Annotated in this window: 46 protein-coding genes and 1 tRNA gene (2 of these 47 only partly in view); 20 read left to right on the forward strand and 27 right to left on the reverse strand. The window is 71.6% G+C overall.

Translation table 11 applies throughout. The annotated features are described in order from the left end of the window. From fabF to WME97_RS20965, 7 genes are all read right to left on the reverse strand, one after another. Nucleotides 1-394, reverse strand: partial view of a beta-ketoacyl-ACP synthase II gene (fabF, locus tag WME97_RS20935; protein ID WP_437554278.1) — the 5' end (the start) only. The gene continues 851 nt to the left of window position 1, outside the view; only the first 394 of its 1,245 coding nucleotides appear in the window; it begins with the start codon at nt 392-394; its stop codon lies beyond the left edge, outside the window. Between the two features lie 127 nt (nt 395-521). Further along, on the reverse strand, nt 522-776 hold the full coding sequence (gene acpP / locus WME97_RS20940) for an acyl carrier protein (protein WP_012236444.1): 255 nt from the start codon (nt 774-776) through the stop codon (nt 522-524). A gap of 146 nt (nt 777-922) precedes the next feature. After that, on the reverse strand, nt 923-1,669 hold the full coding sequence (locus WME97_RS20945) for a 3-oxoacyl-ACP reductase family protein (protein ID WP_437554280.1): 747 nt from the start codon (nt 1,667-1,669) through the stop codon (nt 923-925). Nucleotides 1,670-1,675: 6 nt separating this feature from the next. Then, on the reverse strand, nt 1,676-2,617 hold the full coding sequence (fabD, locus tag WME97_RS20950; RefSeq protein ID WP_437554282.1) for an ACP S-malonyltransferase: 942 nt from the start codon (nt 2,615-2,617) through the stop codon (nt 1,676-1,678). A gap of 159 nt (nt 2,618-2,776) precedes the next feature. After that, nucleotides 2,777-3,772, reverse strand: a complete 996-nt coding sequence (locus WME97_RS20955) for a beta-ketoacyl-ACP synthase III (protein ID WP_437554284.1) — start codon at nt 3,770-3,772, stop codon at nt 2,777-2,779. 88 nt (nt 3,773-3,860) lie between these two features. Beyond that, the gene (gene rpmF, locus WME97_RS20960; RefSeq protein ID WP_012236448.1) at nt 3,861-4,055 is read right to left on the reverse strand and encodes a 50S ribosomal protein L32; all 195 of its coding nucleotides are present in this window, start codon (nt 4,053-4,055) and stop codon (nt 3,861-3,863) included. Nucleotides 4,056-4,059: 4 nt separating this feature from the next. After that, nucleotides 4,060-4,797, reverse strand: a complete 738-nt coding sequence (locus tag WME97_RS20965; RefSeq protein ID WP_437554285.1) for a YceD family protein — start codon at nt 4,795-4,797, stop codon at nt 4,060-4,062. Between the two features lie 107 nt (nt 4,798-4,904). Between WME97_RS20965 and WME97_RS20970 the strand changes: the two genes are divergently transcribed. The 7 genes from WME97_RS20970 (at nt 4,905) to asnB (ending at nt 13,395) form a co-directional block, all read left to right on the forward strand. Then, a complete protein-coding gene (locus WME97_RS20970) occupies nt 4,905-6,248 on the forward strand; it encodes a hypothetical protein (protein ID WP_437554287.1) in 1,344 nt (447 codons plus the stop codon). 165 nt (nt 6,249-6,413) lie between these two features. Next, on the forward strand, nt 6,414-6,977 hold the full coding sequence (gene pyrR / locus WME97_RS20975; protein ID WP_437554289.1) for a bifunctional pyr operon transcriptional regulator/uracil phosphoribosyltransferase PyrR: 564 nt from the start codon (nt 6,414-6,416) through the stop codon (nt 6,975-6,977). An 8-nt stretch (nt 6,978-6,985) separates the two neighbouring features. Further along, a complete protein-coding gene (locus WME97_RS20980) occupies nt 6,986-7,951 on the forward strand; it encodes an aspartate carbamoyltransferase catalytic subunit (RefSeq protein ID WP_272099608.1) in 966 nt (321 codons plus the stop codon). A 189-nt stretch (nt 7,952-8,140) separates the two neighbouring features. Continuing rightward, nucleotides 8,141-9,115, forward strand: coding sequence for an NAD(+) synthase (gene nadE / locus WME97_RS20985; RefSeq protein WP_437554291.1), 975 nt, complete (start codon nt 8,141-8,143; stop codon nt 9,113-9,115). Between the two features lie 396 nt (nt 9,116-9,511). Continuing rightward, a complete protein-coding gene (locus WME97_RS20990) occupies nt 9,512-9,772 on the forward strand; it encodes an acyl carrier protein (protein WP_012236454.1) in 261 nt (86 codons plus the stop codon). Between the two features lie 19 nt (nt 9,773-9,791). Continuing rightward, the gene (locus WME97_RS20995; protein WP_437554293.1) at nt 9,792-11,381 is read left to right on the forward strand and encodes a class I adenylate-forming enzyme family protein; all 1,590 of its coding nucleotides are present in this window, start codon (nt 9,792-9,794) and stop codon (nt 11,379-11,381) included. A 1-nt stretch (nt 11,382) separates the two neighbouring features. Further along, the gene (gene asnB / locus WME97_RS21000; protein WP_437554295.1) at nt 11,383-13,395 is read left to right on the forward strand and encodes an asparagine synthase (glutamine-hydrolyzing); all 2,013 of its coding nucleotides are present in this window, start codon (nt 11,383-11,385) and stop codon (nt 13,393-13,395) included. A gap of 54 nt (nt 13,396-13,449) precedes the next feature. Here asnB and WME97_RS21005 read toward each other — a convergent pair whose 3' ends face one another. From WME97_RS21005 to WME97_RS21055, 11 genes are all read right to left on the reverse strand, one after another. Continuing rightward, nucleotides 13,450-14,655: a lipoprotein receptor gene (locus WME97_RS21005; RefSeq protein ID WP_437554297.1), complete on the reverse strand. Its 1,206-nt coding sequence runs from the start codon at nt 14,653-14,655 to the stop codon at nt 13,450-13,452. Continuing rightward, nucleotides 14,655-15,644 (reverse strand): hypothetical protein, encoded by a 990-nt coding sequence (locus WME97_RS21010; protein WP_437554299.1) that lies wholly within the window; start codon nt 15,642-15,644, stop codon nt 14,655-14,657. The genes WME97_RS21005 and WME97_RS21010 overlap by 1 nt, the downstream gene beginning before the upstream one ends. A 36-nt stretch (nt 15,645-15,680) precedes the next feature. Continuing rightward, complete coding sequence (locus tag WME97_RS21015) at nt 15,681-17,216, reverse strand: protein kinase domain-containing protein (protein ID WP_437554301.1); 1,536 nt, start codon at nt 17,214-17,216, stop codon at nt 15,681-15,683. 185 nt (nt 17,217-17,401) lie between these two features. Next, entirely contained in the window at nt 17,402-18,802 is a 1,401-nt protein-coding gene (locus WME97_RS21020) for a tetratricopeptide repeat protein (RefSeq protein ID WP_437554303.1), read from the reverse strand. Nucleotides 18,803-18,902: 100 nt separating this feature from the next. Beyond that, nucleotides 18,903-19,427, reverse strand: coding sequence for a hypothetical protein (locus WME97_RS21025; RefSeq protein ID WP_437554305.1), 525 nt, complete (start codon nt 19,425-19,427; stop codon nt 18,903-18,905). A gap of 65 nt (nt 19,428-19,492) precedes the next feature. Next, nucleotides 19,493-20,488: a collagen-like protein gene (locus tag WME97_RS21030; protein ID WP_437554307.1), complete on the reverse strand. Its 996-nt coding sequence runs from the start codon at nt 20,486-20,488 to the stop codon at nt 19,493-19,495. A 334-nt stretch (nt 20,489-20,822) separates the two neighbouring features. Beyond that, a complete protein-coding gene (locus tag WME97_RS21035) occupies nt 20,823-22,187 on the reverse strand; it encodes a M16 family metallopeptidase (protein WP_437554309.1) in 1,365 nt (454 codons plus the stop codon). Beyond that, nucleotides 22,184-23,626 (reverse strand): M16 family metallopeptidase, encoded by a 1,443-nt coding sequence (locus tag WME97_RS21040; RefSeq protein ID WP_437554310.1) that lies wholly within the window; start codon nt 23,624-23,626, stop codon nt 22,184-22,186. The genes WME97_RS21035 and WME97_RS21040 overlap by 4 nt, the downstream gene beginning before the upstream one ends. Before the next feature lie 23 nt (nt 23,627-23,649). Then, nucleotides 23,650-24,297: a hypothetical protein gene (locus WME97_RS21045; RefSeq protein ID WP_437554312.1), complete on the reverse strand. Its 648-nt coding sequence runs from the start codon at nt 24,295-24,297 to the stop codon at nt 23,650-23,652. An 81-nt stretch (nt 24,298-24,378) separates the two neighbouring features. Then, on the reverse strand, nt 24,379-26,181 hold the full coding sequence (gene lepA, locus WME97_RS21050) for a translation elongation factor 4 (RefSeq protein ID WP_437554314.1): 1,803 nt from the start codon (nt 26,179-26,181) through the stop codon (nt 24,379-24,381). 255 nt (nt 26,182-26,436) lie between these two features. After that, nucleotides 26,437-26,646: a ribbon-helix-helix domain-containing protein gene (locus WME97_RS21055; protein WP_012236467.1), complete on the reverse strand. Its 210-nt coding sequence runs from the start codon at nt 26,644-26,646 to the stop codon at nt 26,437-26,439. Between the two features lie 323 nt (nt 26,647-26,969). Between WME97_RS21055 and WME97_RS21060 the strand changes: the two genes are divergently transcribed. The 3 genes from WME97_RS21060 to WME97_RS21070 all read left to right on the forward strand — a co-directional run bounded on the left by WME97_RS21060 (nt 26,970) and on the right by WME97_RS21070 (nt 30,038). After that, the gene (locus WME97_RS21060; RefSeq protein ID WP_437554316.1) at nt 26,970-27,827 is read left to right on the forward strand and encodes a hypothetical protein; all 858 of its coding nucleotides are present in this window, start codon (nt 26,970-26,972) and stop codon (nt 27,825-27,827) included. 1 nt (nt 27,828) lies between these two features. Continuing rightward, nucleotides 27,829-28,608, forward strand: coding sequence for a hypothetical protein (locus tag WME97_RS21065; RefSeq protein WP_437554318.1), 780 nt, complete (start codon nt 27,829-27,831; stop codon nt 28,606-28,608). Between the two features lie 227 nt (nt 28,609-28,835). Next, entirely contained in the window at nt 28,836-30,038 is a 1,203-nt protein-coding gene (locus WME97_RS21070; protein ID WP_437554320.1) for a pseudouridine synthase, read from the forward strand. Here the strand turns inward: WME97_RS21070 and WME97_RS21075 are convergent. Both WME97_RS21075 and WME97_RS21080 read right to left on the reverse strand, forming a co-directional pair. Continuing rightward, complete coding sequence (locus tag WME97_RS21075) at nt 29,950-31,113, reverse strand: AAA family ATPase (RefSeq protein ID WP_437554321.1); 1,164 nt, start codon at nt 31,111-31,113, stop codon at nt 29,950-29,952. The two genes, WME97_RS21070 and WME97_RS21075, sit on opposite strands and share 89 nt — an antisense overlap. 175 nt (nt 31,114-31,288) lie before the next feature. After that, nucleotides 31,289-31,363: transfer RNA gene (locus WME97_RS21080), tRNA-Gly, on the reverse strand. A gap of 411 nt (nt 31,364-31,774) precedes the next feature. On the opposite strand from WME97_RS21080, the gene WME97_RS21085 reads away from it, so the two are divergent. Beyond that, on the forward strand, nt 31,775-33,004 hold the full coding sequence (locus WME97_RS21085) for an FHA domain-containing protein (RefSeq protein WP_437554323.1): 1,230 nt from the start codon (nt 31,775-31,777) through the stop codon (nt 33,002-33,004). Between the two features lie 112 nt (nt 33,005-33,116). On the opposite strand, the gene amrB is transcribed toward WME97_RS21085, so the two are convergent. Beyond that, nucleotides 33,117-34,616 carry an AmmeMemoRadiSam system protein B gene (gene amrB, locus WME97_RS21090; protein ID WP_437554325.1) on the reverse strand — a complete coding sequence of 500 codons (1,500 nt, stop codon included), beginning with the start codon at nt 34,614-34,616 and terminating at the stop codon, nt 33,117-33,119. Between the two features lie 70 nt (nt 34,617-34,686). On the opposite strand from amrB, the gene WME97_RS21095 reads away from it, so the two are divergent. Then, complete coding sequence (locus WME97_RS21095) at nt 34,687-35,289, forward strand: YkgJ family cysteine cluster protein (RefSeq protein ID WP_437554327.1); 603 nt, start codon at nt 34,687-34,689, stop codon at nt 35,287-35,289. A 10-nt stretch (nt 35,290-35,299) separates the two neighbouring features. Here the strand turns inward: WME97_RS21095 and WME97_RS21100 are convergent, their stop codons facing one another. Beyond that, nucleotides 35,300-37,474, reverse strand: coding sequence for a RelA/SpoT family protein (locus WME97_RS21100; protein WP_437554329.1), 2,175 nt, complete (start codon nt 37,472-37,474; stop codon nt 35,300-35,302). A 259-nt stretch (nt 37,475-37,733) separates the two neighbouring features. Between WME97_RS21100 and hemW the strand changes: the two genes are divergently transcribed. Both hemW and WME97_RS21110 read left to right on the forward strand, forming a co-directional pair. Then, the gene (gene hemW, locus WME97_RS21105) at nt 37,734-38,981 is read left to right on the forward strand and encodes a radical SAM family heme chaperone HemW (protein ID WP_437554330.1); all 1,248 of its coding nucleotides are present in this window, start codon (nt 37,734-37,736) and stop codon (nt 38,979-38,981) included. An 81-nt stretch (nt 38,982-39,062) separates the two neighbouring features. Further along, complete coding sequence (locus WME97_RS21110) at nt 39,063-40,004, forward strand: pyridoxal-phosphate dependent enzyme (RefSeq protein ID WP_437554332.1); 942 nt, start codon at nt 39,063-39,065, stop codon at nt 40,002-40,004. A 60-nt stretch (nt 40,005-40,064) separates the two neighbouring features. Here the strand turns inward: WME97_RS21110 and WME97_RS21115 are convergent, their stop codons facing one another. Both WME97_RS21115 and WME97_RS21120 read right to left on the reverse strand, forming a co-directional pair. Beyond that, a complete protein-coding gene (locus WME97_RS21115) occupies nt 40,065-40,835 on the reverse strand; it encodes a carbon-nitrogen hydrolase family protein (RefSeq protein ID WP_437554334.1) in 771 nt (256 codons plus the stop codon). Nucleotides 40,836-40,938: 103 nt separating this feature from the next. Further along, nucleotides 40,939-41,385: a response regulator gene (locus tag WME97_RS21120; protein WP_012236479.1), complete on the reverse strand. Its 447-nt coding sequence runs from the start codon at nt 41,383-41,385 to the stop codon at nt 40,939-40,941. A gap of 258 nt (nt 41,386-41,643) precedes the next feature. On the opposite strand from WME97_RS21120, the gene WME97_RS21125 reads away from it, so the two are divergent. Further along, the gene (locus WME97_RS21125) at nt 41,644-46,074 is read left to right on the forward strand and encodes a protein kinase domain-containing protein (RefSeq protein ID WP_437554337.1); all 4,431 of its coding nucleotides are present in this window, start codon (nt 41,644-41,646) and stop codon (nt 46,072-46,074) included. 111 nt (nt 46,075-46,185) lie between these two features. Here the strand turns inward: WME97_RS21125 and WME97_RS21130 are convergent, their stop codons facing one another. Both WME97_RS21130 and WME97_RS21135 read right to left on the reverse strand, forming a co-directional pair. Beyond that, the gene (locus tag WME97_RS21130) at nt 46,186-47,556 is read right to left on the reverse strand and encodes a hypothetical protein (RefSeq protein WP_437554339.1); all 1,371 of its coding nucleotides are present in this window, start codon (nt 47,554-47,556) and stop codon (nt 46,186-46,188) included. A 177-nt stretch (nt 47,557-47,733) separates the two neighbouring features. After that, nucleotides 47,734-50,481, reverse strand: coding sequence for a transglycosylase SLT domain-containing protein (locus tag WME97_RS21135; RefSeq protein WP_437554341.1), 2,748 nt, complete (start codon nt 50,479-50,481; stop codon nt 47,734-47,736). 253 nt (nt 50,482-50,734) lie between these two features. Here WME97_RS21135 and WME97_RS21140 point away from each other — a divergent pair, with 253 nt between their 5' ends. From WME97_RS21140 to WME97_RS21150, 3 genes are all read left to right on the forward strand, one after another. Continuing rightward, nucleotides 50,735-51,217 (forward strand): MarR family winged helix-turn-helix transcriptional regulator, encoded by a 483-nt coding sequence (locus WME97_RS21140; protein ID WP_437554343.1) that lies wholly within the window; start codon nt 50,735-50,737, stop codon nt 51,215-51,217. A 355-nt stretch (nt 51,218-51,572) separates the two neighbouring features. Continuing rightward, the gene (locus WME97_RS21145; RefSeq protein ID WP_437554345.1) at nt 51,573-52,718 is read left to right on the forward strand and encodes a hypothetical protein; all 1,146 of its coding nucleotides are present in this window, start codon (nt 51,573-51,575) and stop codon (nt 52,716-52,718) included. A 240-nt stretch (nt 52,719-52,958) separates the two neighbouring features. Continuing rightward, nucleotides 52,959-53,756 (forward strand): CDP-alcohol phosphatidyltransferase family protein, encoded by a 798-nt coding sequence (locus tag WME97_RS21150; protein ID WP_437554347.1) that lies wholly within the window; start codon nt 52,959-52,961, stop codon nt 53,754-53,756. 21 nt (nt 53,757-53,777) lie between these two features. Here WME97_RS21150 and WME97_RS21155 read toward each other — a convergent pair whose 3' ends face one another. Beyond that, the gene (locus WME97_RS21155) at nt 53,778-54,491 is read right to left on the reverse strand and encodes a cob(I)yrinic acid a,c-diamide adenosyltransferase (RefSeq protein WP_437554349.1); all 714 of its coding nucleotides are present in this window, start codon (nt 54,489-54,491) and stop codon (nt 53,778-53,780) included. 97 nt (nt 54,492-54,588) lie between these two features. On the opposite strand from WME97_RS21155, the gene WME97_RS21160 reads away from it, so the two are divergent. Together WME97_RS21160 and moeB are read left to right on the forward strand one after the other, a co-directional pair. Further along, the gene (locus WME97_RS21160; RefSeq protein ID WP_437554351.1) at nt 54,589-56,139 is read left to right on the forward strand and encodes a hypothetical protein; all 1,551 of its coding nucleotides are present in this window, start codon (nt 54,589-54,591) and stop codon (nt 56,137-56,139) included. 198 nt (nt 56,140-56,337) lie between these two features. After that, a protein-coding gene (gene moeB, locus WME97_RS21165; protein WP_437554352.1) for a molybdopterin-synthase adenylyltransferase MoeB crosses the window boundary here: on the forward strand, nt 56,338-57,111 show its 5' portion. 390 nt of this gene lie beyond the right edge of the window; the window shows 774 of its 1,164 coding nt (coding positions 1-774); it begins with the start codon at nt 56,338-56,340; its stop codon lies off the right edge, out of view.

Raw genomic sequence — 57,111 nt, forward strand, 5'->3', positions numbered from 1 at the left:
AGTAGGGGCTGACCTTTTGGGGGCCCTTCTCGTGCAGCGTGATCGAGTGCTGGAACAGGTACTCGAGGCCCCCGAGGCCGACACCGATGAACGTGCCGCACTGATCGCGGTCCTCGTCGGTGAGCTCGATCCCCGCGTCCTGCATGCACATCTGCGATGCGGCGACGGAGAGCTGGGCGAAGCGGCCCATCTCCTTCACCTTCTTCTTGGGGATGTACTCTTCCGGCACGAAGCCCTTCACCTCGCCGGCGAAGCGCGTAGGAAACGTGCTCGCGTCGAAGAGGGTGATGGGTGCGATACCAGACTGACCAGCTAGCAAAGATTGCCAGGTGGCCTGGGTGCCGAGGCCATTGGGCGTGACGAGCCCGATACCGGTGATGACAACGCGTTCCATGGCTCTTCTTGCCCTAGCGCCACCACAGAGGTGAGAGCACGTGCATCGGCGAAGAGCAGAGCCTTCGCTGGCTCACGCGCCAACCCACCTCCATGGTGACGCCGCGTCCGGTAGGGCGGTGGGGACGCTACTTCTTGTCCTTGGCATTCCTTTCGATGTAGTCAATCGCGTCCTGGACAGTCCGGATCTTCTCCGTGTCCTCGTCCGGAATGTCGATCTCGAACGCCTCCTCGAACGCGAGGACAAGCTCCACCAGGCCCAGCGAATCGGCGCCCAGATCGTCGATGAAACTCGCCTCAGGCTTGATGTCCTTCTCGTCGACGTCGAGCTGTTCCTTGATGATCCGCTTTACTTCGGCCGTGATGTCGCGACCTTCAGCCATGGTATTCCTCCCGGGAAAACGGAACCCCTAGTAGCCCATCGCCATCAGCGTTGCACCATCGAATTACCTGCGACCGCTTTTTTCGTGTGCGCCTGGTTTGCCGCTGTGCGTGACGCCTGGCAGCCGGGGTCCTCAAGCCAGCGCTCTCACACGTACATCCCACCGTTGACGCGCAGCGTCTCGCCCGTCACGTAGCTCGCCTCGTCGGAGCATAGGAATGCGATCGCCGCGGCGACCTCCTCTGCTCGGCCCGTGCGCCCGAGCGGGACCATCTTCGTCAGCCCCTCTTTCATCTCCGCGCTGATCGTCGTCGTCATGTCGGTGTCGATGAACCCGGGCGCCACGGCGTTGACGGTGATGCCGCGCCCCGCGTACTCGCGGGCGAGCGACTTCGTCACGCCGAGCAGGGCCGCCTTCGTCGCGGCATAGGCCGTCTGGCCGACGTTGCCCATCTCCGCCACAACGCTGGAGAGGAAGACGATGCGGCCCGTGCGCGCGCGCATCATGACCTTGGTCGCCGCGCGCGCGGACGCGATCGAGCCCTTCACGTTCACGGCGAAGAGGCGATCGAGGTCTTCCTCCTTGATCCGCAGGAGCAGGCCGTCGATCGCAATCCCCGCGTTCGCGACGAGGATGTCCAGCCGCCCAAGGCGCTTCGCCGCCTCGGCGATGGCGGCCTCGGTCGCCGGCAGGTCCGCGACGTCGAACCCGAGCGCCTCGGCCTTCCCGCCGCGCGCGGTGATCGCATCGACGACCGCGCGCGCCTCGGCCTCTCCGCGCACGTAGTTGACGATCACGTGCGCGCCCTGCGCCGCGAGCGCCTCCGACGCGGCACGCCCGATCCCCCGCGATCCACCCGTGACGATCGCAACTTTGCCCGTAAGGTCGAACATCGATGCCTATGCCTCCGAAAGGAACGCGCTCACGCGCTCAATCCCCGCCATGTCGCTCACGCTGAGCACCTTGATCTGCTTCGTGATCCGCTTCACCAGCCCGGCCAGCACCTTGCCAGGGCCGATCTCGAGGGCGTGCGTCACGCCATCCTCTGCCATGCGCTCGATCGTGCGCATCCACTGCACGGTGCCATCGATCTGGCGCAGGAGGAGCGACCGCACCCGCTCCGGATCGGCGTTCGGCGCGGCGTCGACGTTCGCGATCACGGGGAAGGCGAGCGGCATCAGCTGCGTGCGCTCCAGCTCGGGGCGCAAGCGTTCGGCCGCAGGCCGCATCAGCGCGCAGTGGAAGGGAGCGCTCACCTTGAGCGGGATGGCCTTGCCGCCGCGGGCGACGGCGAGCTCGCCCGCGCGCGCGACCGCGCCGGCGTGGCCAGCGATCACGATCTGACCCGGCCCGTTGTAGTTCGCCGGAGCGACCACCTCGCCCTGCGCCGCCTCGGCGCAGATCGCGAGCACCACCTCCTGGTCGAGCGCGATGAGCGCCGCCATGGCCCCCTCGCCCGCCGGTACGGCCTCCTGCATGGCGCTGCCCCGGATCCGGCAGAGCCTTACCGCATCCTCGATCTCGAGCGCGCCGGCAGCGACCAGCGCGCTGTACTCGCCGAGCGAGTGGCCAGCCGCGTACAGCGGCGGATCGAGGTTGGGCAGGTGCTCGATGAGGGCCGCGGCCACGGCGCAGCTCGTCGCGACGATGGCGGGCTGGGTGTTGCTCGTCTGCGTCAGCGCCTCCATCGGCCCCTCGAAGCAAAGCCGCGAGATCGGCTCGCCGAGCGCCGCGTCCGCCCGCGCGAACGCGCCGCGCGCGGCCGCCGAGACCTCCGCGAGGGCCTTGCCCATCCCCACCTCTTGCGCCCCTTGCCCTGGAAACAGCCAAGCGATTTTCACGTTTGCCCTCAATTCCAAGCCAGGGAGGCGGACGTCGTCCGTCCCCCGAACCACGTCATGCGGCCGGCGCGCGCGAGACTACCTCAGGCCGGATCGCCCGGCGAGCTCAAGCTAACGCGCAGACCTCGACCGCAACGCGGGCACACGCGCATGGCCCGCTCACATCCGGATGACGGACGCGCCCCAGGAGATGCCGGCGCCGAGCGCGCAGAACAGGACGTTTTGCCCCGGCTTGATGCGCCCGTCGCGCACCGCCTCGTCGAGGGCGATGGGGATCGATGCGCTCGACGTGTTGCCGTACTCCTCGATGTTGAGCACGAACCTCTCCAGAGGGAGGCTGAGCCGCGCGGCGACCTGGCTGATGATCCGCAGGTTCGCCTGATGGGCGACGACCCAGTCCAGGTCGCCGGCCGCCATGCCCGCCGTGTCGAGCGCGATCAGCGAGGCGCTGGAGAGGTTCTTCACGGCGACCTTGAAGATGTCCTGCCCCACCATGTGGACCTTGTTGCGGCTCTGCTCGATGCCCTCGGGCGTCAGCGGCTCGGCCGTGCCGCCGCCCGGGATGACCAGCGAGTTCGCGAGCGTGCCGTCGCTGAAGATCCGCGTCGAGATGATGCCCCTGCCGTCGCCCGACGCAGGCCCGAGCACGACCGCGCCCGCGCCGTCGCCGAACAGGACGCACGTCGTGCGATCCTTCCAGTTCAGGATGCGCGAGAGCAGCTCGACGCCGATCACGAGGACGTGCCGGGCCACACCGTTCGCGATGAACTGATCGGCGATCGTGAGGCCGTAGACAAAGCCCGCACAGGCCGCCGAGATGTCGAACGCGGGGATCTCCTGAGCGCCGAGCTTCTGCTGCACGTACACGGCGCAGGAGGGCATCGGGGTGTCGCCGCTGATCGTCCCGACGATGATCATGTCGAGGTCAGCCGCCGAGAGCCCGGCGGCCTCCAGCGCAGAGCGGCCGGCCGCGGCGGCCATGTCGCTCGTGAGCTCTCCCTCGGCAGCGATATGACGTCGACGGATCCCCGTCCGCTCGCTGATCCAGCTGTCGGAGGTGTCGACGATCTTCTCGAGATCGGTGTTGTGCACGACTCGGGCGGGCGCGTAGCTGCCCGTCCCGAGGATGCGGCTCCTCGGCTGCGGGGAGCTCATGCGACGGCCCCTCGCGCGTCCGCGCGAGCCGGCGCCGCGCCCAGGTGCGCGGGCGCAGCGTTCGCGCGCGCCGGCGCACCCGCGCCCGTCATGAGGCCGCGGTCGCCTTGGTCGCCTTCGCCTTGCGCCCGTTGTAGTGCCCGCAGGCGCCACAGGCGCGGTGCGGGAGCCGGGCTTCCCCGCAGTTCTCGCAAGAGACGAGCTGGACGGGGGTCACCTTGTCGTGGTTGGCGCGCCGCATGTCGCGCTTGCTGGGGGTGGTTTTCCTCTTGGGGACGGCCACGGAACTACTCCTTCTTGGTCTTCTTCTTCGGTGTCCCGGCCTTGGCCGGGGGGGGCGATGCAGGTTGCGCGCGCCTGTCAGAGCCGCTGGGCTTCAGTCCAAGCTTCTCTCGGAGCGCGCTGAGCGGCGCGAGCCGCGGGTCGAGGCCTGGAGCGGCCTCATCCTCCTCCGCCGCCCCGCGGACGAGGGACGAGGAGCCGCCTTCGCGGTCCTCTCGGGACGCGGCAGGACCGATACCCGGGCAAGCCTCCGAGCACAAGGGGAAGTTCGGCATCTCGAGGAGAATGGCCTCGCGAATGAACGGATCGAGCTCGACCGTCTCGCCGTCGTACGTGTCGACGTCGGCCTCGTCCGCCGTGAACTCATACTCCGGATCCTTCACCTTGCTGGCCCCAGGCTTCGCCGCGCCGTTACGGGCAGCGTCGTCCCGCCGGGGGCCGCGACCGTGGCCGTGGCCGTCCGCCTTCGGGGCAGGACGCAAGAGGAGCGAGAGCTCGGCGTCGACGTCCAGCGCGGCAGGGGCAAGGCACCGCGCGCAGGGCGTGGCGACGGGCGCCTTGACGCGGCCGCGCACGACGATCTCGTTCCCCGTCCGCGAGAGGCGGGCCGAGAGGTGGCCTGGCGCGCGCCCGGTGACGTCGGCGTCAGCGAGCGCCGTGTTCATCCAGTCGAGCGGCAGCGGCATGTCCAGCGAAATACCGGAGATGTCGATGTCATTGGCAGAGACGGCAAACTGGGACATGGGGTTCCGGGCCAGTGAAAGCGGAGCGTTTAGCGCGGGGTGCGTTGGCTCGCAAGAACGACCGGCGGCCGCCGTCACATCAGGCTGCATGGTAGCGTCGCCCGCGCATGGACCGTAGCGCCACGCCCGAGGCCCGGCCCCCGCCGCCGCCGGGCGCCGCCGATCGGCGGCCGGAATCTTCAGGGGAAGCGCGCTGCGCAGGTCGCCGCGCAGCGGTCGCGATCGCCCTCTACGCGCTCGTGACGCTCGCGTACGCCGCGAGCTCCTCCCGCGAGATCTTCGCGGCCCACACGCCCTACAACCACTATGCGTTGCTCGCGGAGGCGTGGCTCCACGGCCGCCTCGATCTCGGCGGACCGCCTCCGGCGCACGCTGGCGGCAACGACTTCGCCGTGTTCGACGACCGCTACTACGTCAGCTTCCCCCCCTTCCCCTCGGTCCTCATCGCGCCGCTCGTCAAGCTCGCCGGCAGCGCGGAGCGCGTGCGCGACGGGCAGTTCTTCCTGGCCTTCGCCGGCGTCGGGCCCGCTGTCCTCTTCCTCGCGCTGGAGAAGCTCTCGGCCTCGCGCCGCAGCCACCGCACGCAGGCCGAGAACGTCGCGCTCTCGCTGCTCTTCGCGCTCGGGAGCGTCTACTGGTTCAGCGCGGTGCAAGGGACGGTGTGGTTCGCGGCGCACGTCGTCGGCGTCGCGCTGGCGTGCGTCTATCTCTACTGCGCGCTCGAGGCCGCCCATCCGCTCGCCGCGGGCCTCGCCCTGGGCCTCGGCTTCGCGACCCGCACGCCGCTCGGCTTCGCCCTGCCGCTGTTCTTGTTCGAGGCGCTCCGCGTGGACCGCTCGGACCCGCGCGCCCTCGTGCGCCGGCTCGCCCTGTTCGCCGCGCCGGCGGCGCTCGTGCTCTCGGCGCTGCTCTGGCACAACCACGCGCGCTTCGGCGACGTTGCCGAGTTCGGCCACCGGTACCTCCACATCGCGTGGCGCGCGCGGATCGAGAAGTGGGGGCTCTTCTCGTACCACTACCTGCCGCGCAACCTCGCGGTGGTGCTCACCGGCCTGCCGTACACCCACGTGCAGGGCGCCCCCTTCCAGATCAACGCTCACGGGCTCGCGCTCTGGGTGACCACCCCGATCTACGCGTGGGCCCTCTGGCCCCGGCGCACGCCGCCCCCGTTCTGGGCGCTCGCCGCCACGGTGTCCGCGGTCGCGCTGCCGAGCCTCCTCTACCAGAACACCGGCTGGCTCCAGTTCGGCTACCGCTTCTCCAACGATTTCGCCCCGTTTCTCTTCGCGATGATCGCCGTCTCCGGACGCCGCTTCAGCGCGCCGTTCTACGCGCTCGGCGCGGCCGCGATCGCCGTCAACGGGTTCGGCGCGCTCACGTTCCAGCGCGCGGGCTTCGAGCGGTTCTACTTCGTCGAGCGCACCCAGCGGGTCCTGCACCAGCCCGACTGAGGCCGCCCGCGCCTCCGCGACGCTGCCGCGACGCCGCGCCGAGCGCGCTCCTCCCCCTCAGCACGGCCGGAGGGGGCGCGCTGCCTCGGGCGCGCGGGCGTTCCGGCGGGCGGCGCACGCGGGCCTTGGGTGCAGGGCGCTCGCCGTGCTAGCCCTCGCCGCGCCATGGAAGCTCTGCTCGACCCGGCCGCCATCGGGCGCGGCCTGCGGCGTATCGCGCTCCAGATCGCCGAGCGCGGCCGCGGCGTGGAAGATCTGGCGCTCATCGGGATCCGACGGGGCGGTGAGCCGCTGGCCAAGCGGCTGGCCGCGCTGCTCCTCGAGATCGAGGGGCACGCGCCGCCGGTCGGCGCCGTCGACATCACGCTCTACCGCGACGACGCTGCGACCGCCCTGCCGAACCCGCGCATCGGGCCCAGTCACATCTCCTTCCCCGTCGACGGCCGGCGCATCGTGCTGATCGACGACGTGGTCTACACCGGTCGCACCATCCGCGCGGCGCTCGACGCGGTGCTCGACTACGGGCGACCGCAGCGGATCGAGCTCGTCGCGCTCGTCGATCGCGGCGGCAGGGAGTTGCCGATTCACCCCGACTACATCGTCCGCGCGGTCGAGCTCGCCCCCGGGCAGCGCATCGACGTCGTGGAGCGCGCGGGCGAGCTCTGGGCTCTCGTCACCGCCGCCGGCACAAAGCTCTCGGAGCCCCCCCCGCCACCGGAAGGAACGTAAGCCAGCGCATGAGGAGGATCTACCCGCACCGACACCTGCTCGGCATCGAGGGTCTCTCGCGTACCGAGATCGTGGCCCTCCTGGACGCCGCCGAGTCGCTCTTCGACGTCTCCCGGCGGAGCGTGCGCAAGGTGCCCACGCTCCGCGGCAAGACGGTCGTGAACCTCTTCTACGAGCCGTCGACGCGCACGCGGACGTCGTTCGAGCTCGCGGGCAAGCGGCTCAGCGCCGACGTCATCAACATCAGCGTCTCCACCTCGAGCGCGGTCAAGGGGGAGTCGCTGCTCGACACGGTGCAGAACCTCCAGGCGATGCAGCCGGACGTGCTGGTCATCCGGCACGCCGCGTCGGGGGCGCCGCACCACGTCGCCGCGCACACGCGCGCCGCGGTCGTCAACGCGGGGGACGGCACGCACGAGCACCCGACGCAGGCGCTGCTCGACGCGTTCACGATCCGGCGCGCCAAAGGCCGACTCGAAGGGCTGGAGGTCGCCATCTGCGGCGACATCGTCCACAGCCGCGTGGCCCGGTCGAACGCGCACCTGCTCACGACGATGGGCGCGCGGGTCCGCTTCGCGGGCCCGCGCACGCTCCTGCCGATCGCGGGCGAGTCGCTCGGCGCGACGGTCTACGATCGGATCGAGCCCGCCCTCGAAGGGGCCGACGTGGTCATGATGCTGCGCGTGCAGCGCGAGCGGCTGAGCGGCAGCTTCCTGCCCAGCACGCGCGAGTACAGCCGCACGTTCGGGCTGAACCCGGCCCGGCTCGCGCTCGCCAAGCCAGACGCGATCGTGATGCACCCGGGGCCGATGAACCGCGGCGTGGAGATCGATCCGCGCGTCGCGGACGGCGCACAGAGCGTGATCCTCGACCAGGTCGAGGCCGGCGTCGCGGTCAGGATGGCCGTGCTCTGGATCCTGGCCGCGGAGGCCAACGAGTTCTCCGCGACCGGCGAGCCACGGCCCGCGCCCTGACAACCGCCCCAGCCGTCCGGGCGCGGCGGCGCAGCCGGGGCAGGCGGACGCCCTGGCCCACCGAACCATGAAAGACGCGGCCCCGCGCGCGGCTCCTCCCCGGCATACGCCTGCTCGCAGCGAACAGGGTTCCCTGTTGCGTCTCGTTTTAATAGGCTGGTCCATCTTTTTGAAAGGGTGGAGCCAACCATGTTTTCGCGAGACGTCCTCAGGATCGATGCCCCGGCGGTAGCGCAAGAGATCGAGCAGGCCATCCGGGATCAGGTGTTCGGTACGCTGCGGCGGCGCGGGGCCGTGGTCGGGATCTCGGGCGGGATCGACAGCTCCGTCGTCTCGACGCTGTGCGTCCGCGCGCTCGGCAAGGACAAGGTGCTGGGCATCTTCATGCCCGAGCGCGACACCTCCGATGACGCGCTCCGCCTCGGCAAGTTGCTCGCCGAGGGGCTCGGCATCGAGGCGGTCATCGAGAACATCAAGCCCGCGTTGACCGGCCTCCGCTGCTACGAGCGGCAGGACGAGGCGATCCGGATGGTCTACCCGGACTACAACGAGAGCTGGAAGTTCAAGATCACGCTTCCCTCGATCCTCGAGAGCGACAGGCTGAACGTCTCTCAGCTGACGGCGCAGCCGCCCGGCGAGGAGCCGCGCGTGAAGCGGATGCCCCTGAACGCGTACCTGCAGCTCGTCGCCGCGACGAACTTCAAGCAGCGCATCCGCAAGATGATGGAGTACTACCACGCGGACAGGCTCAATTACGCCGTCGCCGGCACGCCGAACCTGCTCGAGTACGATCAGGGCTTCTTCGTCAAGCAGGGCGACGGCGCCGCGGACTTCAAGCCGATCGCGCACCTGTACAAGAGCCAGGTCTACGCGCTCGCCGAGTACATCGGCGTCCCTGCCGACATCCGCAGGCGCGCGCCGACGACGGACACGTTCTCGATGCCGCAGGGGCAGGACGAGTTCTACTTCGCGCTCCCCTACGACAAGATGGACCTCTGCCTGTACGCCTACAACAACAACGTCCCGGCCGCGGACGCGGCGTCTGCCGTCGGCATCACGCCGCAGCAGGTCGAGCGCGTCTTCAAGGACATCGAAGCCAAGCGCCGGGTGGCGCAGTACCTCCACGCGCAGCCGCAGCTCGTCCGCGATCAGGGCCACGCCTGACGAGCCGCGCCGTCGGACGACGCGCGCCGCTGTCAACGGCATTCTCAGCTTGGTACGCCGTGCCCCGGTCGTGAAACCCGCCGGAAACAGCGCGGAGCCTCGCTGACATCCACTCACGTTGACGACGGCGACGGACGGGCTCGCAGCGAGATCGTCAGTCGCCAATCTCACCTCCGCGGCGCGCCCTGGCGGCGGCTTTCGAATGCGGACGGCACGGGGAACACCGCACGCGAACGAGCACGGACGCGTGCGTGACGTGCGTGAACCGTGCGCGCTTGCGCGAACGATGAACCGCGACCGCAACCGCGTCCTGCCGCGATCCGCGCGCTGGCCGTCGCTCCGCGGAGTGTTCTCGACAGGAAAGCCGGGGGGGTGATAGACGTGGAGACTACCTCCATGAGCACTTCCAGCATCGAATCGACGATTCGCAACTTCCTGGTCACCTCGTTCGGATACCGGGGCGCTACCGCCGATCTCGGGTCCGAGGTCGCTTTGCTCGATCAAGGGATCCTGGACTCGACGGCCGTCCTCGAGATCGTTCAGTTCCTCGAGCAGGATCTCGGCATCCAGGTCGCCGACGAGGAGATGGTGCCCGAGAATTTCGGCTCGATCGCCAGGCTCGTCACCTACGTGAGCGGGAAGAAGAGCAGCAACTAGCCCGAACCCCGGGGGGCGCATGAGCACGCAGCACACCGCTCGTCGCGATCCGCGCTCGGATCGCTTCCTCATCGACTCCGCGCTGCGATCGTTCGCCGCCTCTCGCCCCGACCACGTCGCGCTGGTCTGCGAGGGACGACGGATCACGTACCGGGAGCTGGACGCGCTGGCCGATCGCTGCGCCGCCCTGTTCCGCGAGGCGGGCGTGCAGCGCGGCGATCGCGTCATGGTCGCGCTCGACAACGGCGTGGACGCGGTCGTCGCGTACTACGGAGCGCTCCGGGCCGACGGCGTGCCGTCGCTGCTCGGCACCGCGATGCGGCCGCGGCGCCTCGGCCAGGTGATGGAGCTCGCGGGCCCCCGGGTGCTCGTGGCGGCGCGCGGCATGCGCGAGAGCCTCGCCGCCGTGGCCGAGCTCCCGCCCGGCGCGAGGCCGGCGGCGACGTTCCTGAGCGGCGCGGCTCCCCCGGCCGCCGCAGGGCCCCCGCCCGACGGGCGCGACTTCCAGGAGGCCCTGGCCGGCGCGCCTGGCGAGCCCCCTGCGCGCCGCGCGATCGAGCTCGATCTGGCGACGCTCTGCTGGACGAGCGGCAGCACGGGCGAGTCGAAGGGGGTCATGCTGACGCACCAGAACCTCCGCAACAGCACCGCGGCCATCGGCGCGTACCTCGAGCACACGGCGGACGACGTGATCCTCTGCGTGCTGCCGCTGTCGCACACCTACGGGCTCTTCCAGCTGCTCGTGACCCACGCGTTCGGCGGGACCGTCGTGCTCGAGAAGGGCTTCTCCATGCCGTGGCCCATCGTCCAGCGGATGGCCGAGGAGCGGGCGACCGGCTTCGCGGGCGTGCCGACGATCTTCGCGTCGATGCTCTCGCTCAAGAACTTCGCGAAGGCCGATCTCTCGGCGCTCCGGTACATGACGAACGCCGCGTACGGGCTCCCGGCGCCGCAGCTCCTGCGCCTCCGCGAGCTCCTGCCCAACGTCTCGTTCTTCGCGATGTACGGCCAGACCGAGTGCACGCGCGTCTGCTACCTGCCGCCCTCCCTGGCGCTCGATCGGCCGTCCTCCGTGGGTATCGCGATGCCAAACGAGGAGCTCTGGATCGAGCGAGAGGACGGCACGCACGCGGAGCCGGGCGAGGTGGGCGAGCTCGTCGTGCGCGGGCCGAACGTGATGCGCGGCTACTGGAGGAACCCCGACGCGACCGCACGCGCGCTCCGGCCGGGGCCCCTCCCGGGCGAGGTCGTGCTCCACACCGGCGACCTCTTCAAGATGGACGAGGACCGGTACCTCTATTTCGTCGCGCGCAAGGACGACATCATCAAGACCCGCGGCGAGAAGGTGAGCCCCCTCGAGGTCGAGTCGGTGATCTGCAAGGTCCCGGGCGTCGTCGAGGCGGCGGTCGTCGGCGTGCCGGATCAGGTGCTCGGGGTCGCGGTGAAGGCCGCCGTGGTGAAGGCCCCTGACGCCGCGGTGACCGCCGACGATGTCCGCAAGAAGGTGCGGTCCGAGCTCGACGAGGTCGCCGTGCCCAAGTTCGTCGAGTTCATGGATTCGCTCCCCAAGACGGCGAGCGGCAAAGTCAAGAAGAGCGAGCTCATCTGATATGTGCGGTATCGCCGGCCTCATCAACCTACGCACCGACGCGCCGAACCCCGACCGCGAGCTCGCCCTCAAGATGGCGCGGGCGCTCCGCCACCGCGGCCCTGACGGCTTCGGCATCTACCGCGATCGCCACGTCGCGCTCGCCCACTCGCGCCTGTCGATCATCGATCTCGACGGCGGCTGGCAGCCGATGGCCAACGCCGAGGAGACGCTCTGGGTCTGCTTCAACGGCGAGATCTTCAACTACATCGAGCTCCGCGAGGAGCTCACGGCGAAGGGCCACCACTTCCGGACCAAGAGCGACACCGAGGCGCTGATCCACGCCTACGCCGAGTACGGCGAGGCCATGGTCGATCGGCTGAACGGCCAGTGGGCGTTCGTCATCTGGGACGTCCAGCGGAGGCGCGCGTTCTTCTCGCGCGACCGCGTCGGCATCAACCCGCTCTTCTGGACGGTCCACCGCGGCGTCCTCCGGTTCGCCAGCGAGGTGAAGTCGCTCTTCCAGGACCCCACCATCCCCCGCGCGATCTCCCGCGAGGGCCTCGACGAGGCGCTGACGTTCTGGGCGCCGATCGCCCCGCTCACGCCGTACGAGGGCATCCAGCAGATCCCGCCGGGCGCGGTGGCGACGCTCGATCTCGATCGCGACGTGGCGCCGCGCGTCTCGGTCCGCTTCCGCCCCGAGTTCCCCGTCGGGCGCGCGCCCGGCGGCGACGAGGCGGGGCTCGTGTCCAGCGTGCGCGAGGCGGTCCGCGGCGGCTCGACGATCCGCCTGCGCGCCGATGTCCCCGTCGGCAGCTACCTGAGCGGCGGGCTCGACTCCACGATCGTCGCGGCGCTCATCGCCTCGAACCGCGAGGTGCCGCTGCGCACGTTCTCGGTCGAGTTCGCCGAGCGCGAGTTCGACGAGGCCGAGTACCAGCGCGCCGCCGTGGCGCACCTCGGCACGTCGCACGCGTCGATCCAGTGCGGTGACGCCGACATCGCCAGCGTCTTCCCGGAGGTCGTCTACCACGCCGAGGCCCCGCTCCTGCGCACCGCCCCGGCGCCGCTGTTCATCCTGGCGCGCCTCGTCCGGCAGAGCGGCTACCGCGTGGTGCTGACGGGCGAGGGCGCCGACGAGTTCTTCGCCGGCTACGACATCTTCCGCGAGGACCGGGTGCGCCGCTTCTGGGCGCGCCACCCGGACAGCAAGCTCAGACCGCAGCTCCTCCTCCGGCTCTACCCCTACCTGCAGCGGTCGCCTGTCGCGCAGGTCGAGATGGCCAAGGCCTTCTTCGGGCGGAACCTCGCGCAGACGGACGACCCGTTCTACTCCCACCGCCCGCGCTGGGACGCCACGAGCCGCATCAAGCTGATGCTCGATCCCGCGATGCGCGAGGGCATCGGCGACACCGCCGCGGCCGATCGCCTGAGGGAGCAGCTGCCGCGCGACTTCATGCGCTGGACGCCGCTCGCGCGCGCGCAGTACCTGGAGATCACGACGCTGCTCTCCGGCTACCTGCTCTCCTCGCAGGGCGAGCGCATGATGATGGCGAACTCGGTCGAGGGGCGCTTCCCGTTCCTCGATCCCAACGTGATGGACGTGGCGGACGCGCTGCCGGACGCGCTCAAGCTCCGCACCCTCGACGAGAAGCACGTGCTGAAGCGCGCGATGGGCGATCTCCTGCCGCCCGGCGTCCTCGCGCGGAAGAAGCAGCCGTACCGCGCGCCCGTGGTGCAGCCTTTCTTCGGGAGCGGGACGCCGGACTATGTCGAGGCGTGCCTGTCGCCGGATGCCATCAAGGACGCCGGCATCTGGCAGGCGCAGCCCGTCGCGGCGCTCGTCGCGAAGTGCCGCAAGACCGGCGGCAAGTCGATGAGCAACACCGACGACATGGCGTTCTGCGCGATCCTCTCCACGCAGCTCATGGCGCGCGACATCCTCCAGGGCGCGCGCGTCGTCTCGGCCGCCGACGACACGTCAGGCCGGCTGGGCGTCGACGTCGATCGGGTGCGCGACGCCGCAGGCTGAGCGGGCGCGCTCGGCCCCGCGCTGAGCAAGCGCGGGGCGCCTGCGGGCCGCCCCTCAGCGGGGGAGCTTGCGTATCGTTCCGCTGCTCTCGTCTGCCCAGTACACGAACCCGCCGGCGACCGCGATCCCGCGCGGGGTGCCGCCCTCGTACAGCGGCCGCGCCCTTTCCATGCCGTCCTTGCGCTTCCGCATCACGCGGGGCGACCCCTGATCGGTCCAGTAGACGAACTCATCGAGCCCATCCACGGCGATGCAGTCGGGGGACGCATGCGTCACGTCATCATCCTCGACGGCCGTCCAGACAGCCACCGCGTCCTCCGAGCCGTCCTTTGGCGCCCTCATGACGGCAGACAGCTCGCTGGCGTGATCCCCGCGCGGGCTGTTGGTCCAGTAGACGTGATCGTCGTCCACGGCGATGGCGTACGGAAACAGCTGCTCGTCGGCCAGCCGCTTCGTGTCGCCGGTCTGCCGATGCGTCTGGTTCACCGTGCCGCGCAGACTCCTGTCGACCCAGTACACGTGCTCTTGGTCGAGCGCGATGAGGTGCGGCGAAGCATTGCTGACCTCGAGGAACTCGTCGTCCGCCCATTCGCCGGGCATCAGGATCTGGCCGATGAGGCTCCCGTCGCCCGGCGTGCCGATGCCAGCCGCGCGCTGCGCCCAGAACACCGCGTTGTCGTCCGCAGCCACGCCGAGGGTCGCGAAGTCCGAGTCGAAGAGGACCTCTGGCGCGCGTGCTCCGTTGCGGTCCACCACCAAGACGTCCTTGTCGTTGAGGTTGGACCAGAAGACGCCGTGCTGGTTGACGGCGATCCCGTACGGAGCGTTCTGGCCGACGGCGAGCGTCGTGACGGCTCCGCCGAGGACCGACACCTTTTGCACGCTGCCGTCCGTGCCTTCGCCGGCGGTCCAGTAGACCTCGCCCTGGTAGACGGTGAGGAGGTTCGCGTTCGGAGCCTCGATGGTGGGAAACCCGCGCGCGATCTCCGTGGCCCCGCTGCAGCCGGTCGCGCTGCACGTCCCGCCGTCCAGGCACACCGCGCCGCAAGCGCCGCAGTTCTGGGGGTCGTCGAGCAGGTTCACCTCGCAGTCGTCGGGGTTGCCGTCGCAGTCCGCCGTGCCGGCCGCGCACGCATCGCCGCCACCGGTCGAGCTCGCGCCGGCTTCGCTCACCGTGAAGTCCCCGAGCACGCTGGTGCATGCCGCGGCGGTCATGATGACAACGCAGAGCATCGAGCCGATTCCGAACGCCTGGCGCATCAGAAACTCCCCTTCGCTCCCGCGGAGCCGAGCCCGATCACGGGCGTGATCGATATACCGGCGCGCTGCGGCGATCTCGGCGCTGTGAGCAGCAGGAACGCCCCCGCGCCGACGCCCACCGCGCCGATCGCGAACCCGATCGTCGAGAGGGTGCCCATCGCGTGGTAGCTGTCGATATCGCCCTTGAGCGACGGGTCGCACCGGCCGCCGGGGCAGCGCCCCGAGAGATCGCCGTGCTTGCCGAGCGCGAGCACGCCGCCGACGGCGCCGGCCGCGAGCCCGGCGCCGCCGAGCCCGAACGCGGCGATCGCCAGCACCGTGCGGCTGCTGCCGCCGGAACCGGAAGCAGGAGCGCCCTGGTCTGGCCGCGGCGCCACCGGCGGACTCGGCTTGACCGGAGGCGGCGGCGCGACTGGCTTGAGCTCGAGCGCGACGGTCTCGCTGGCGCCCTCGGCGAGCGTCACCTTCACCTCGAGCGGAGCGAACCCCGCGGCCGCCGCCCGGACGACGTGGTCGCCTGGATCGACCGGCCGCCGGACCCCGAGCGCGGCGCGCGGCACCGGCGCATCGTCGATCGTTACGGCGGTGGTGTCCGGCCCGATCACCGAGATGAGCACCTGCGGGATCCGGGGCGTGAGCGCGTCGAGCTCGCGTTGAGCGGCCGCGATCGCCTCGAAGAACTGCTCGGGCGATCTCTCCGGCACCCCCTCGCGGAGGATGCGGCTGTACGACTCCTGGGCCGCGATCCACTGGCCCACGCCCACCTGGGCGCGGGCTACGCCGAGCAATAGCGTCGGCGCGTGGATGATGGCGTCGGCGCGGCTGAACCGATCGAGCGCGGCCGCGAAGTCCCTTCGTTCGAGGGCCTCCTGCCCCTCCACGGCGAGCGAGCGCGCGGTCGCGCGATCAGCGTCCGAGACCTGCGCCAGCGCGGCGGGCGTGAAGGTCAGGGCGAGCAGCAAGGAAGCGATCCCGAGTCGACGAGCCATACGAAAGAGGTCCGTGCGAAGTGCTGCAGGTGAACGTCAGATGCCGAAGTCCGTCGGCTTCGGCTTGCGGCGGACGCTCCCCGGCGGCGCGGGGGAGCGCGGCTTCGGCTGAGCGGGCTGAGCCGATGGCGCACGCGGGCCGCTCGCCGGCGTCGCAGACGCCGTCGCCGAGGCCGCAGCCGTCGAGGCCACAGAGGGGGGCGGCTCCGGCGCCTGCGCGGAGGCGGTGGCCGGCGCCACGACGTCGGGCCCCCGCGGCGCATCGGCCACCGAAGCCGTGGGAGCCGGCTGCGCGAGCGGTTGCCCCGTCGCGTCAGGGCTCCCGCCGCGCAGGGCGAAGAACGCGACGGCCATGAGAGCGACCGCGCCCGCCGCCACGGCGGCGAGCGCGCGTCCGACGACCGGCCGTCGCGCCGGGGGAGACACCACCGAGACCAGCGCGCTGGTGGTCTGCGGCCGCATCTGGCGGCCGGCCATCGCGGACGCGGCCTCCGCGGCGCCTGGCGAGGCCACCGTCGCGCCGGGCCCGGTCGAGGTCCGCGGAGCCTCGGCGTCCGCCGAGGCGATCAGCGTGACCGCGTCCCCGAACGAAGGCGCCGCGCTGTCGGGCCCCGCGTCGGGGAGCGCCGCGCTCTCCCTCGATCGTGGCGCGAACCCGAGCTCCACCGAGATGCGCTCGCCGGACACGCGGAACGGGCCGACGATGCTCGTCCTGGGCTCGAAGCTCTCGCTCGCGATGTCGAGCGCCAGCGCGAGCGCGTCGCAGAACTCCTTCGCGCTCTGGAACCGCGCGTCCGGCTCGCGCGACGCCGCGCGGGCCCACCAGGCGTCGAAGCCAGGCGGCACGGGGGCGAACTGCGACGGCACGGGCAGCGGCTTGACCATGATCTTGAGGAGCAGATCGCCGAACGCCTCGCTGTTGAACGGGAGCTTGCCGGTGAGGCACTCGAACACGACGACGGCCAGCGACCAGAGATCCGAGCGGTGATCGATGCTCTTGGTGCCCTGCGCCTGCTCCGGGCTCATGTACGCGGGCGTCCCGAGCAGCGAGCCGGTCTTCGTGGTGGAGGTGACCTGCGGCGTGCTGTCCTTCGCGATGCCGAAATCGAGCACCTTGGCGATCTCCCTGTCGTCGTCCCGGACGAGGAAGATGTTGGCCGGCTTGAGATCGCGATGGACCAGGCCGCTCGCGTGAGCCTTGGTGAGGGCGCGCGCCACCTGCGCCGTGATCGCCATGGTGTCGTGCGGGTCGAGCCGCCCCACGCGCTGGATGCGGGTGTCGAGGTCCTCCCCCTCGAGGTACTCCATCGCGATGTACGGCGTCCCCTGCCAGACGCCGTGGTCGAGGATCTGCACGACGTGCGGGCTGCGGATCTGCGCGGCGACCTTCGCCTCACGCTCGAACCGGTGCCGCACCTCCTTGGAGACGCCCTGCGCGTTCATGAACTTGATCGCGCACGGGATGTCGAGGCCGAGGTGCTGAGCGAGCCACACCGAACCCATCCCGCCTTGCCTGAGCGGACGCACCAGGCGGAAGCGATCGGCAACGGTGTTCCCCGCGGCGGGTGTCACGCAGCCTCCCAGACCTTCTGGAATAACACAGGTCGTCGTCCAGGGTCACGTTCGCGCCATGCAAAAGTGAACGGGGACCGACGGCATGAAATGGCGTAGAAGCCCCGCCATCCCCCGCGCCCTGCATTTGCGACGTTTGCGACGTTTGCGACGTTTGCGACGTTTGCGACGCTTCGCGGCGAAAGCTAGCGAGGACCCGAGCTCGCGGCGGCGGGCTCCTGCAGAGACCGCCGCTCGGCGGGCCGGCCCGGAAGCGCGCCGCCGTCGGCCTTGTCCGTCTTGTCGGTCGTGTACGTCTTGCCGAGCGGCGTGCCCGTCGCCTGCGCGAGCTGGCTGCCCCGCGGATCGTCCGGGAACGCGTCGAGGAACTTGCGGACGTGGTGGTGCGACTCCTCGGCGATGCCCGCACGGAACGTCAGGAGCGCGAGGTTGTAGCGCGCATCGGCGCTCCTGGGCTCGGCCTTCAGGGCGGCGAGGTAGCCTTGCCGTGCGCCGTTGAAGTCGCCGCGCTTGTCGGCGATGAGCGCGAGGTTGTAAAGCACCTCGGCGTCCGAGGGATCCTGCTCGGCGAGCGGCGTGAGGCGCGCCTTCGCCCCGTCGAGATCTCCGGCCAGGATCGCGAGCGCCCCAGCGAGGAGCTGCGCCTTCCGGCCGGCGCCGGCCTCGATCGCGCGATCCGCCTCGGCCCTGGCCTCGGCCTGGCGACCCGCGCGCTCGAGCGCGAGCGCGAGCGCATAGCGGAGCCGCGACGGGTCGCCGCCCTCCTCCAGCGCGGCCCGCGCCTCGGCCTCGGCACGCTCGGGGCGGCCGGCGACGGCGAGCGCCTCGGCCAGGACCGCGCGCGTGCCGCTCTGCTCCGGGCACCGCTCGCGCGCGGACTCCGCGTCGCGGAGGGCGGCGCCAGCGTTGCGGGCGTGCAGCCTCGCCTCGGCGCGCAGCGCGAGGCAGGCGCACGTGGCCGGCGCGGCGGGCGCGGCGGCGGCGGGGTGCATCCTCAGGCAGCGCGCCGCGACGCCGTCGAGCTCGTCGAGCTTGCGCCGCTCGCGGAGCGGCCTCGTGAGCTCGTCGATCGCGCGCAGGTGTGCGCCGTCGCGGCGCAGCGCCGCCCACCACATCCGCTCGCGCGACCCGAGCAGGGGCGCTGCGCCGTTCAGCTGGACGACGCCGAGGCCGATCACGGCGATCGCGGCCCCCATGCGCCGGTGCTTGAAGCTCGATCCGAGCCAGCGCTCCGCGGCGGCGGCGGCGAGGGTCGCGAGCGCCGCCCACAGGGGAACGGCGACGAACACGACCCCCTGCGCGAGCGGCGCGCGAGGCCCGCGGTAGTAGAGCGTGGCCGCGAGCGCTGCGGCGAGCGCGATCCACAGCAGCGCCGCGCCGTTCCTGGCGAGCCGGGTATCGAGCCGCGCGGCGAACCACGCCGACAGGCCGAGCGCCGCGGCGAGCGCGGCCGCCGAGAGCGATCCCGAGAGGGCGAGCGCGCCGGCCGGGAGCGGCTCAGGCGAGAGCCACGTGGGCGCGATCGCCAGGACCACGAGGTGCAGCGCGCGGGAGAGGTGCAGGGCGAGCTCGGCAAGCCAAGGCACGGCGTGACCTTAGCCCACCGCCCATCGCGGACCAAACGGCGGAGAGGCATCGTTGCATCACGGCCTCCGTGGCGAGGGCGCGCTCACAGCCACGGCGCGCTCACGGCAGGGTCATCTCGATCTCGACGGAGACGCGCGTTCCGGGCGGCGGCACGACGAGCTCGAGCGGCATCATCCGGAGGCATTGCGCCGCGTCGGGACGATCCATCCCTCGCACTTCGCTGATGCCGCGGGCGATCTCGTTCCCGGACGCATCGAAGGTCATGTTGAAGATGTACCTGGCGCGCGCTGGAGCCGGGTTCTTCCTGAGCGAAGGCTCCCAGCACTGCTTCACGAAGAGCGTTCGGCGCGCTTCGAGCCCCTTGGCGGCATCCCCCTCGACACGCTTGTAGAGCTCGCTCGTCAGAGGCGAGGCCCCTGCCGCCGCGGGGTGAGGCACAGGCAGCGAAGGAGCGGGCGCGCCCGCGATCGCAGGCAGCGCGCCCGCGCGCGCTGTCGAGGCCTCCACGCTGGCCGACGGAAGCGCAGGTGGCGGCGGCGGACGCTGCAGCCCGAGGTAGAGCCCTGCTGCGATGAAGAGGCTGCCGAGCAGGATCGCCGCCGGGGTCATCAGCTCCTTCTGCATGGTGGCGATCGGAGGGCAGGCGCCGCGCGCCTCGCGGCGCGCGAGGTTGGCCGCCCAGCCCGACCTTACTGCATCGAGACGACAGCGGAGGTGTACGAATAGTCGTTGTTGGTCCAGAAGGGGCTATCGGACTTCCCGCAGAGGCCGACGTTGTACTGGCCTGGGGGCGGCGATAGCACTGCGCTCAGCCCCATGGTGATGCGGGTGTGCGCCGGGACCTGGATCGCATAGACGCCCGTCCCCTCTGGGCTGAGCTCCCCGAGAGGCGAGAGCTGCTGAGAGCAGATCCAGATGTGGAGCTGGTCCGCCGGGGCCGACGCGGCGCCGAGCGCCTTGTTGGAGACGACGACGACGCGCTGCCCCGAGGCGGTCACGCTCACGGTCGCGGGCGCAGCCAGGAACTGCAGCGATTTCTGAGGGGCGGCACCCGCGGCGGAAACGTAGGTGCTCGAGATGACACCAGGAGGTCCCTGCGGCCCCTCCGCCCCCGGGGGCCCGGCGGCGCCAGGCGGCCCAGGCGGCCCAGCCGGACCGCTCGGACCGACCGGGCCGGCCGCGCCGGGCGGGCCCGCCGGCCCCGGCGCGCCCTGCAGGCCGATCGGATCGCCGACCCACACGCCGCTGCTGTCGATGACGAGGCGACCGCCGATGGAGATCGAGTTCGGCGTGATGTCCCCCGCGACGTTGCTGGCCTGGAGCGCATACGGAACGCTCGCGATCTTGGCGCGGGGCACCATCTCGGGGTCGTCCCCCACGGTGATCCCCAGGTAGCGCGCCGCGCCGTCGAAGACCGGCTTGTCGACGGGCGCGAGCTCGCCGAGGTCGACCGAGAAATAGCCTTGGTCGAACGTGATGGTGTGGAGCTCGCTCCAGACGGGCACGGGCGCGTCGGGCGCGTCGTAGAACGCGAACACCACGTCGAGCGTGTCGTCGATGGGCTGGCCCACCGAATCGAAGAGGCGACCCTGGTGGGTGATCGTGACGGGGACCGCCGCGGCAGCGGGCCCGGACAGCGCGGTCACCGCCGCAAGGACTGGCGCGTGGATGGTTCGTGCCTTCATCGCGAGCTCCCCTCGTTCGCCCTCGCGAGCCGGCGCAAGGTGCGCCGTGGCAGGCATCACGCGGCGCGCGCTGAGCGATCGCGGCCGGAGGCGCCGGTGATCCTGGAGCGGGCCGCGATCCCTGCCGCGATCTCGCGAAGGAGCAGCGCCTTGGATGCCAGCGGCCGACGGGCGGTTCCGATCGCGCTCCCGGTCGTCCGACGCGGCTCGGACAGGCCGCCGGCGTCGCCAGCGCCGAGGCCTCGCCGCCGCGGGGTGAGACCGCCCGAGACGGCGCGCGCCCGGGTCTCGCGGCCTGCGCGCCGCGACGTGATCGCCCTAGGCGCGGCGCCGGCTACTCGAGATCGTACGGCTCGACCTTCACCTCGGCCAGCTTCGGGACGGCCGCGGCGATCGCCTCGCCGATCTCTTCGTGCGTGCCGACGACGCCAATCACCAGATCGTCCTCCGAGATCCGGCGCCGCACCGCGGCGTTCGCCTCCGCGAGCGTGACGTCCTCGATCCGCTTCAGGTAGGTCTCGTGGTACCCCTCCGGCAGATCGTACAGGAGCTCGTCGAGCTTCTGGTGCACGCGCTTCCTCGCGGTGTCGATCTCGAACGCGTGCGAGCGGACGAGGTAGCGCTTCACGAACGTGAGCTCGTCCTCGGTGATCCCATCGCGCCGCAGCGCCTCGAGCAGCCCGAGCTGCAGGGAGAGGCAGGCGGCGGCGTCCTGCGCCGCGGGCGCGGTCCACATGGTGAACGCGTCGCGGTGCCGATCGAAGCCCGCGCGCGACGAGGCGCCGTAGGACCAGCCACGCTTCGCGCGTACCTCCTGCATCAGCCGCGACGAGAAGGTGCCTCCGAAGGCGGTGTTCGCGACCAGGAGCGCCATGTGATCGGGGTCGTGGGCGTCGGTGCCGAGCCCGCCGATGACCATCTGCGTCTGCGTCCGCTCGGGTTTGTCGACGAACACGAGGCAACGCCCCGGCCTCGCTCCGGGATCCGTCACCGGATCCGGGATCGCCTCGCCCTCGGGCAGGCCGGACAGGAGGCGCTCGGCGACCCCGTGCGCCTCGCCGGGCTCGATGTCGCCCGAGATGGCGACGATGGCGTTGCGCCGGGTGTAGTGCCGCGCATAGAACGCGGCGACGTCGTCGCGCGTGATCTCCCGCAGCGTCGGGATGGTCCCCGCGATGCGGCGGCCGTAGGGGTGCCCGGCGAACAGGGTCCGCCGGAAGGCGCGGCTGCAGAGCGAGCGATCGCTGTCGCGCGCCTCGATGAGCTCAGCCTCGGCCTCCCGCAGGAGACGCGCGAGCTCGGGCGGCGAGAACGTGGGGCGCGCGAGGAGCGTGGCCCCGAGCTCGACGAACCGATCGAGCGAGCGCTTGATCACCTCGAAATGCACTGTCGTCGCGCTCGTCGCCACGTCGGTGCCGAACTCCCCGCCGAGCGCGTCGATCGTCTCCTCGATCTCGTTCGCGCTGTAGCCCTCCGCGCCGCGGCGGAGCATGCGCGCCGTGATGCGCGCGAGCCCCTCGCGCCCGGCCGGATCGTGCGCCGAGCCGGAGGAGAACGCGACCACGATGCTGACGATGGGGAGCGCGTGGCTCGTCTCCACGAGCACCGCGCCGTCGCGGGGCGTCACGCGACCGCCCGTCGCTCCCCTGCCCTGCCCCTCGGCGCCCCAGGCGAGGCCGCTCTTCACGCTCTGGCTCACGATGCCTCCTCGCTCTCCCCGTCCGTCCCGTCCTCGTCGTCCTCGTCGCTCGTCCCGTCCGGGATCACGTGGATCACCGTCCGCGCCGAGCTCACCAGGTAGCGCCGCGCCACACGCAGCAGATCCCCCACGGTCGCCCGCCGGTAGGCGGCGAGCCGCTCGAACAGGGCGGCGGGATCGCCGAGCACCGTCTCGTAGAAGCCGATCTGCTCTGCCTTGCCGGCGACGGTCTCGAGCCCTTGCAGGACCGAGAGCTCGATGCGCGCCTTCGCGCGATCGAGCTCCGCCTCGGTAACGGGGGCGCGGCGCACCGCCTCCAGGAGCGGCTCGAGGGCCGCGAGCAGCGCCTCGCCGGTGTGCTCGCCGCGGGCCGAGAGATAGATGTCGTAGAGCGCAGGATCGCGGAACGAGCCGACCCAGCCCCGGACCTCGCTCGCGATCTCCTGCTCCTGAACGAGCGCCCGGTGCACGCGCGACGACCGCCCGGAGAAGAGGATCTCGTTCAGCAGGGCGAGGGGCGCGTGGTCGAAATCGCCGAGCGCCGGCGAGTGATAACCGATCGCGACCTTGTGCGTGGCGGTCGGCTTCACCACCTCGGCGCGGCGCTCCGCGATCTGCGGCGGCTCGGGGCACACCTCTTCGACCGGGATCTTCGAGGGCTCCTGCGCGCCGTAGTGGTCCTGCACCCCGCGCAGCGCCTCGTCGAGCGCGACGTCGCCGACGATGACCAGCGCCGCGTTGTTGGGGGCGTAGTACGTCCGGTAGAACTCGACGCAGTCCTCGGTCGTGAAGCCCTTGATGTCCTCCATCCAGCCGATGGTCGGCCACCCGTAGGCGTGCTTTGTGAACGCCTCTTTGTAGAGCAGCTCGCTCACCGCCCCGTCGACGTCGTCGTCGACCCGCTGCCTCCGCTCGTTGGCGACGACCTCCTTCTCGCTCGACACCTGGGGATCGCGGAGGACGAGCCGCGCCATGCGCTCCGCCTCGAGGCGGAGGGTGAGCGCGAGCGCGTCCTTCGGCAGGTTCGTGTGGTAGTAGGTCCAGTCGAGGAACGTCGCCGCGTTCGTCTCGGCGCCGGCCTCCTCGAGCATCCGGTCGAACGCGCCGTGGGCGACGCTCTCCGTCTCGCCGAACATGAGGTGCTCGAAGAGGTGGGCGATGCCGGTCTTGCCCACGCGCTCATGGCGCGAGCCGACGCCGAACCAGGTCTGCAGGCAGACCACGGGCGCCGAGGGGTCGACGAGCACGAGCACCTTGAGCCCGTTCCCGAGGGCGAAGCGCTCGACGCGCATCGTCGGACCGAACGCGACGGTGGCGTCGTGGTGGAGCCGGGCGAGCGGCGGGCGTTCGCGGTTCAGCTCGACGAGCATCTCGGCGAGCGGACCCATTCGAGGGAGGGCGTTGGCGTCGGGGACCGAGTAGGCAAGCGTCTCCTGCATGGCAGGCGCAGCCCATACCACGCTCAGCGCCGCGGCGCTGCGTGGCACAGGACGTCGCTCGGATCCCGCGTCGACTGGTGGCACTCCCATCGGTCGTCGTGGCAGGAGACGACGAGGATCCCCGCGTCGTACGCCTCCTTCAGAGAGGAGCCTGCCCGCTGCGCGAGCAGGTTGGACGGGGTGCGCTCGGTGCACCCCTTGCCCATGTCGACCTCGATCTTCCTGTTCCCCTTGGTCGCCTTGGCGGGGTTCGGCGGGGTCTTGCCCTTGTCGGCGGTGCGCACCGCCGCGGCGAGCTTCGGCAGGATGCCCTCGAGGTAGGCCTTGTCGACGAGCGGGTCGGTCGACCGCGGCGACACCATGGCGAGCGTGTACTGGATCGCCATCATCTGCTGCTCCGCCGGCGCGCTAGGCTGGATCGGCCCGCTCGACCCGATCGGGATCGGCCGCGGCGGCAAATCCCGCTTCGCGGCCTCCGTGGCCGCGGGGGCCGCCGCGGCGCTCGGGGCCGGCGCCGCGCTGTCCGCGCCCGACGGCGCGGAGGCTGAGGCGGACGCTTGAGGCGCCGTTGCGCGCTGATCGTCGCACGCGAGGACGGCGAGGCCGAGGGCGAGGGCGAAGGCAGGGGACGCCGCGCGGAGCTCGCGCGGCCGGACGGGGGCGGGCTGCATGGGGCGGCTTATACGAGCGCGCGCCGCGCGCCGCCACGCTCGCGTGGCCGCGCGGCGCGCGGCGACCGGCGCCCCCGCGCGTCAGTCGATCTTCAGGATGGCGAGGAACGCCTCCTGCGGGATCTCGACGCTCCCGACCATCTTCATCCGCTTCTTGCCCTCCTTCTGCTTCTCGAGGAGCTTGCGCTTGCGGCTGATGTCGCCGCCATAGCACTTGGCGGTCACGTCCTTGCGCATCGCCTTCACGGTCGTCCGCGCGATGACCTTCGACCCGATCGCCGCCTGGATCGCGACCTCGTACTGCTGGCGCGGCACGATGTCCTTGAGCTTCACCGCCAGGTCCCGGCCCCGGGCGTACGCCTTGTCGCGGTGCACGATGACGCTGAGGGCGTCGAGCGGGTCGCCGTTCACCAGCATGTCCAGCTTGATGAGATCGTCGGCGCGGTACCCGACGAGCTCGTAGTCCATCGACGCGTAGCCGCGCGACACGCTCTTCAGCTTGTCGTGGAAGTCGAAGAGCACCTCGCTGAGGGGCATGTCGTAGGTGATGATCACGCGGTCGGACGAGGCGTACTGGATCGACTTCTGCTCCCCGCGCCGCTCCTGGCACAGGGCGAGGACCGCGCCGACGTACGTCGACGGAACGTGGACGGTCATCCGGAAGATCGGCTCCTCGATGCGATCGGTGAGGTTCGGCGGCGGGAGCTTCGCGGGGTTCTCGATCGACTTCATCGAGCCGTCGTTCAGGTAGCAGTGGTAGACGACGCTCGGCGCGGTCGTGATGAGGTCGAGGTTGTACTCGCGCTCCAGCCGCTCCTGGATGATCTCCATGTGGAGCAGGCCGAGGAAGCCGCACCGGAAGCCGAACCCGAGCGCCTCGGAGGTGTCGGGCTCGAAGACGAACGCCGCGTCGTTCATGTGGAGCTTCGACAGGGCGTCGCGGAGGTCCTCGTACTGGGCCGAGTCCGTCGGGAAGATCCCGGCGAAGACCATCGGCTTGACCTCCTTGAAGCCGGGAAGCGGCGTCGTCGCGGGGTGGACGGCGTCGGTCACCGTGTCGCCGATCTTCGTGTCGACGACGCTCTTGATGTTGCCGACGAGGAAGCCGACCTCCCCTGGCCCGAGCTCGGTGATGGCGGTCGCGTGGGGCGTGAACACGCCCATCTCCGTGACCTCGTAGTCGCGGCCGGTCGCCATGAAGCGGACCTTCTGGCCCTTCCGGATGATGCCGTCGACGACGCGCACCATGACGACCGCGCCGCGGTAGCTGTCGTACCAGCTGTCGAAGATGAGGGCGCGGGGCGCCGCGTTCAGGTCGCCCTTCGGCGCCGGGATGCGCGCGACCACCGCCTCGAGGATCTCCGCGATGCCGATCCCCGTCTTGGCGCTGGCGGGGATGGCGCCGGAGCAGTCGAGGCCGATGACGTCCTCGATCTCGCGGGTCGTCCGCTCGACGTCGGCCGAGGGGAGGTCGATCTTGTTGAGGACCGGGAGGATCGCGAGGTTGTTGTCCAGGGCGAGGAAGACGTTCGCGAGGGTCTGCGCCTCGACGCCCTGGGTGGCATCGACGACGAGCAGCGCGCCCTCGCACGCCTGGAGGCTGCGCGAGACCTCGTAATTGAAGTCGACGTGCCCGGGCGTATCGATGAGGTGCAGCCGGTACGTCTGGCCGTCCTTCGCGGTGTAATCCAGGCGAACGGTCTGGGCCTTGATCGTGATCCCCCGCTCGCGCTCGATGTCCATCTTGTCGAGGAACTGCTCCTTCTGCTCGCGGGCGGTGAGCGCCCCGGTCGCGTCGAGGATGCGGTCGGCGAGCGTGGACTTGCCGTGGTCGATGTGGGCGATGATCGAGAAGTTGCGGATGAGCTTGGAATCAACGGGCATAGCGAGCTTCAGGGCGCGGCGACCTGACCAGCGTTAGCGGCCGCAGCGCGCGGCCTCGATCGAAATGCGAGGGAGCGGACGGGAACGTCCGGGCCCCTCCGGGGGGAGCGAGCCGCGGCGCGCGGCTCTACGAGCGCCGCGGGAAATGGTGGACCGCGGCGTGCCTGCTCCTAGCGCGACCCGCGCCGCGAAGCTATCCACGAGCGACCGGCGCCCAGCATCCCAGGCCCAGAGCCTTGCGGCCCCCGGCGCCGGTCATTTCTTCGGGATCGGCGGCGCAGCGACCGGCGGGCTCTCCAGGGACATCTGCCCTGGCAGCACGTGCTCGTAGTGCTTGAGGACCATATCTATCCCTTCGCGGATGTAGACGGCGATCGGGACCTTGGTGCGTTCGTGCAGGATCTTCAGCCGCTCGGCCTGCTCGGGCGTGATGTAGATGGTCGTCGAGACTTTCTTCCGCGACATGTCACGCCCGGGGGGGTAACCCGCCAGTCTCGAAGGGTACGACTGACAAGACGTTACCCTAGATGCCGGTACGTATGATGTCAATCGGAATGGCGCCACCGCGCTCGCCGGGGTTCGGGGATCGGCCGGGCTGGGCCGCGGGTCGCGTCCGTCGTCCGTCGCGTCCGTCGCGTCCGTCGCGTCCGTCGCGTTTCGTGGGCTTCTTGATGTGCGCGCGGGCCGCGGTCTAGACTGCGGCTTGAAGCTGGTCCGCGTCGGGACGGCTCGCCCGGCGCGTCGAGCTTCTGTCCCGAGGGTTCCGGGCTGGCCGGAGGAATCTCTTGATGACGCGATTCCCGCTCACCTGGCGGTCGTCCAGGTGCTCGCTTGTGGCCCTGATCACCATTTCGGTCGCCTCCTGCGCGTCCTCGACGCCGGAACCCTCGAGCGCGAAGGGCTCCGCCAGCGAACGGGACACGGCGGTCGTCCACGAGCCCTGCGACAAGGACTCCGCCTCTGCGGAGAAGGTCGATGTGAACGGCGACCGGATACCCGACATCATCCACGTGAAGCAAGACGGCCGGGAGGTCTGTCGGGTCGTGGATCTGAACCTGGACGGCGCGATCGACGCCTTCATCTACTACGACGGCAAGGGGGTGGAGCGGCGGCGCGAATCGGACTTCGACCGCGACGGGCGGGCCGACGAGATCGCTCACTACGAGCGCGGCGCCGTCGTGTTGAAGGAGCGCGAGACCAACTTCGACGACAAGCTCGACACCTGGGACTACTACGAGGGTCCGCGCCTCGCGCGCCGCGAGCGCGACTCCGACGGCGATGGGATCGTCGACCAGTGGTGGCAGTTCAACAACCCGAACGACGCGAAGTGCGCGGTCGTGGCGAGCGATCAGAACGCCGACGGCAAGGCCGATCCCGGAAGCGTGGTGGATCTCTGCGCCGAGTCGTACGGCGCGCCGAGAGCGCCCGTGCCCCCGCCGGGCGGCGCCACGCCCCCGGAGGGTGGGGCGGGCGCAGGGCAGCCTGCGGCCGCCGGGGCGCCGAACGCCGCAGCTGCCCCCGCCGCGGGCGCGGCTGCATCGACGACCGCCGCGCCCACCGCAGCCCCCGCCGGCGCGGCTGCATCGGCGACCACCGCGCCCGCGGGCTCCGTGCCCGGCCAGCCGGCCGCCAAGAAGGGACCGTGACATGAGGAGACAAGCGCTCATCGCGCTGGCCACGCTCAGCCTGCTCGGCGCGGCGTGCGGCTCGGATCCAGGGTTCGAAGGGGCGAAGGCGCCGAGGGTCGAGGCGGCTCGCAACGCCGACGGCAGCATCGACGATCGCTCGATGTGCGACTGGAAGGGCAAAGAAGATCGCGAGACGAGCGAGACCGCCGGGCCAGGCGCGATCCAGCCCAACGTGAGGCGCGTCTGGCAGATCGTGGGCACCGGCGAAGACCGCCAGAGGGCGCTCGTCTGCCGCGAGATCGACACCAACTTCGACGGGGTGAAGGACGTCGTCCGCAAGTACAACGACAAGGGCGAGAGCCTTCACGAGGAGTCCGACTCGAACTACGACGGCCGGATCGACACATGGCTCACGTTCGCCGGTGGAAGGCTGGCCGAGGTGAAGGTCGACTCCGATCGCGACGGCAACCCCGACGAGTGGAAGTACTACAGCGGCGGCAAGCTCGCGCGCATCAAGCGCGACACGAACCGCGACGGCAAGCCGGACGTCTGGGAGATCTACCGCATGGGGCGGCTCGAGCGGATGGGCGTGGACATCGACGCCGACGAGCGGGTCGATCGGTGGGATCACGACAACGAGCTGAAGCGCCGCTTCGAGGACGACGAGCGCAAGAAAGAAGAGGAGGCCACCGCTGCAGCCGCGAAGAAGGCTGCGGAAGATCAGGCGGCCGCGGACAAGGCGAACGAGGCCGTGGGCGAGAGCGGGAGCGCGGCGCCCCCCAGCGACAAGAAGAAATAGAGCGCGCCTCCTTCGAGCCGAGGTGGGGTCAACCTCGCCCCCTGCCCTGACGGCGCAAGCGCGCACAGGTGCTCCTGCCGCCGCAGGCGTTCGCCAGGGCAGGCGCGCCGGCGTAGGCCTCGGATCCCAGCAGCCTACCGCCCAGGTCGGTCGACGCGGCGCGAGGGGCGTGCTTATCAGTGCCGTCGGCCGACACCATCGCGTCGGCGTAGGTCCCCGAGCACACCATGGAAGAACGTCTGCAGAAGATCATCTCGCGCGCCGGCGTCGCCTCGCGCCGCGCATCGGAGGAGCTCATCCTCGCCGGGCGGGTGCGCGTGAACGGGCGCGTCGTGACCGAGCTCGGCTTGAAGGCCGACCGGCAAAAGGACCGCATCGAGGTCGACGGCAAGCGCCTCGTCTCCGAGGCGCCGGTCTATGTCGCGCTGCACAAGCCGCGGAACGTCGTCTCGACGCTGCGCGATCCCGAGGGGCGCCCGACGGTCGCCGACCACGTGCGCGGCACGGGCGCGCGGCTCTACCCCGTGGGTCGGCTCGACTTCGCGACGAGCGGCATCCTCCTCATGACGAACGACGGCGACTTCGCCAACGCGCTGCTCCATCCGCGCGGCGGCGTGCCGAAGACCTACGTCCTGAAGGTCCAGGGCGTCATGAGCGACGACGATCTGACGCCGTGGCGCGAGGGGATCCGACTCGAAGATGGCGTCACGCTGCCGGCCGAGGCGCGGCTGCTTCGCCACGAGGGCGACAAGACGTGGCTCGAGGTGACCCTCCGCGAGGGCCGCAACCAGCAGATCCGGCGCATGGGCGAGGCGACCGGCTGGCCCGTGATGCGCCTGGCCCGGACGACGTTCGCCGGCGTGAGCTCGGAAGGACTCCGGCCGGGAGAGTGGCGCGCCTTGACGGTGGATGAGCTCCTCCACATCCGCGAGGCGTTCGGCGTGCCCAAGCGGATCCGCGGCGCGATGATGGGCGCGTCGTCGGGTCCGGTCGACCACCGCCGCACGGCGGCCAGCTCGGCCCGGTCAGGCGCGAAGGCGTCACCTCGGCCTACACAGGAAGCCGCTGGTGCGGCCGCGCGCGGCCGGGGACCGGCACAGCCGAGGGTTCGCTCCAGAGCCAACGCCGACGCCCCGAGCGCACCCGGTCAGGGCCCGGCCGGGCGGATGGCTCGCTCCAGGACCGACGCCGCCCCGAGCACCTCCGCCCGGAGCCCGGCTGGGAGGACGGCTCGCTCCAGGACCGACGCCGCTCCGAGCACGCCTGCCCGGAGCCCGGCCGGGAGGACGGCACGCTCCAGGACGGACGTCGCCGCGCCGGCCGCGCCCGGACCGGGCGCCGCTAGATCTGCGCGAAGCGTCCGCTCCGAAACGAAGCCTCGAGCAGCTGAGACACGCGCGCCTCGAGCTCGCGGGCGCGAGCGTCGTTGATGCCGGCGAGCGCCTGTTTGATCTCGCCGAGCGCCTTCAGCTGACTGAACAGCTGGACGTCGCCGAGCGAGGCGCCGCCCGTGAGGATCTGCCGGATCCGATCGATCTCCGCGGCGAGCGCCTCCACGCCGACGCCGAGCGCGCCGACGCGGCGGCGATCCGGGTGCTCGCGAAAGAAGGCCTCGAGCACCGGCTGCACGATGCCCTCGAGGATCGCCGCCTGATCCTGGTTGTTCCAGATGTGCTTGAGCACGAAGAAGTCGCTCGAGTCGGTCGTCTGGCGGCCATCGAGGTAAGCGCTCGCCGCGAAGAGCTTGAGCATCTTCACGACACGACGATCCGAGAGCGATATCCCTTCGGCGCGGATCTGGAACACCAGCCCCTTGTAGGCCGATAGGAACGCATCGCCGAAGTTCATCCGCGCGCCGAACCCGCGGCCGAGCTCGGCGAGCTCGCGCGCCGCGACGAGCGGGCGAAGCGGCTCGCCGGCCATGTGCCGGATCTCCTGCTGGATGCCGCGCTGGAGCAGCTCGCTGAAGTGGTAGGCGTCGAGGTTGTCGGACTGCACCCGCAGGAGGAAGCGGTCGAAGATCGCGGTCAGCGTCTCGTCGCCGGGCACCTCGTTCGAGGCAGCGAAGACGCTGATGAGCGGGCAGCGGAGCACCTGGCCGCCGCTCGCGAACTTGCGCTCGTTCAGCAGCGTGAGCAGCGCGTTCAGGATGGCGCTGTTCGACTTGAACACCTCGTCGAGGAAGACGATCTCCGCCTCGGGGAGCATCCCCGAGGTGTTCCGGCGGTAGACCCCCTCGCGAAAAGCACCGATGTCGACCGGGCCGAAGATCTCGTTCGGCTCGGTGAAGCGCGTGAGCAGGTACTCGAAGTACCGCGCCTGCATCAGCTCTGCGAGCGTGCGGATGAGCGCGCTCTTCGCGGTCCCCGGCGGGCCGAGGAGCACGCAGTGCTCGCCCGCGACGACCGCGATCATGAGCAGGCGGATGATCTCGTCCTTGCCCAGGAACTGCCGCTCGAGGCTATGGGCAAGCAGGCGCAGGCGCTCGTGGAGCGGAGCGGACATGAGGCGAATCCTCGTATCACAGGCCCGCCGCCTGGCGCATCGCCCCGTGCGTTCCCACGACGCCACCGCGCCGAGCGGTTGAGCAAAACGTTGAGCGAAACGTTGAACAAAACACAGAGGCCGGTGGGTCACACCGGCCTCGCAGGGTCTGCTCGCTGTCGCAGAGCCTATGTCGTGGAGCGGGAGACGGGATTTGAACCCGCGACGTCAACCTTGGCAAGGTTGCACTCTACCACTGAGTTACTCCCGCAGATGTCAATCACTTAATTCAGAAACCACATCTGAAGGCGTTTGTCAGAAAAATCCTGATTCGCGCCGGGTCATCACCGGAGGTTCGCTCCGTCGATGCGTGGCGGATGAGTACCAATCGGCGTGGTGGGAGTCAAGCTCTCAACAACAAAACCTCAAAACTTCCGTCGCCGGCAGGTTGCACGGCCGCTCTGGTCGAGTATTGTGTGGCCATTGCGAGCGAGGGGGCTCGCCAAGCAGCACCGCGCACGGTGCCGCTCACAAAAGCCTTCGCGTTCGCGACAGCGGCACCGTGTGGGGGGCTCTTACATCATAAGGGTGCCCGCCACTCGGCGCGCTCTTGGTTGGCCTGGGTCGACCAGGCAGGTCCTTTGGACTTGGGGGGAGCATGAACGAACAGACTGCTTTGCGAGTGGACGTTGCGGAGACAACGGCGCCGGTCCTTCAGAAAGAGTACCGGTCCGGAGTCCACGCCAAGCGACAGGATGACGACGGCGGGTGGGGGCTCGTCCTGATCGGGCTCGACGCTCCGCCGCGGATCGTGAGCCTCATGGACGGCGCCGTGATCGGCAGCGCCGCGCGCGACGGGCGCATCGAGGGCGAAGGGATCGCGCCGGAGCACGCGAAGATCAGCGTCCGTTCGGACGGTTGCTACATCGAGGACATGGACACCCACGACGGCACGTGGGTGAACGGCGTCCGCGCCCGGCGCATCGGCGTGATGCACGGCGACGTGGTGCGCCTCGGGCATCAGCTCGGGGTCTTCGTCGAGCGGCACCTCGCGCTGTACGACGGCGCGCCGTCTCGGCTCGGCCCGCTGGTGTTCGGCTCGAAGCAGCGCAAGGACTGGATCGACCCGGTGATGAAGCTCGTGCAGTCGGGCTCCAGCGTCTGCATCGAGGGCGCGCCCGGGGTCGGGAAGCGGACGCTGGCTCGCCTCGCCGCAGCGGTGCGCGAGGGCCTGGGTGAGACGCTGGTCATCGACGGCAGCGCCGAGACGAAGCCGGCCATTCCGCCGGGCGCGCGACCGATGACATGGCTCGTCCTCGACGCCGATCGCCTGCCGCGCCCGCAGCAGCTGGAGATCGCGCACTCGGTCGGCCGCTCGAACGGCGTCAGCATCATCGCGACGACCGGACAGCCGCTCGACCGTGCCGCCGGCGACGGGCGCGTCGCGCCGTGGTTCGCTTCGCTCTTCTCTGGCAAGCGGATCACGATCCCGACGCTCGAGATGCGGCGTGAGGACGTGCCGCTCATCGTGCGCGACATCGCGGAGCGCAATGCGATCGGCCTCGACCGCTTCACCCCGCAGCTCCTGGAGGCGCTCGTCCGCGCCGGCTGGCCGGGCGGCGTGCCGCAGCTCGAGTCCGCCATCGTGACCGCAGCCCAGGCTGCGCCGGACGGCCCGCTCTCCGTCACGCCGATCGCGGGATCGCTCGCGCGCGGCCCGCGGGTGAAGCCGAATCTCCCGCCCGCGACGGATCCTTCGCTCGCGCGCGCCCGCCTCGAGGACGCCCTCGCCCGGGCCAACGGCTCCGTCGCGTCGGCTGCGCGTGCCCTGGGCATGTCGCGGCAGGCGATCTACCGCGAGGCCGACCGGCTCGGCCTCGACATCGCGCGCCGCAGGGTCCCGCGCGGCTGAGTGACGCCCCTTTCACGACCGGGAGCCCTGCGTCGCGCCAGCGCGGGGGGCTCTCGGTGCGCTCGATGACGAAGCGCCAGCGCGCGCCAGGCGGACATCCAGGCGCGGATCTTCAACCGTAAAATCCGAGAGACGTATGGCTGACGATCGATCCCTCCTCGGGGTCGACGCACTGCTCGTAGTGCAGCATCTCGCCGCGCGACGACGGCGGGAGCGCGCGGAGCAACGTGTAGATGGGGCCGAGGCCGCAGACGCGACGGCTGGCGAGGTCCCGAGCAACGTCGACGAAAAAGCCCGGCGCGTCGATCGACGTCGCGCGCTCGATCGAGGCGAGATCGCGGTCGCGCAGCGCCGTCCGCTGCCGCTCGTCCAGGGGCGCGGGATCACCGAAGCGCGGGCCGACGTGGGCGAGGTCCGCTCCTGCGATGACGAGGACGCGACCGGGGCGCTTCGCCAGGGCGTCGCGGAGCGCCCTCAGGAACGACTCGGCACCATCATCTTGCGCGGGGTCGCGACGCCGCGCCTGACACTCCGAGAGGCCGCAGAGGATGGGTACGATCGACGCCGCGCGGCCGCCAAGGAGGTGCCGCACGAACACGGCCTGAAACTCGATCGAGTGCTCGTTCTTGTGCAGGTACTGGTCCTCGCGCACGTCGAAGCGGCTCGCCGCCGCGAGCTCTGCGATCATCTCTCGATCCGGATCGAGAGGACCGAGCGGCGTCGCGAACGTCTTCTCGCAGACGGCGTACGGACGGCGCATCGCGGCGTGCGACGTCCCGAGCAGAACGAACGTGTCGACCTGATCGAGCCCTGGACCCGCCAGCGCCTGCTCCAGCGCAGCATACGCATGCCCGTAGCCCGCCGCGGCGCGCCAGAGATCCATGTGCGGCGCGCAGAGCCCGACCATGCGTGTTGGCGCGCTTTGCGACGCTGCAGCGCGCGTCGCTCCGCCCTGCGGCCGCGCGACCTGGAGGCACTTTCGCTCGATGAAGTCGGCGAGCTTCCGTCGATCGCCGTGGTACGCGCCGCCCGCGTGCGCGGCCACCCGGATCGGCGCCGCGTCGAACGATTGCACGACGCTCCGCCGGCGCGCGTGGAATCGCGGGCTGTCGAGCATCCACGCGCGTTCCAGCTCGTCGGCCAGCTGCGACACGTGGGCGGCGTCCACGTGCTGGCCCGTCGACCGGGCGACGTCACGCGCGATCTCGTCGATCGATCGCCTCCCGTCGAAGCGCGCGAGCACGGCAGCGCTCGCGGCGGGAATGACGACCGGAGACGGCGCGATGCCCTCGGTGTCGCGCAACGTCAACGCGCGGCCATGGCGCTCATCCTGGATGACGACGATCTCAAGGGCTCGAAGCTTCGGGCGCAGCACCGGCATCCAGCGCGAGAGAATAGCGCGTGCGCGCTCGCCGCCCAGCGCGCGGCCTCGCGCATCCGAGAACAGCGCCGACGCCCCCCGCGGTCGCAGCGGCAGCTCGCTCCAGAACGGACGGCGCTGGTGCCCTGCGTCAGAGCGCCCGTCAGGATGGCGGATTGCTGCTTCGCAGCGGCGCCGCGTGGCACTAGGGTCGCTGCTTGAAGCTCCGCCCTGCTCCGCACCCCTTCCCACCCCTCCCCTGGCATCGCGGCCGCTTCGGGCTGGCAGTACGTCCGATCACCACGAGAGCGCCTCCGAACGAATGCGTCGAACCACGCCCCTCGATCCACCCGTCCGTGAAGCCGATCTGCTCATCGAGCTCTCGGCCGTGTACCGCGAGGCGGAAGAGGTCTTCAGTGGCTGGACGTGCGAGGCCTCAACCGAGTGCTGTCGGTTCGGCATCACGGGCCGCGAACCGTACGTGACGTCCGTCGAGCTCGCTGCCGTCCGGCGCGCGATCGCGGCTCGCGGGGGCCGCCGAGCGCTCGAGGGGATCGTGCGAGCCGGCGGGGCGGGAGCGCCCGAGCCGGTGGCGTCCGCCAGCGGCCCGACCCGGCGACGCGCGCTGCCGCAGGCGTCGGACCGGCGGTGCCCGATGCTCACCGACGCCGGCCGCTGCGCGATCTACGCCGCGAGGCCCCTCGGGTGTCGCACGTTCTTCTGTGATCGCGCCTCCGCTGGATCCCCGGTCCGCCACCACGACGTGACCCGGCTCGTCCGCAAGGTGCAGGAGATCGCCGCGCGACACGAGCCGGGGGGCGACCTCGGCCGTCCGCTCACCCGCGCCCTGGCGGAGGCTGGACCGAGCACCGCGGGCGCGCCGCCCAGGACGAGCAGCGCGGCGCGCGCTCGCCGCGGCCGTTGAGGCCCGCCGCTCAGGTCCGCTCGACGGCCATCACGCCGGGGATCCGCTGCAGCCGCCGGATCACGCTCTTCAGCTGCGCGAGGTCGGAGCACAGGAACGTGAACGTGTTCATCGCCCGACCATCGTCGCCCGCGCGACAGGTCGCCTCGCTGATGTTGATGCCCTGCTCGTGGAACGTGTGGCCGACCGTCGCGAGGATGCCCGGCCGGTTCGCCGTCATCACCTTGATCTGCACGGGGCGGTTGATCTTCGCGCGCGCGTCCCAGGAGATCTCCACGCGGCGCTCCGGGTCCGTGTCGAACGCCTTGGCGCAGTTGCGGCGGTGGACGGTGATGCCGCGGCCGCGCGTGATGAAGCCGACGATCTCGTCGCCTGGGAGCGGGTTACAGCACTTCGTGTAGCGGACGAGGACGTCGTCGATGCCGTTCAGCCGGATGCCGTGGCTGTCGCGCCCGGTGACCTTGCGGACGAGCGACTCGATGCGCCCCTCCTTGATCGACTCGGGCGGCGGGGTCGGCGTGCCCTTCTCGTTCTCCTTGGGCGTGGGCGCGAGGAACTCGCACACCGCGCGGACGCTCACCTTGCCATAGCCGACCGAGATGAAGAGCTCGTCGGCGGAGGTGACCCCGAAGCGCTCCATGACCTTGCGCAGCTCGCCCTCGTGCTTCGTGAGGCGACTCAGGCTCATGCTCCGCTGGTGCATCTCCTTCTCGAGGAGCTCACGGCCGAGCTTGAGCGACTTCTCCCGCTGCTCCGTGCGCAGGTAGTTGCGGATCTTCGAGCGCGCGCGGCTGGACGTGACGTAATCGAGCCAGTCCTTCGAAGGGTGCTGGCTCGGGTTGGTCATCACCTCGACCACGTCGCCGTTCCGGAGCTTCGAGCGGAGCGGGACGATGGCGCCGTTGACCCGCGCCCCCGAGCAGTGCTCGCCGACCTGCGTGTGGATCGCGTACGCGAAGTCGATGGGCGTCGAGCCGCGGGGGAAGACGCGCACGTCCCCCTTCGGCGTGAAGACGTACACCTCGTCCTGGAACAGGTCGACCTTGACGCTCTCCAGGAACTCGGCCGGATCCTTGAGCTCCTTCTGGAACTCCATCAGCTGGCGGAGCCAACCGAACCGTGCGGCGTCCTTCGGGTCGATGCCGCCGGAGTTGTTCTCCTTGTACTTCCAGTGCGCCGCGATGCCCTGCTCCGCGACGCGATGCATCTCGTGGGTGCGGATCTGGATCTCGATCCGCTCGCGCCCGGGCCCGATGACCGTCGTGTGCAGCGACTGGTACATGTTCGGCTTGGGCAGCGCGACGTAATCCTTGAAGCGGCCGGGTACCGGGGTCCACTGCGAGTGGATCACGCCGAGCGTCGCGTAGCAGTCCGCCACCGACTCGACGAGCACGCGAAACGCGATGACGTCGTAGACTTGATCGAAATCGCACTGCTGCGCCTGCATCTTGCGCCAGATCGAGTAGAGGTGCTTCGCGCGGCCGGTGACGTCGACCGCGAACCCCTGCTCCGCGAGCTTGCCCGCAAGCACCTTCGAGACCTCGTGGATGTACTTGTCCCGCTCCTTCGCGGTCGTCTTGACCTTCTGCGAGAGGTCCGACCAGGCTTCCGGCTCGATGTACCTGAACGAAAGGTCCTCGAGCTCGCTCTTGAAGCGCGCGATGCCGAGGCGGTTCGCGAGCGGCGCGTAGATATCCATCGTCTCCCGGGCGATCCGGTCCTGCGCCTCGGGCTTCATGAACTCGAGCGTCCGCATGTTGTCGAGGCGGTCGCACAGCTTCACGAGGAGCACGCGGATGTCCCGCGCCATCGCCACCAGCATCTTGCGGAAGTTCTCGGCTTGCCGATCTTCCTTGGAAGCGAAGTTGATCTTCGAGAGCTTCGTCACGCCGTCGACGAGGAACGCCACCTCCTGGCCGAAGCTGTTCTCGATGTCGGTGGTCGTCGCGAGCGTGTCCTCGACGACATCGTGCAAGAGCCCGGCGCAGACGCTCGCCGTGTCCAGCTTGAGCTCGGTGATGATCGCGGCGACGCTGGCCGGGTGGGAAAAGTAAGGGTCACCGCTCTTGCGGGTCTGCCCCTTGTGAGCGTCAGAGCTGTAGGCGTAGGCCCGGGCGATGAGATCGACGTCTGCAGCCGGCTGATAGGTCCGGACGCGATCGACAAGCTCCGTCAACGTCAGCATGAAGAGTTCGGTGGGCGCAATGCGCCCCCTCCCTTTCGCACGCTAACACCGCGATCTAGACCCCGCAATTGTGTCACCATGCGCGGCGCGCGCGCGCAGAGCAAGGTGCCCAGGCGCGTTGCCCGGCGCAGGGCACGCGCGCTCCGTCGCGCGTCCTCGTCGTCATCCACGCCATCCACGTCGTCCTCGTCCACATCTCGGTTCATCTCGGAGTTTCCGCTTCGCCCGCTTGCGTCGGGTCGAATGTTGCTGCGGATTCATGAAAACCATGGAGCCGATCACCGTCTACGTCCACTTCCCCTGGTGCCTCAAGAAGTGTCCCTACTGCGACTTCGTGTCTTTCGCGAAGGCGCGGGAGGCGATCGACCACCGCGGCTATGCCGACGCCGTGCTGGCCGAGCTCCGGAAGCGGGAGGATCTGCTGGGCGAGCGCGAGCTCCGGAGCATCTTCTTCGGCGGCGGGACGCCGTCCTTGTGGGAGCCGGACGAGATGGGCAGGGTGCTGTCGGCCATCACCGCGGCCGCCGGCCGGCTCTCGCCGGACCTCGAGGTGACCGTCGAGTGCAACCCGACCTCGCTCGATGAGCAGCGGGCCCGAGCGTTCCGAGCGATCGGAGTGAACCGGCTGAGCGTCGGAGTTCAGGGCCTCGACGTCGAGCGCCTCCGGTTCCTCGGGCGCCTGCACGACCCCGACGGCGGGCTCGGCGCGCTCTCGGCGGCGCTCCGGTCAGGGATGCCGCGCGTGAGCGGCGATCTCATCTACGGTGTCGCGGTCGGAACGGTCGAGGCGGCGCGGGAGCAACGCCCCGAGCACGCCGCCGCCGAGGCGCGCGCCGTGGCCTCGACGGGGGTGACCCATATCTCGGCGTACAGCCTGACGGTCGAGCCCGGCACCTCGTTCGGAGAGCTCGCGCGGCGCGGTCGCCTGCCGCTCGCCGGAGACGACGGCGTTGCGGACACGTTCTTCGCCATCGACGAGGCCCTCGAGGCCGAGGGGCTCGCCCATTACGAGGTGTCGAACTACGCGAGGCCGGGTCACGAGGCGCGCCACAACCTGGGTTACTGGCAAGGCGTCGACTACGTCGGTCTCGGGTGCGCCGCCTACGGGACGGTGTCGCGCCCGGATCCGCGCTGGGGCCTGCGCTCGGCCGGCGCGGAGGGCCATGACGGAGAAGCGTTCGCGGTCCGGTACCGGAACATCGTGAGTCCAGAACGGTACATGGCTGCGACGGCCGAAGGCGGCGACGCGATCGCCGTGGAGAGCGAGGAGCGGCTCGAGCCGGAGACAAGGCTGTCCGAGCGGATCATGCTCGGGCTGCGGCTGCGCGAGGGGCTCGATCTCGAGGCCGCCGCGGCGGCGCTCGGGGTGCCGGCGTGGCCGCCCTCGCGGCGGAGGGCCGCGGAGCGGCTCGAGCGCGCCGGCCGCCTGGAGGTGGCGGGCGGGCGGATCCGCGTCCCGCGAGCCGCCTGGGTCTTCGCCGACGGCATCGCGGCCGACCTGTTCTGAAGCAGCGCCGCGAGGGCGTCACGTGGGCGCGCGGCGCTCGCGGTGGACGCCGGGCCGGGAGCGCGCTCCGATGAGCGTCCGATGAGCCGTTTGCCTACCGTCGAGGACATCCGCGGCGCCGCCGTGCGCATCGCGCCCCACGCCCACGTGACGCCCGTCATGACCAGCCGGACGATCGACGGCATCGCAGGGGCGCGCGTCTTCTTCAAGTGCGAGAACCTGCAGCGGGTCGGGGCGTTCAAATTCCGCGGCGCGTGCAACGCGGTCCTGTCCCTCTCGGACGAGGAGGCGCGGCGCGGCGTCGCGACCCACTCCTCGGGCAACCACGCCGCCGCGCTCGCGCTCGCGGCCCGAATCCGCGGCGTCGCCGCGTACATCGTCATGCCCGAGAACGCGCCCGCCGTGAAGCGCGCCGCCGTGGAGGGCTACGGCGCCCGGGTCGTGAGCTGCGCCCCCACGCTCCGCTCGCGCGAGGAGACGGTCGCCCGCGTGATCGCCGAGACGGGCGCGATCTTCGTCCCTCCTTACAACGACCCGCGCATCATCGCCGGCCAGGGCACGGCCGCGCTGGAGCTCGCGGCCCAGGTGGACGATCTCGACGCCGTGGTCGCGCCCGTGGGCGGCGGCGGGCTGCTCTCCGGGACCGCCATCGCCACCGGCTCGCTGTCGCGCGCGCGCACGATCGGCGCCGAGCCCGAGGCCGCGGACGACGCGGCGCGATCGATGCGCGAAGGGAGGATCGTCCCCTCGAACGACCCGGTCACGATCGCCGACGGCCTCCGCACCTCGCTCGGCGAGCTCACCTTCGCGGTCCTGCGCGAGCGCGGGGTCGAGATCGTCACCGTGAGCGAAGACGACATCGTCAAGGCGATGCGCGTGGTCTGGGAGCGGATGAAGCTCGTCATCGAGCCGAGCGCGGCCGTCCCGGTGGCGGCGGTCCTGCGGCGCTTGGTCCAAGGGGCGCGGATCGGCGTCATCGTGAGCGGAGGCAACGTCGATTTGACCCGGCTCCCGTTCGCCTGAGCGCGCTCGGGCGTTCGAGCCTAACCCGCGAGGGCGCGCTGGCGCTCCGCGCGCCCAGGCTCACGTGGCGCGCCGCTCTCGCGCGAAGCGCAACGTGGCGCGTACAGCGCTCGGCCCTGGGCCGGGCGGCGCCGCTGCGATCGACCGCCCTTGCGCGTCGAGGATGCGCGAGCCGCCCTGGCCGTCGAGCGCAGGGCGGGAGGGCCCCCAGTTGGCGTTCACGATCGAGATGTGATGGCGCCGGGCGAGCACGGGCAGGAGATCGGCGCGCATGTCCCCTTCCCCGGGCGAGTCGACCCACGCCGTAGGGAAGAGCAGCAGATCGGCCTCATCGAGCGCGTCGCCCGCGTCGTCGGAGACGAAGTGAACATCGAAGCAGATGGCGACGGTGAGCTTGACCCCGCGCAGCTCGAGGACCGGCGTCCCGAGATCCCCCGGCGCCGCCCAGCGCTCCGGGAACCACGGATGACGCTTGCGGTAATGGCCCACGCGCCGTCCCTCGCCGTCGAAGACGAGCAAGCTGTTGTAAAAGCGGCCCCCGCTCGCCTCGACGAGGGGGCCGGCCAGCGCGATCCCGTGCCTTCGCGCGAGCTCGGCGAGCCGCTCCGCCGACTCCCCGTCGATCGGCTCCGCGAAGCGGCGCAGATCGCTGTCCCCACGCGGCGAGACATAGCCCGTGAGGATGAGCTCGGACAGCAGCACCAGGTCTGCCCCCGCAAGCGCTGGCGATCCGAGGAGACCGTCGATCTCGGCAAGCGCACCCCCTCGGTCGCCGAAGCGCTGCGGCAGCTCGAGCGCGACCACGTCGAGGGAGCGATCGCTCAAGGGCACCACCGGACGCCCCCGCGGCGCGGGCACGCTCGCGCGCCGCCCGCGGGCGATCCGGCCGCATCGCCCCGGACAGCGCACGGCAAAGCCACGGCGCGCCCTCGGCTCAGCGGTGGTTCCGCGCGACCTGGAGCTGGTGGAGGCTCACCGCCAGGTCGACCTGGCGGCGAAGATCCGAGGCGATCCAGGGCTTCGTGATGATCCGGAACGCCGCGCTCTCCCGGGAGATCTTCTGGATCTGCTCGACGTCGGTCGGGGCGCAGACCAGCACCGGGACGTAGCTCAGCCCCTGCCGGCGCAGCTCGCGCAGCAGCGCGAGCCCGCTGAAATGAGGCATCCGGTAGTCGGCGACGACCACGGCGGGCGGCTCTTTCACCGCGGCCGCCAGCGCGCGGCGAGGGTCCCCGAAGGTGCGGACCTGGTAGCCGGAGCGGAGCGCCCGATCCATGAGGTCCAGGTTGAGCTCCTCATCGTCTACGGCGTAGAGGAGGGCTCCTTGGCCCCGACCACTCGAAGGTGGCGGCATGCTGCCGGAGTGCGGGGCATTGCCCATCAAGCGCGAGGGTATCAGACCTCGTTCTCCTGCACCACGCGCTCAAGCCGAGGTGATCTGGTTGCCTGCATCACGCCCAGCGAAGGGCAGCCAGGCGTGCGACACAGCGGGAAGGCCGGCAGATGTGAGCGCCGCTTCGCCCCGGCGCCCTGTCTCGCGTCACTTCAGCGGGCCTCGAGGCGCCGCGAGCGATCAACCTGGACCGGCAGCGGCGTTCACGATCCACTCCGGCGGCGTTCGGCGGTAAGAGATCAGGAGATGCCCGCTCGCGATGGATTGCTCGAGGTCGGCGCGCTCGTGGACGGCCGGTATCAGGTGCTCGGCCACCTCGGGAGCGGCGGCCATAGCGTCGTCTACGATGCGCGCCAGATCGTGACCACCCAGCGCGTGGCGCTCAAGCTGCTTCGGCCCGAGGTGCTGCGGCGCTCGCGCGAGTCGAGCTCCCAGGAAGCGCGCTTCGAGCGGGAGATGCAGGTCATCGCCCAGCTGAGCCACCCGAACATCGTTCGCCTGCTCGACGCCGGGCGCCTGCCCGAGGGCGAGCTCTACCTGGCGCTCGAGTACGTCGACGGCGAGACGCTGACCGCGCGCTGCCAGCGCACGAGGGGGGTCGAGCCGAACGAGGCGAAGCGGCTGATGCTGCAGGTGCTCGACGCCATCGGCTTCGCCCACGAGCGCGGCGTCGTTCACCGCGACCTCAAGCCGCACAACATCATGGTGGCCGGGTCGGGCAAGCGGACGCACGCCAAGGTGCTTGATTTCGGCATCGCCGCGCTCATCGGCGAGGCCCGCTCCGCCGACTACCGCGCGCTCACCCCCACCGGGGAGTTCAACGGGACCCCGGCCTACATGGCCCCGGAACAGCTCGTGCAGTCCACCCCGACCACAGCGGCGGACATCTATGCATGGGGGCTCACCTTTCTCGAGTGCCTGCTCGGCGCGCCCGTGATGCACGAGGCGACGGTCGCCGAGGTCATCTTCCGCCAGCTGAGCCCCGAGCCGGTGCCGATCCCGCGCGCCCTCCGCGGCCACCCCCTCGGCGCGCTGCTCGAGCAAGCGACCGCCAAGTCGCCGGTGCACCGCTTCCGGTCCGCCCGCGACGCCTACGAGCTGCTGGAGGAGTGCGACGTGTCGGGGATCCCGTGGCCGCTGCCGCCCGATCCCGGCCCCGCCGCATCGGTGAAAGGGCGCGGCGGCGCGCTGGAGCAGCGGGCGATCGCGACGCGACCGGCGCGGCAGGTCGAGGCCGAGCAGGAGACCCAGCTCGTGCCCTCCGAGCAACCCGAGCCGCCGCCGGGCACGGTGCGCAAATCCCCCGAGCAGCAGCGGCAGGACGACCGGCTCGGCGCCGCGCCGACGCTCGCGATCCCAGGCCGCAATGTCGCGCCCGCCGCGGCGCCGGCGAGGCCGATCCGCAACGCGTCGATCCACCTCGGCGCCTCGGGGAGCCCGCCGACGGCGCCGGCGACGAACTTCACGTCCCGCCCCAGCGTCGCGCCCGGGACGCGGCCGATGTCCACCACCGGCCGCGGCGAGCGCCGCCAGCTCACCTTGCTGGTCTGCGGGCTCGCCGGCGCCGAGCGCATCGCGGATACGATCGACAGCGAGGCGTTCCACGAGCTCGTCCAGATGTACCAGGCGGTGTGCGCCCAGGTGATCGGGGCGCAGGAGGGGGTGTTCCTCCGCTCCCCGGGCGAGGAGACGATCGCGTATTTCGGCCACCCCGTCGCGAGGGAGGACGACGCCCTCCGCGCCGTGCAGGCGGCGCTCGATCTGGTCGAGCACATGTCCAGCCTGAACACGCGCGAGCTCGTGTCCGTGCCGCTGTCCGTGCAGGTCGGCGTGCACACCGGGATCGTCGTCGTGGCGGACAGCGACGCCGCGCCCTCGCTCGCAGGCCCGACCTTGAACGCCGCGACGCAGCTGAAGGCCCACGCGGAGCCCGGCACGGTGCTCGTGAGCCGGACGACGCTGAAGCTCGTCGAGGGCTATTACCACGTGGACGCGCTCGGCGAGATCAGCCCGAAGGAGGGGCGCCAGCCTATCGAGGTCTTCGCGGTGCACGGGCGCACGACCGCGCGGGACCGGCTGGACGCGAGGATGCAGCACGGGCTCACGCCGCTCGTCGGGAGAGACAGCGAGCTCGACGAGATCGCGGTCCGGTGGACGCGGGCCGCAAGCGGCGCGGGGCAGGTCGTGCTGATGACGGGCGAGGCGGGGATCGGCAAGTCGCGGAGCGTGCGCGCCTTCCGCGATCGGCTGGCCGGGACGCCCCACCTGTGGCTCGAGGCGCGCTGCTCGCCGCAGCTCCAGAACAGCGCCTTCTATCCGGTGATCGAGCTGCTCAACGCGCTGCTCGCGGGCGACCGCGAGCGCACGAGCACGCTGAGCGGCGCCGCGCCGTCGACGGAGCGCGGCGCAGGGCTCGATCCGCGCGAGGACCGGCTCGCGCGGCTGGAGGAGCTGCTCGCCGAGGCGGAGGCGGGGCCGCTCGCCGTGCCGCTGCTCGCCGCGCTGCTGTCGATCTCGACCGAGGGACGCCACCCCGCGCCGGCGCTCAGCCCGCAGCGCCAGCGGCAGGAGACCATCTCCTCGCTCCTGCAGCTCTTCCTCGGGCTCGCCGATCGGCAGCCGCTCGTGCTCACGACCGAGGACCTGCACTGGGCCGACCCGTCGACCCTGGAGCTGCTCGGCCGGCTCATCGACGAGGGGCGGCCGTCTCCGCTGCTGCTTCTCCTGACCGCGCGCCCGACGTTCGCGCCGCCGTGGCCGGTGCGTTCGCACTTCACCCAGCTCTACCTCGCCCCGCTCAGCGCCGAGCGAATGCGGGCGCTCGTCCAGCAGCTGGCCGGCGCGTACGCGACGACGAGCGGCGCGCCGGGCATGAAGGCGTCGCTGCCAGACGAGGTGATCCGGACGCTCGCGGAGCGCAGCGATGGCGTCCCGCTGTTCGCCGAGGAGCTCACGCGCATGGTGGTCGAGTCGGCCGCCGCGCAAGCCGCCGCAGGGGAGTCGACCGGCGCGCCGAGCGCCGCGCGCCAGGGGGTGGGCGCGCTCGAGATCCCGACCACCCTCCAGCACTCGCTGACGTCGCGCCTCGATCGCCTGGGTCCTGCCAAGGAGGTCGCGCAGCTCGCCGCGGTGTTCGGCCGAACGTTCGGCTACGAGGCGCTCGAGCTGTGCGCGGCCGGCAGCGCGGGCGCGGAGCCGCTGCTCATGGCGTCGAGCCCCGAGGCGCTGCGCGAGGCGCTCGCGCAGCTCGTCGACGCCGAGCTGCTCTTCCAGCGGGGGCGCCCCCCGCGCTCGACGTACACGTTCAAGCACGCGCTGGTGCAGGACGCCGCCTACCAGTCGCTGCTCCGCGGCACCCGACAGGTGTACCACGCGCGCATCGCGGCCGTCCTCGCCGAGCGCACCACGAATACGCCGCCCGAGCTGCTCGCGCGGCACTACACCGAGGCCGCGCTGCTCGGCCCCGCCGTCGCCGCGTGGCAGCGCGCGGGCGAGGCCTCGCTGTTCTCGTCCGCGCACGCCGAGGCGATCAGCCAGCTCAGCCGCGGGCTAGAGCTCCTCAAGCAGCTCCCGGAGACCAAAGAGCGGGCGCGCGACGAGATCACGCTGCAGACCACGCTCGGGGTCCCGCTGATGATCACGCGCGGCTACGCCGCCCCGGAGGTCGAGGCGACGTATGCGCGCGCGCACGCGCTCTGCCGCGAGGTGGGCTCCTCGCCGCAGCTCTTCCCCGCGCTGTGGGGGCTCTGGATCTTCTTCCACGTCCGCGGCGACTACGCGCTGGCGGAGCAGCACGGCGAGCAGCTGCTCGCGCTCGCCGAGAGCACGGGCGACGCCGGCATCACGCTGGGCGCCCACCAGGCGCTCGGCGCGACGCGCTTCCTCCGAGGGCACCTCCGCGAGGCCCGCGAGCACTTCAACAAGGTGCTCGCGCTCTACGATCCCGCGCGTCACCTCCCGCTCGCCTTCCTCTTCGGCCAGGACGCCGCGGCGTTCTCCCTGTCTCACCTCGCCTGGATCGCGTTCCACCTCGGCGAGCCGGAGCGCGCCCGGGCCTCGGTCGACGAGGCGATCGCGCTGTGCGAGGAGCTCAACCAGCCCGTGAGCCGCGGCTTCGTCGAGCACTTCGCGGCCGTGCTGTGCTGCCTGCTCGGCGATCTCGCGGGCGCGGAGGCGCACGCGCACGCGCTCAGCAAGCTCTCCGGGGAGGTGGGCATGCCCCACTGGGCGGCGCTCAGCCAGATCGACCTCGGCTGGGCGACGGCTGCGCGCGCGGCCGAGGGGCCGGCCGGCGAGGCGGCGCGCGCGCGGTATGCCGAGGGCGCCGCGCGCATCCGCGGAGGCCTGGCGATGCTGACGGGCATCGGCAGCCGCGTGTCGCTGACCTACTGGCGGTCAGCGCTCATCGAGGCGGAGCTCGGCGCGGGCAACGTCGACGAGGCGAGCGCGCTGCTCGCCGACACGCTGACCTTCGTCGAGAAGAGCGACGAACGCTACTTCGAGCCAGAGCTCTACCGTCTCGAGGGCGAGATCGCCCTCGTGCGCGGCGCGCCGACGGCCGCGGAGGCGCGGGATCGGGCCGAGGCGGCCTTCCGGCGCGGCCGCGAGATCGCGGAGGGTCAGGGCGCGCTCGGCCTCCTGGCGCAGCTCTCCGAGCGCCGCGCGGCCCGCCCCTGAGCGGAGGGCGGCGCGCTGGAAGAGAAGAAGCAGCGCGCCTCGGCGGCGCGCGAGGCGCGTCCCGCCGCGAGGCGACCGCGGGAGACGCCGCAGGAGCTCCGGAGCGCGGCGCTAGAGCTCGCCGTGGGTGCGCATCGGCACCCGCCAGGCGACGATCTCGGCGTGCTGCTCGCGGCTGAAGGGCCGCTCGAGGAGCCGCGTGCAGGACTGCCGTGAGCGGAACAGCTCGAGGATGTAGCCCATGCGCTCGGGCAGCGACGCCCAGTCCTCTGCGCCGCAGCCGTGCGTCGTCTGATCGTGCGCGTTGTACTCGCTCAGGAGGTCGAAGAGCTCGCGATCCTCGATGGTCGCGAGCTCCGCGCAGTGGAGCGGCAAGCCGGGCGGCGCGGGTAGGTCGTGGCCGAGATCGAGGAGCTCGTCCGGCAGGCGCATGGTCATCATTTCCTTCGTGGCCATCAGGCGCCAGATCGCCTGCACCTTCTCGGCCTGCTCGCGGATCACGGACCTGAGCGCCTCGGGCAGGTGCCGTCCGGGAACGCCGATCGAGTCGCCCAGGCAGCGGACGGGCGCGTTGAGCGCCCTCGCGATGTACGGCTGGAGCCGCACCTGCTCGTGCAGCCCGACGAGCGCGTTGGCGAGGAGGACCAGCTCCGCTTTCCTGTCCTTCTCCTCCGTGAGCATCGCCTCGTGGTAGCGCGCCACGGCGCTGCGGAGCAGCCCCTGTCCCCCCTCCCGAGATTGCCCTGTCTGCAGCCCGTCGAGCAGCGCGGCGAGCTGCGCGTCGCCGGGCCGCGGGCACTCTCGATAGAGGTGGATCATGCGGACGAACAGGGGTCCGAGCTCCTCGAAGACCTTGAGATTGCCGAGGGCGATGTCCGAGCTCAGCTCGCGCAAGATCCGCTCTGGGATCTCCATCAGATCGAGTCCATGACCCCACCAGGGCGTGAGCAGGTTGACGCCGCTGACGAGCGGCGAGCGCTCGGGCTCGCCCTTGCCGCGCCCCGTCGCGATGCCGGCGCGCTGCGAGATCACCTCCCGCTCGTCCTCGTCCGAGAGGATCAGCTGCCGGAGCACCGCCGGCACCTCCTCGTTGCGGATGAACCGCCCCGCGGTCTTCGAGGCCCACGTGGCGAAGGTGCACCAGTGGGCGTTGCGTCCGCCGAGCAGCTTCACGAGCTCCGCGGAGATCTCGTAGTAGCACTGGGTGATGAGCAGGTTGCGCAGCACCGGCTGCCGCTCCAGCGCGATGACAGCGGGCACGTGGTCGAGCAGCGAAGGCAGCTCGGACGCCTCCGAGAACCGCACGCCGGAGTGCGTCCTCGCGGTGGTCCGCGTCGCGCGCTCCACGACGCCGCTCCGCGTCCGGAGCGCCTGCGCCTCCGCGGGCGACGAGAGGGAGGGCCGATAGACACCATCCTGGAAATGGCCGGAGTGCTCGCTCGCCGGTACCGCAGCCATCAGCGGCTTCACAGGGGTCGTCATTCTCCCGTGCTATCTCCGATCGCTACCAGCTGTCCATACCTGTCCATAAGTTCATGTTGAAAAAGGCCGGCTGGCACGCGGGGTGCTGAACATGTGACGCCGGTTACACACCGGCATGTTCAGCGGCGTCTGGCCACGCTCGGGCACGCTCGGCCGATTGAACGAGCGCCAGCGGCCTCACGGCTGCTGCGGCGGAGCGAGCGGCGGGAGCGTCGGGGGGGCCGCGGTCGCCACGGCGCTTCCGCCGCTCCCGCCGCGCGGCCAGGTCGTGACGCTCACCCGACGCTCTCGGCCGAAGGTCCGCGCGACCACGGCGCGCACGTCGGCCGGCTCGACCTCCTCGAGCGCGCGGAGCAGCCTCGGCAAGCTGCCCGGGTCGAGCGCAGCGCGCAGCCGCAGATCGGTGATCGGCCGAGGAGACGCGGGCGGCGGCGCGACCGTCGCGCGCCGGGTGAGCTCCCTCTCGAGATCCAGCTTGAGCAAGGCCTTCGCGAGGGCCAGCTCCTTCCAGGTGGGCCCAGACGTCGCGAGCGACGCGAGCTCGGCGTCGAGGCGCTGCTCCAGCTCGGCGGCGCTGCGCGACGGCGCAGGCGTGAGCTCCACCGCCGCGACGCTCGCCTGCGCGCCGAGCGACAGGCGCCCCGTCACCTCCGACGCGAGCTGCCCCTCGGCCACGAGGGCCTTCGCGAGCCGCGCGACGCGCGGGCTGACGAGGATCTCCATCGCCACCCGGAGCGGCGCCTCGTCCGCGCCTCCCTCCGGCGGCGCGATCCAGCCATAGAGCAGCCGCGGCGCCGGCACCGCGTCCTCGATGACGATCCGCTCCTCGCGCGGGTGCGGCCCGATGGGCCGCTCCGGCTCCTCGACGGCGCGGTGGAGCGAGCGCGCGAGCGCCTGCTCGACCGCCGCGCGGGAGACGTCGCCCGAGAGCGCGATCGTCGCCTGCGCCGCGGCGCGCTCGCGCCGGAGCGACTCGGTGAGCAGGAGCTCGCTCGCCGCGCCTGCGTCGCCGCGCGCCCCTATCAAGGTGCCCTCCAGCGGGTGGCCGGCGGGGAACAGCGCGTCCCCGAGCGCCAGCCACGAGGGGCCGTACGGCGCCCGCTCGAGCGCGCCCCGCGAGGCCGCGCTGGCCTGCCGCCTGAGCTCGGCCACGCGCGCGTCGCTCGCCTCGCCGAGCAGCATCCTGAGCCGCGCGGCGACGAGGTCGATGCCGACGTCGAGATCCCGCGGAGGCACGGTGATCGCGACGCGCGCCTCGCTGGCGAGCGCGGGCCCCGCCGCGCCGGCGTCGCTCGCGGACCGCGCCGGGACGGCGACGGCCGCGCTGATCGAGACGAGCGGCGCCGCGGGATCTTCCCGGAAGTCGACCGCGATGCCGTTCGGGAGGCGGAAGCGCTGCACCTGCTCCTGGCCGACGCCCGCGAGGAGCCCGATCTGCTTCTCGATCGCCGCCTCGCGCCCCTTGAGGGCGCGGCGCGCGCTCGGGCCTCCGACGTCGTCGAAAGGCGACGCCGGGACGAGGCGCCCGCTCCGGATGCCGAGCGGGTCGTCCTCGAAGGCAGGGCGAAAGCCGACGCCGCCGCCGATCATCACGATCGGGAGCCTCGCATCGAGCGCCTCCGGGTTGCCGAGGAGCGGCATGGGCGCCGGCGCCTGGCCGGGCGGGGTGAAGAGGGGAAGCCGGTTCCGACCGAGCGACACGGGGCGGGGCGGCAGCGACGCGCCGTCCAGCGCGAGCTCGCCGATCGCGGCGCGCTGCGGCAGCCCAGCGCTCGCGCCGTCGCCCTCGTCCTCGTCGAGCTCCTCGTGGTCGAGGTAGGCGGGGAACAGGGCCATGGCGCGCGCGACGCGATCGGCGGGCAGCGAGATCAGGTGGTCGACACGGCCGGGCGGGACACGGTCGCGCAGGAGCTCGGGGTTGTGCTCGCGCAGCACGGCCGTCGAGATGCCCGCGGCGCGCGCGATCGTGCGGAGCCGCGTCCCCGGCGGCACCGCGACCTCGCCGAGGTCGAGCGGCGGGAGCGGCGCGACGTCGGGCAGGTCCAGCCCGAAGCGCCCGCGGTTCGCCGCGACGAGCGCGAAGGCGATGATCTGCGGCACGTAGTCCGCGGTCTCCTTGGGGATGGCGCCGGCCTGTGAGAGCTCCGCGAGCCCGACGGGCCCGCGGGCCTCGGGATCGCGCGCCGCAGCGACCTTCGACAGCGCGCGGAGGACGCCGTCGTGGCCGAGGTTGTACGCCGCCAGCGCGAGGTCCCACCGGCCGAAGCGCTCGTATAGATCGCGCAGGTGCGCGGTCGCGGCGTCCGTGGCCCGCGTGATGCCCATGCGGGCGTCGATCCACTCGGACTGCTCCAGGCCGTAGGCCTCGCCCGTCCTCGGCATGAACTGCCAGAGCCCCGCCGCGCCGGCCGGCGAGACCGCCCGCGGGTCGAAGCCGCTCTCGATCGCCGCGACCCAGAGCAGATCCTCCGGGAGGCCCGCCTCGCGGAGCGAGCGCTCGATGATCTCGCGGTACGCGCCGGCGCGCCGGAAGCGCCGCTGGAAGAGGGCGCGCCCCTCGTCGGACTGGGCGAAGAAGCGGACGAACCGCATCGTGCGGCGCGTGAGGGGCACGTCGAGGTCCGGCATCGCCAGCGTGGCCAGCACCGCCCCGTCGGGGTCCTCCAGATCCTCGTCCGCCGCGGGCTGGAACTCGTGCACGAGGAGCGCCGTGAGGGCGGGCGGCGCGTCGCCAGCGGGCGGAGGACAGGCGTCGGCCGTCGGCGCGAGGGCGGGCGCGCGATCGAGCAGGCCGGGATCACGGAAGGCGCGGTACGCCGCCGAGAAGGACGCGCGCACCGACGGCGCCTGGCCGACGGCCGCGCCCGAGATGCAGAGCAGCGCGCCGAGCCCGGTCCACAGAGCGGCTCGCCGTGCCCAGCTCATCGACGTGGATCTTGCTCCGAAACCGCCCGCGAGCGCTACGGCAAAGCGCGGAGACAACGGCGGCGCCGTGGGTTGCTCGACATCGCCACGCTTCCCGGTGCGCCCCGGCGCGCCCGCGGCTCCCCGCGATGTTCCCGCCCGAATTCCTCGGCGATCTGCCCCGGCGCCACGCCCCGCGCCTGCCCGGGGCCGACGGCCCTCGCCGCGACCAGCACTAGCCGCCCGCGTCCGGGCGAGCTAGCAAGCATCGGCGATGCGCTCGTCTCCAGCCGGACCCCCTTCAGAGAAGAGCTCTCGGCTGGGCGAGGTGCTCGACTTCATGAAGCTCCTGTGGGCCGTCGATCACGGCCTGCAGTCGACGTCGAAGCGCATGGAGGCGAAGATGGGCGTGACGGGCCCGCAGCGGCTCGTCATCCGCATCGTCGGGCGCTACCCGGGGATCTCCGCCGGGCAGCTCGCCGAGATCATGCAGCTGCACCCGAGCACCCTCACGGGGGTGCTGAAGCGGCTGCAAGAGCGCGGGATCATCGAGCGCCGGGTCGACCCGAAGGACGGGCGCCGCGCGCTCCTGGGCCTCACCGCGCGCGGACGCGAGCTCGACAGCCTCCGCACCGGCACGGTGGAGGCGGCCGTACGGCAGGCGCTGAAGTCGGTGCCGCGACGCAAGCTCGACGCCGCGCAGGACGTGCTCGCGGCCGTCGCCGAGGCGCTGCAGCCGCAGCAGGGCGACGAGTAGCGCCGCCGGTCGGATCCGCGCGGGCGGCGCGCGATCCAGTCAGGGCAGCGCCGATCGGAGAATGCCTGCAGGCGCGCACGGCGCTGGAGCCGCGCGCGCTGAGCGAACGGCGCTTCGCGGCCCGAAGCGCGGCGCGCGCTGCGTGATCTGCGTGAAGCGCAGGGCTGGGCCGCGACCCGCGGCCCTTCCGGACATCGAACAGAGAAACAGCGGTCGTCCCGCACGGCGATCCGCGCCTCGCCGTCTCCGAGACGGAGGACGTCGCCGCGCCGGACCCGTGAATCGAGGCACTCGGCGCGATCTCCGCGCGGCGCGCGCCGCGCCGAGCGCCTCCCATCAGCACGACGGGGGAACCATGAGGCACTGGGTTCTTGGCTCGATCAGCGCGGCGATCATCGCAGCGTCATGGGGCTGCGGCTCCGGAGAGCGAGGCGGGCAAGCAGACACAGGAGGCGGCGGGCACGCGGCGGGAGGCGGAGGGACCGGGAGCCATGCCGCAGCCTGCACGATCGCGGCCGAGGGCCTGAAGGTGAGCAGCGGCCGCGGGATCACGCCGTCGATCGCGTGGACCGGATCGGGCTTCGCCATCGCGTGGCACGAGCGCGCAGCCGACGAGGGCGACATCCTCCTCGCCACGGTCGACGCGGAGGGCAACAAGCTGCGGGAGGAGGTGATCGATGACGGGCCGGGCGTCTCCAGCCACCCGAGCGTTCACCGCGACGGGCAGGGCCTGCTCGTCCTCTGGCAGGATCAGGACGGCGCGGGCAGCGTCGTGCGCGGCCGCCGCGCGACGCTGGAAGGCGTCGCCGAGGGCGCGGCCTTCGATCTGGCCAGGAGCGGAGCGGCCGAGTCCTGGCCCACCGCGGCGTCGAGCCAGGACGGGACGCTCATCGCGTGGATGGACGCGGGCGGGTCGCAGCTCGGCCACCTCGACGGCGGCGCGCTGAGCAGCTCGATGCCGCTGGATCAGGCGCAATTTCCGGCCGTCGCCTCGGACGGGGAGAAGACCGCGGTGGTCTGGACCCAGGGCGACGCGCTCGACTTCGCCAGGCCAGGCCAGGAGAGCGCTCCGCTCGATCCGATCGCGCACCAGGGCGTGACGGCGAAGCTGCCGCGCGTCGTGCTCGGCGGAGACGACGCCTTCCTCGTCTGGGAGGACACCCGCAGCGGCGCGGAGCAGATCCGCGCGCTCCGGATCTCCGCGCAGGACGAGGTGTCGCCCGAGGCCATCGCCTCGCGCGGCGAAGGCAGCGCCAACTGGCCGGCGCTCGCGTGGACAGGGCGCGGCCTTGCCGTCGCGTACTACCAGTTCCGCGACGGTCCCCCGGGGGTCTTCGTCACGCTGCTGAGCCGGGACCTCGAGCCCATGGGCGACGAGATCGAGGCGAGCGGCGGCGCGACCGCGCGGTACCCGGCGCTGGCCTGGACAGGTCAGGAGCTCGGTATCGCCTACACGGAGCAAGACCAGGGCATCCGGCTCTCGCGCGCCAGTTGCCCCTAGCTCCGCCCGCCCACGCGGCGCGATCCTCCGCGACCGTTCACCGCATCCCGCCCGCACGGGCGGCGCGCGGGGACGCGGCCAGGCCGCCCCCGACGGCGCGAGATCATCGCGCGCAGCGGCGCAGCCCGATCGCCCGCGGCGATGCGCCCGCGTCGCCGCCGCGGCCCCGGATCGAACCCTGCAACCGCCCTCGGCGTGGCCGTCCTCCCCTGCGCCTTTGCGATCCTAATCTGCACAGCCGTGCTCGGCGCCTACGCCGTGCGCGTCGCGCGCCGCGGCCGACCCGCGATGCCGCGGCTCGGCGCCTCTCCTGGGAGCGCGCTGCTCCCCGGGCCGGTGGTCGAGGCCTTCTACTGGTCGTTCCACGCCCCCGCGCGCGCGCTCGCGCGCCTCGGCGTCTCGCCGGACGCGCTCACCTACCTCTCGCTCGGCCTGTCGCTCGCCTGCGCGCCGCTGCTCGCGGCCGGCCGCTTCCGGTCCGGCGCCGCGCTGCTCATCGCCGGCGCCGTCCTCGACGCGCTCGACGGCATGGTGGCGCGCGAAGGCGGCAAGGCGTCGCGCGCCGGCGCGGTGCTCGACTCGTGCCTCGACCGCCTGTCCGACGCCGCGCCGCTCATCGGCCTCGCCGTCTTCTACCGAGGGCACCCCGCGGCGCTCGCGATCCCGCTCGTCGCGATGGTCGCCTCGTCGCTCGTGAGCTACGCGCGCGCCAAGGCCGACGCCTACCAGATCTCGCTGCCCGACGGGCTGATGCGCCGGCACGAGCGGCTCGCCTACCTCGTCGCGGCGCTCGTCTTCGGTCCGGCCGTGCCGACCACGCGGCTGACCGGCGCCCTCCCCTTCCCGATCACGATCGCCTGCCTCGCCCTCGTGGCAGGCGTCGGCCTCGCCGCGGGCCTGCGGCTCGTGCAGCGCACGCGCGCCGCCCTCACGGCGGCCGACGCGGCGGCGCCGCGCGAGCCGAGGACGACAGCGCGCTCCGGTGGAGAGCCCCCGCGCCTGCTCCGCGGCGGAAAGGCCACGAGCGCGCCCCTGTGACGCCGGCAAGGGCGGCGCGGCTCAGGCGGGCGGCGCCTTGCCGCCGCTCGCCGAGGCGTCGGGCTCCCAGAGGAGCTCCGGCGTGCCGAGGAGCGCGGCCGCCCAGCGGCTCCAGACGAAGAGCGCGTCGCTCAGGCGGTTCAGGTAGCGGACCGCGTGCGGATCGGCGTGGCCGGCCTGGGCGAGGCGCACGCAGCAACGCTCCGCCCGGCGGCACACCGTCCGCGCCACGTGGAGGTCCGTGTTGAGCCGCGAGCCGCCGGGGAGGACGAACGAGCGCAGCGGCGGCAGATCGGCCTGGCAGCGGTCCATCTCGGCCTCGAGGAGATCGATCTCGGCCTGCGTCACGCGCGGTTGCTTCGGGTGGACGTCCTCCGGGAGCGTCGCGAGGATCGACCCGAGGTTGAAGAGCTCGTGCTGGACGCGGAGCAGCGTGCGCCCGAGCTCCGCGAGGCGCTGGGCGCCCTCGCTCGGCGCCCCGGGGAGCAGCTCGATCAACGTCTGCCGCGCGGCGCCGACGAGCGAGTTGAGCTCGTCGACGGTGCCGTAGGTCTCGATCCGCGCGTCGTCCTTCGGGACGAGCTGCCCGCCGACGAGCCGGGTCAGCCCGCCGTCCCCCTGCCGCGTGTAGACGCGGTTGATCGTGATCTTCGGCGCCTTGAAGACGCGCGCGCCGCCGCTCTCCCCGCCGTCCGGCTCGTGGTCGCCCGTCCCGCGCGTATCGTCGTCGCTCACGGGGAGCTCACGTAAGACGTCAGCACACGAGGGTCAAGAAACGCCGCCGGAGGCGGTGTTGACGATCCTCCGGGGGAAGTGGAAGAGTCCTGTCCCTATGCGCTCAGCAGGGCCGCTGCTCCGTCATCCCGTCTCCATCGCCCTCGTCCTCGCCGCGATCCCCGTCGCCGCGGGCTGCGCCGCCGAGCCGGCCGCGCGACCGGCGCCGAAGCCCGCCGTCACGGCGGAGATGGCGCGCATCGCGGAGAGCCAGCGCCGCGTCGACGAGGCGAGCCGCGCGCTGTCCGACAAGCGGTACGCAGACGCCCGCGTGTTGCTCGACAAGGCGAGCGGGCTCGGCGTCGACTCGCACCGGTACCAGATCGGCGAGCTGCGCGAGAAGGTCGACAGGCGCGAGGCGAAGGTCTGGGCCGACGACGCCGCCGAGCTGCTCGACAAGAAGGAGTGCGAGGCCGCGTTCCACAAGCTGTCGGCGCGGATCGACGAGCTGAAGAGCGAGGCGTTCACCCACGAGGTCCGGCGGCTCGTGGCGTCGCAGGCCGCGGCGTGCGCGAGCAGGAAGGTCGACGAGGCGACCATCGCCGGCAAGCTCGCGGAGGCGCGCGCGTTCCTCGCGGCCCCGCCGACGAGGGCGGTCCTCGGCGACGCCGCCACGGACCGGCTCACCGCGGAGCTCGACGCCACCATCGCCGAGGTCCTGTATGGCCAGGTCGAGGCGGACGTCTCGGCCGGACGCTGGGCGAGCGTGGTCGAGAAGCTCGACGCCGCCGTGAAGCGGGGAGACACCTCCGAGGAGCAGGGGCGCGCGATCCTCGGGCGGGTCCGCGCGGCCGCGGCGCCACGGCTGGCCGAGCTCGCCGGCAGGGCGCTCGGCACCCAGGACGCGGCAGCCACGCTCGAACAGCTCGACGCCACCATCGCGCTCCTGCGCTGGGAGGCGCTCGCGCCCGACGCGGCCGAGCTGCCAGGGAGCGGCGCGCTGCCCGAGCTGCTCGCGCGGAAGCGCGCCGCCCTCGCGGCGTGGGTCGAGGCGCGGACGGTCCGGATGAAGCCCATGAAGAAGCCGGAAAAGCGCTGGTCTCACGGCACCGTCGCGGTCTCGCCGGCGTCGGACAGCGACGGCGAGCCGACGCGCAGCCTCCTGCCCTCGACGCCCGTGTGGGTCATCGGCCAGACCAAGGATCGCGCGCTGGTGACCGAGGTCGACCCCGGCACGGCCGTGGTCACGGCGGCGTTCGACGTCGCGATCGGGTGGGTGCCGCTGCCGCGCCTCGCCCAGGAGCCGACCGTCGACTGGCTGCCGCCGAACGACCAGCTGAAGGGCGAGCGCGTGTGGGGCCCGCTCCGCGAGAAGCAGCCGACGCTCGAGCTCGGCGTGGTGAGCGACGTCCAGGGAGCCGACATCACCGTCCGGCGGCTCGCCGACGACGCCGAGATCAAGCTGCCGCGCAAGCAGCTCCGCAGCGGGCGCCTCGCCCCGGGCACCAGGGTGCTCGCGCTCTGCAAGTCGGAGAACGAGCCGGCGACGATCATCGACGTGCCGCCCGCAGGCCGCGTCGCGCGCATCCAGTGCGAGGGGGGCATGCAGAAGGAGGAGCCCCTCGCCTCGCTCCGATCGCGGCCCGATCTCTTGCCCCGCAGCCGCTAGCGCCGCCCTGGCCGAGCCGAGCCCTCCGGCCGCCGCCGAGCGGCTGGCTGCGCCGCGCCGGCAGACCGATCCGACGCGCTTCGCGTCTGCCGGCGCGGCGCTCGCTCTGCCCGCGTGGCCACAATTCTCGACCGCCGGCCGTCCGTCGTTGACTCGTAGCGCCGGGCACCTAAGTCTCTCCATCCCTGAGGAGCCACGATGCCTACGACCTATAGCGACCTCATCTCCGACGTCCGCAAGTCCATCCGCGAGCTCTCGCTGACTGAGCTCAAGCGCCGCCTCGACGACAAGGTCCCGATGGTGCTCCTGGATGTGCGTGAGAAGGAGGAGTACCGCGCCGGCTTCATCCCGGGCGCGATCTCGATCCCGCGAGGCTTTCTGGAGATCCAAGTCGAGCAGAAGCTGCCGGACAAGTCGGCCCACATCGTGGCCTATTGCGCCGGCGGCACGCGCTCGGCGCTCGCCGCGAAGACGCTCCAGGAGCTCGGCTACACCAACGTGGAGAGCGCCAACCCGGGCTTCTCCCGCTGGAAGGACATGGCCTACCCGGTCGAGATGCCGCCCAACCTCACGGACGCGCAGCGGGATCGGTACTCCCGGCACCTGCTCCTGCCCGAGGTCGGCGAGGCGGGGCAGGCCAAGCTGCTCGCCTCCAAGGTGCTCCTGCTGGGCGCCGGCGGCCTCGGCAGCCCGGCGGCCCTCTACCTGGCCGCCGCCGGCGTGGGGACGCTCGGCCTCGTCGACGCCGACGTCGTCGACAACTCGAACCTCCAGCGGCAGATCCTCCACGCGACCTCGCGCGTGGGCAAGCCCAAGGTCGACAGCGCCGAGATCGCGATCCGCGACCTGAACCCCGACGTGAAGGTCGTGAAGTTCCAGGAGCGCGTCGACAGCGGCAACGTCGACCGCATCTTCGACCAGTTCGACATCATCGTCGACGGGTGCGACAATTTCCCGACGCGCTACCTCGTG

The organism is Sorangium sp. So ce367 (assembly GCF_051520455.1).
In the GTDB taxonomy this organism is placed as follows: Bacteria; Myxococcota_A; Polyangia; order Polyangiales; family Polyangiaceae; genus Sorangium; species Sorangium cellulosum_B.

What these genes read in the sequence shown, in the direction of transcription:
- WME97_RS21025 (WP_437554305.1), bottom strand. Translation starts at nt 19,427, where the DNA reads ATGCAGAAGGAGCTGATGACCCCGGCGGCGATCCTGCTCGGCAGCCTC.
- WME97_RS21140 (WP_437554343.1), top strand. Translation starts at nt 50,735, where the DNA reads ATGCGCTCGTCTCCAGCCGGACCCCCTTCAGAGAAGAGCTCTCGGCTG.
- WME97_RS20990 (WP_012236454.1), top strand. Translation starts at nt 9,512, where the DNA reads ATGAGCACTTCCAGCATCGAATCGACGATTCGCAACTTCCTGGTCACC.
- WME97_RS21100 (WP_437554329.1), bottom strand. Translation starts at nt 37,474, where the DNA reads ATGCTGACGTTGACGGAGCTTGTCGATCGCGTCCGGACCTATCAGCCG.
- WME97_RS21125 (WP_437554337.1), top strand. Translation starts at nt 41,644, where the DNA reads ATGCCCGCTCGCGATGGATTGCTCGAGGTCGGCGCGCTCGTGGACGGC.
- WME97_RS21070 (WP_437554320.1), top strand. Translation starts at nt 28,836, where the DNA reads ATGGAAGAACGTCTGCAGAAGATCATCTCGCGCGCCGGCGTCGCCTCG.
- WME97_RS21145 (WP_437554345.1), top strand. Translation starts at nt 51,573, where the DNA reads ATGAGGCACTGGGTTCTTGGCTCGATCAGCGCGGCGATCATCGCAGCG.
- WME97_RS21005 (WP_437554297.1), bottom strand. Translation starts at nt 14,655, where the DNA reads ATGCGCCAGGCGTTCGGAATCGGCTCGATGCTCTGCGTTGTCATCATG.
- acpP (WP_012236444.1), bottom strand. Translation starts at nt 776, where the DNA reads ATGGCTGAAGGTCGCGACATCACGGCCGAAGTAAAGCGGATCATCAAG.
- pyrR (WP_437554289.1), top strand. Translation starts at nt 6,414, where the DNA reads ATGGAAGCTCTGCTCGACCCGGCCGCCATCGGGCGCGGCCTGCGGCGT.
- WME97_RS20995 (WP_437554293.1), top strand. Translation starts at nt 9,792, where the DNA reads ATGAGCACGCAGCACACCGCTCGTCGCGATCCGCGCTCGGATCGCTTC.
- WME97_RS20965 (WP_437554285.1), bottom strand. Translation starts at nt 4,797, where the DNA reads ATGTCCCAGTTTGCCGTCTCTGCCAATGACATCGACATCTCCGGTATT.
- WME97_RS21120 (WP_012236479.1), bottom strand. Translation starts at nt 41,385, where the DNA reads ATGGGCAATGCCCCGCACTCCGGCAGCATGCCGCCACCTTCGAGTGGT.
- hemW (WP_437554330.1), top strand. Translation starts at nt 37,734, where the DNA reads ATGAAAACCATGGAGCCGATCACCGTCTACGTCCACTTCCCCTGGTGC.
- WME97_RS20955 (WP_437554284.1), bottom strand. Translation starts at nt 3,772, where the DNA reads ATGAGCTCCCCGCAGCCGAGGAGCCGCATCCTCGGGACGGGCAGCTAC.
- WME97_RS21010 (WP_437554299.1), bottom strand. Translation starts at nt 15,644, where the DNA reads ATGGCTCGTCGACTCGGGATCGCTTCCTTGCTGCTCGCCCTGACCTTC.
- WME97_RS21040 (WP_437554310.1), bottom strand. Translation starts at nt 23,626, where the DNA reads ATGCAGGAGACGCTTGCCTACTCGGTCCCCGACGCCAACGCCCTCCCT.
- WME97_RS21075 (WP_437554321.1), bottom strand. Translation starts at nt 31,113, where the DNA reads ATGTCCGCTCCGCTCCACGAGCGCCTGCGCCTGCTTGCCCATAGCCTC.
- WME97_RS21060 (WP_437554316.1), top strand. Translation starts at nt 26,970, where the DNA reads ATGACGCGATTCCCGCTCACCTGGCGGTCGTCCAGGTGCTCGCTTGTG.
- WME97_RS21055 (WP_012236467.1), bottom strand. Translation starts at nt 26,646, where the DNA reads ATGTCGCGGAAGAAAGTCTCGACGACCATCTACATCACGCCCGAGCAG.
- WME97_RS20970 (WP_437554287.1), top strand. Translation starts at nt 4,905, where the DNA reads ATGGACCGTAGCGCCACGCCCGAGGCCCGGCCCCCGCCGCCGCCGGGC.
- WME97_RS20980 (WP_272099608.1), top strand. Translation starts at nt 6,986, where the DNA reads ATGAGGAGGATCTACCCGCACCGACACCTGCTCGGCATCGAGGGTCTC.
- WME97_RS21045 (WP_437554312.1), bottom strand. Translation starts at nt 24,297, where the DNA reads ATGCAGCCCGCCCCCGTCCGGCCGCGCGAGCTCCGCGCGGCGTCCCCT.
- WME97_RS21135 (WP_437554341.1), bottom strand. Translation starts at nt 50,481, where the DNA reads ATGAGCTGGGCACGGCGAGCCGCTCTGTGGACCGGGCTCGGCGCGCTG.
- lepA (WP_437554314.1), bottom strand. Translation starts at nt 26,181, where the DNA reads ATGCCCGTTGATTCCAAGCTCATCCGCAACTTCTCGATCATCGCCCAC.
- WME97_RS21065 (WP_437554318.1), top strand. Translation starts at nt 27,829, where the DNA reads ATGAGGAGACAAGCGCTCATCGCGCTGGCCACGCTCAGCCTGCTCGGC.
- WME97_RS21095 (WP_437554327.1), top strand. Translation starts at nt 34,687, where the DNA reads ATGCGTCGAACCACGCCCCTCGATCCACCCGTCCGTGAAGCCGATCTG.
- WME97_RS21160 (WP_437554351.1), top strand. Translation starts at nt 54,589, where the DNA reads ATGCGCTCAGCAGGGCCGCTGCTCCGTCATCCCGTCTCCATCGCCCTC.
- WME97_RS21130 (WP_437554339.1), bottom strand. Translation starts at nt 47,556, where the DNA reads ATGACGACCCCTGTGAAGCCGCTGATGGCTGCGGTACCGGCGAGCGAG.
- WME97_RS21110 (WP_437554332.1), top strand. Translation starts at nt 39,063, where the DNA reads ATGAGCCGTTTGCCTACCGTCGAGGACATCCGCGGCGCCGCCGTGCGC.
- asnB (WP_437554295.1), top strand. Translation starts at nt 11,383, where the DNA reads ATGTGCGGTATCGCCGGCCTCATCAACCTACGCACCGACGCGCCGAAC.
- nadE (WP_437554291.1), top strand. Translation starts at nt 8,141, where the DNA reads ATGTTTTCGCGAGACGTCCTCAGGATCGATGCCCCGGCGGTAGCGCAA.
- WME97_RS21030 (WP_437554307.1), bottom strand. Translation starts at nt 20,488, where the DNA reads ATGAAGGCACGAACCATCCACGCGCCAGTCCTTGCGGCGGTGACCGCG.
- WME97_RS20945 (WP_437554280.1), bottom strand. Translation starts at nt 1,669, where the DNA reads ATGTTCGACCTTACGGGCAAAGTTGCGATCGTCACGGGTGGATCGCGG.